The organism is Streptomyces sp. NPDC047002 (genome assembly GCF_040704505.1).
Classification (GTDB): Bacteria; Actinomycetota; Actinomycetes; order Streptomycetales; family Streptomycetaceae; genus Streptomyces.
Window position 1 is genome coordinate 55,647 of record NZ_JBEYWC010000001.1, and the last position, 54,361, is coordinate 110,007.

A 54,361-nucleotide genomic window follows, 5' to 3' on the forward strand; every position below is an offset into this window, starting at 1 on the left:
AGGCGCCGCGCCCCCGCAGCGCGCCGACCGCCCCCGCCGTGCCGCCGTCCGGCACCTCCCCCGCCGCCTCGGCAGGCCCCGCGTCCGCGGAGCCTGCGTGCAACCTCTTCGACGCCGAGTGCCAGGAGGAACACCCCTCGGAGCCGACGGTCCGCGGCGACGAAGGCACCGGCCCGTCGGCCGCCGCCACGCACGTCCCCGACCCGCCCCAGGGCACCGCGGCCACCGGCGGCGGATACGGCGGCGAGTAGGCCGCACCCGGCGGGCGCGACGGCGCGGCCCGCGCTCAGGCGACCGGGGCGTCCTCCGCCTCGGCCGGGCGCGCGGAGGGGGCCGCCGCCGGGCGGGCCAGCGGCTTGGCGTAGCAGCGGCTCTCCTCGTGGAAGCGGTAGAAGCCGAACTTCTCGCAGGGCTCGTAGCCGCTCGACTCGTACAGCGAGACGGCCTCGGGCTGCTTGGTGCCGGTCTCCAGGACCATCCGGGTGCGGCCGGCGGCCCGCGCGTCGTTTTCGAGCGCGGCCAGCAGGGTCCTGGAGAGGCCGCGTCCGCGTGCCTCGGGGACGACGTACATGCGCTTGATCTCGGCGTCGCCGTCCCGGTAGCCGCATCCGTCGGTGTCCTGGGCGCGCCAGCCGCCGGTGGCGACCGGGGTGCCTGCGCCGTCGTAGGCGATCAGGTAGAGGCCGCGGGGCGGCTCGAACATGCCCGGGTCGAGCGGCGTGAGGTCGCCTTCGTCGTCGTACCGCTCGGCGTACTCCCGCTGCACGCGGTCGTTGAGCCGTACGGCGTCCGGGTCCCCGAAGGAGGCGTGACGTATGTCCACGCCCGCCATGGTACGCGGCCCCGGATCCGCGCCGGACGGCCGCCGTGCAGGTCAGGTGGGTGGCGGGGGGCCCGCGCCTCAGCCGCCGCGCAGCACGCCCGGCAGCACCAGGGCGCCGAGCAGGGTCATCCCGAGAAGCATCCAGGTGACGTAGTCGCCGACGTGGCCCGAGTGCAGGCGGCGCAGCGCGGTGGTCGCGTCGCGCACCGGGGTGCGCTCGCCCAGCCCGTACACGGCGTAGAGGGCGAGCCCGGCGGCCAGCCCCGCGGACAGCAGGCCGATGAGCACCCCTGGCGGTGTCCACCCGGCCGCCACGGCGCCGCCGGTGTGCGGCTGGGCCCGCTCGACGGCGCTGCCCGCGGCGCGCGCGGCCGCGGGGAGCACCCCGGCGAGCAGCGAGCCGAGCAGCAGTGCCGCGGGCACGGCCCCCATGGTGGCGGGGACGCGGGCGAGGACGTCCGCGGACTCGGGCTCCTCGTCCTCGCCGCTGGTCTCGTACGGTTCCCCGCCGGTGGGCGGCGCGCCCCAGCCGCCGAAGACCCGGGCGGCGACCCGCAGCACAGCGCCGCCGGTGACGGCGGAGGCCGTCACCAGGACGACCGTGAGCCAGGGCCCGGCCGCCTCCTCCGTGAGCGCCTTGCCGAGCCCCGTGCCGAACGGCGGAAGGCCCGCGAGCGCGAGGCCGCCTGCGGTGAACAGGCCGGCCACCACCGGGATGTCGCGCCCCCTGCCGTGGAGTTCGCGCTCGTCGACGCTGCCGTAGCGGTCGAGGAGGATGCCCGAGCAGGCGAACAGCGCGGCCTTGGCGCCCGCGTGCCCGACCACGTACAGCGCGACGCCGGTGCCGGAGGCCGGGGTGAGGATCCCGAGGCCGATCAGGAAGAGGCCGGTGTGCGACACGGTCGAGAAGGCGAGCAGCCGCTTGATGTGCCGCTGCTGCCAGCACATGACGGCGCCGACGAGCGCGGAGAGCACGCCGAGCGTCACCAGGGCCCGCCTGGCGTCGTCGTGCGGCACCCCGCCGGGGCCGCAGAAGACCGTCCAGTACACCCGCCACACTCCGTAGGCGCCGAGCTCGACCATCACACCGGAGAGCAGCATGCAGACCGGGGTCGGGGCGACGGCGTGGGCGTCGGGCAGCCAGAAGTGGAACGGCACGGCCGCGGCCTTCACCAGGAAGCCGGTCAGGACGAGCACGAAGGCGGCGAGCACCAGCCCGTCGGGGCGGCCCTGGCGGTCGAGGACGGCGCCCACGGCCCGCATCCCGAGCTCGCCGGTGCGGGCGTACAGCAGCACGATGCCGGTCAGGGTGGCGTACGCGCCGAGCGAGTTGACCACGCCGAAGGTGAACGCGCCCTGCACGGCCCGCGCCTCCTCGACGCGGTAGCCGGTCAGCGCGTACGCGACCACGCTCATCAGCTCGAAGAACACGAACGCGTTGAACAGGTCCCCGGTGATCGCGAACCCGCACATCCCCGCCTGGAACAGCAGGACGAGCGCGGGGAACGCGCCCGCGTGCCGGCCGGGCGGCTCGGCGAAGTACCGCAAGGAGTAGGCGAGTACGGCGACGACGAGCAGCGAGACCAGGGCGGTGAGCCCGAGGCCCGCGCGGTCGCCGCGCAGCACGATGCCGACGCTGTGGCCGCGCACCGGGGTCCAGCCGCCGACCCACTCGGTCAGCGGCGCCCCGGCGCGCGAGCCCGCGAGCAGCAGCCCGGCGAGGGCGGCGGGCACCGCGGCGACGGCGAGGGCGAGGGGCTCGGCGGCTCGCCGCGGCAGCCGCCGTCCCAGCGAGACGAGCAGCGCGGCGCCGAGCAGCGGCACGGCGACGAGCAGCGGCAGGAGTCCGTTCATCCGCGCAGCTCGGAGAGGCGGTCGGGGTCGACGGTGCCGGCGCGCTTGTCGATCTGGATGACCAGTGCGAGCAGCAGGGCGGTGAGGGTGGCGCCGACGACGACGTCGGTGAGGCTCAGCGCCTGCACGACGGGGTCGACGAGCGGCCTGCTGCCGGGCTTCAGGTCGGAGAAGACGGGGGCGGTGCCGCCGTCCCGGTAGCCGACCGCGAGCAGCAGCACATAGGTGGACGCCTGGCACACGCTCAGGCAGCCCACGGCGTGGATGAGGTTCCTGCTGGTGGCGAGGCCGTAGACACCGACGAGGAAGATCCACGCGGCGATCAGGTAGGGCAGCAGGGCCATGGGGTGCCGCTCACTTTCCGTCGTCCCCCGGCGCGGGCGCCCGGCGGACCGAGCCGGTCGCCCGGGGCACGTCGGGCCATTGGGTGATCTCCATCGCCTGGTCGAGGAAGCAGGCGAGGAGGACGACCACCGCCGAGGCGACCTCCATGCCGACCGCGGCGTTGAGCAGCGGCACGGACCCGCCGGAGGCGATGCTGTTGAAGGTGCCGTACGGCAGGGCGTTGGCGAGGAAGGACCCGGCGGCGAGGAAGCCGGCGAGGCCGACCACGAGGTAGGCGCCCTCCCCCACGGCGTCCGCGAGTTCGTAGGGCCCCCGGGGTCTGATCTTCTCCAGGGCGCGGTAGTCGACGGCGATGTACAGCAGGTGCAGTCCGGTGGCGGCCACCACGCCGCCCTGGAAGCCGCCGCCGGGGCTGAGCTGCCCATGGGCGACGATGTAGAGCCCGGCGACCAGGGTGACGGGCAGCAGGCGCAGTGCGTAACGGCGCACCACGGGGCGCACCAGGGCGGGCCGGGGCGGTGCTTCCCGCTCGTCGCGGGTCTGCCTCAGCAGGACGACGGTGCCGAGGACCGCGCCGAAGAGGATCGACTCCTCGCCCATGGTGTCGAAGGCGCGCTGGTCGAAGTTGACCGCGGAGACGACGTTGGCGGTGCGCCGGGCGAGGGCGGCGTGCACGGCGCGGTCGCCGTAGGGATGGTGGGGCTGCCCGAAGTGCGGCAGGCCGGTGTACGCCCAGACCAGCAGGGCGGCGACGCCGAGCACGCCGAGGGCGAGCAGCCGCAGCCTGGCCGCGCGGCTCACGGAGCTCCACCCCGGTCGCTCCCGGCCTCGCCGGGCTCACCCGTCGCCCCGGGCTCCCCGGTCTTTCGGGGCTCTCCGGTCTGCGCGGGGGCGCGGCGCACGCCGTGGCGCACCTTGCGCACGGACAGCAGCAACAGCAGCGGGGTCAGGGCGGATCCGACCGCGAGCTGGGAGAGGGCGACGTCGGGGGCCTGGAGCACCAGGAAGACCACGGCGAGGCACAGGCCGAGCATCGAGAGGACCAGCGCCTGCCTGGCGGGGTCGCGGACCAGGACGGCGGCCGTCGCGGCGGCGGCGACCAGCAGCAGCGCCACCACGATCACCGTGTCAGTCATGGCGCACCTGCTCTTTCCCGCCCGCGCGGTCCGCTTCGCCCGGCGGGTGGCGCAGCGCGGCGGCCGAGACCAGGTTGCCCGCCACCAGCAGCGCGCCGATCAGCACGGTCTTCACCGTCGCCCGGCCGGGCGGGGTCACCGCGCACAGCGCGGTCACGACGGCGGCCGCGGCGAACACGGAGACGGCGCCGGTGATCCGGCCGCGCGGCGGGTCGTCCGCGAGTTCTGCGGCGAACAGCCGGGCGTAGATGAGGGTGCCCGCGGGGCCGAGGAGCGCGAGCAGCAGCGCGGCGTCCAGGTAGGCGCCCGGCCGCGCGTACCCCTGGGCGAGCAGCATCAGCACCAGGCAGACGAGCAGCGTCGCGGTGTTCTGGGCGCCGACCCTGCGGCGTACGGGCCCGGTCGCCGCGCCCCACAGCGCGGGGGCCACCCCGCCCACCAGGCCGACGGCCGCGGCGAGCAGCCAGCCGTTCACCGCCGCGCCACCGCGCGCCGCGCGCCGCACGCGGCGAAGGCGCCGAGCAGCGCGGCCGGCACGCCGACGGCCCACTCGATCCGGTCGACCCGGCCGACCAGCGTGAGCCAGAGCGCGACGAGCACCGCCCACCAGGCCGTCAGTTCCACGGCGTACGCACCTCTGTGGCCCATGACCTCACCTCAGCTCGCGGCTACCCGGGGAACGGCCATGAAAGCATCGCGGGGTGCCCGTCGGGACGAGGACGCGCGCGGGAAGCGGCGTTCGCGGGCCGCGGCGGGCGGACGCAGCCGCGGCTCAGGGCCGCGGGGCGAGGCCGCCGGGCGCCGGCGGGCGCCCGCTGATGTTGCCGATCAGGTCGGCGCAGAGGTCCCGCAGCTTGCGGTTGCGGTGCTGGGACGCGGTGCGCAGGATCTCGAACGCGGCCTCGGGGGTGCAGCGCTGCTGGGCGACGATCACCCCGATGGCCTGGTCGATGACGCTGCGGGACCTCATCGCGGCGTCCAGGTCGGCGGCGTACCGCTCGGCGGCCGACAGGCGCTGCGCCAGGGCGATGGCGCCGGTCGCCTGGGCGGCGAGGGCCCGCAGCGCCGCGAGGTCGGTGTCGCGGAAGCCCTGGGGCTTGGGCGAGTAGAGGTTGAGGGCGCCCGCCGTGTCGGTGTGGGCGGCGATCGGCAGCGACAGGGACGCACGGGTGCCCAGGCCCGCGGCGTAGGCCGGGTACTCGCCCCAGCGCTCCTCTTTGAGCATGTCGGGCACGTGGACCTCCTCGCCGCTGCGCAGGGCCTGGAGGCAGGGGCCGTCGTTCAGGCCGTACTGCTTCTCGTCGAGCGGCGGGGCGCTCAGCCCCACGCTGACCACCGTCGTGAAGCGGCCGTCGCGCTCCAGGGTGATCCCGCAGCCCTCGGCCGCGGGCGCGAGGTCGCGGGCTCCGGCGGCGAGTCCTTCGAGGAGGCCGCCGAGGGTGTCGTCGCCGAGGAGGAGTGCCACGAGGTCGAGAGGCGGCTCCGCCGGCGCTCCCGGGCCCCCGAACGCCGCCGGGACGGCGCCTTCCGCCAGTTCCGGGCCCCCAGGCTCTACCGGGTCCGCCGTCTCGTCCGGGTCCGCCGGATCGACCGGATGCGGCGGGTCCACCGGGTTCAGGGGGCCCGCCGCCTCGCCCGCGGGGCCGGTGCGGTCGCCGTGGTCTCCCCGGCTGCCCCGGCCTTCCCGGCTGCCCTGGCGTCCCTGGTTTCCGTGCACGGTCGTCCAATCCGGAGGGTGCCCGGCCGCGTGGCGGTCCGGCGGCGGGTGGCGGGGCCGTGCCCCTTCAGCGCTGCGAAGCGGCGCGTGCCCCCCGCCTTCAGCATGGCACACCGGCCGTCCGCCGACCTGGGGCACGGCGCGGCCCGCAGGCGCCGCACCCGCTGCGGGGCCACGGCGGCGGGACGGGGCGCCGCGGGGTGGGGCAGTATGGCAGTTCCGACCCCTGTACGGAGGATGTGATGGCACCCCGCCGCCGCGACGAGAGTCCTCGGGAGTCCGCAGGACCCGCGGCCTGCGGGTCCTCCGGACCCGGTGCGCCGCGCCCGCAGGACTCGGCGGCAGGGGCCGACTCCGAGCTGCCCGCACGCCTGTGCCGGGCCTGCGTCGAACTGCTCGACGTCACCGGCGCGTCCGTCTCCCTCGACGCGGGCGGCGGCGCGCGGACGACCTGGTGGTCGAGCGACGAGGTCGCGGGGAGACTCGCGGAGGCGCAGTACACGCTCGGAGACGGGCCCTGCGGCGCCGCGCTGCGGATGTGCGCGCCGGTCCTCGCGCCCGACCTCGCCCAGGGACCCGACGCGCACCGGTGGCCGGTCTTCGCGCACTGCGCGGTCCGGCTCGGCGTGCGGGCCGTCTTCACCCTGCCCCTCGGCAGCGAGGCGGCGGCCATCGGCACGCTCGACCTCTACAGGTCGCGGCCGGGCCCGCTGTCCGAGCATGACCTGGCGCTCGCCTTCCCCGCCGCGGATGCCATCACCGACGCACTGGTCCTGCTGTCCTCCTCGTCCCCCGCCGGGCGCCGCGCAGCGGACGGTCTCGACACTCTGGAGTGGCTCCGTGAGGCGGAGACGCAGCACGAGGAGGTGCACCACGCCACGGGCATGCTCATGGTCCGCTGGGGCGTGCCGGCCGATGAGGCCCTCGCCCGGCTGCGCGCGCACGCCTTCGCGCAGGGCACGACCGTGACGCAGGCCGCGCGCGCGGTCGTCGAGAAGCGGGACGGACTGGGGCACTGAGAGCCCGGCGCGGGACGCACGCCCCGTATATTGATCGGCCGGGCCGGTGCGGGGTGGCGAGCCCGGCCACAGGGAGACGGCGAGGCGGGATGGATCGGGAGCAGCAGCTGGCGGACGCCTTCGTCAGCGTGTCGGACACCCTCGCCGACGACGTCGACCCGCTGGTGCTGCTTGAGCGGCTCGCCCGACAGGCGGTCGCCCTCACGGGCGCGGAGGCCGCGGGTGTCCTGCTGGCCCCGGCCCGCGGCGGGCTGCGACCGCTCGCGGTCTGCGACGACGGACCCGAGGTGGCCCGCGTGCTGCGCGCCCAGGCGGCCGAGGGTCCCGTCGCCGAGTGCGTGCGCACCGGTCTGCGGGCGGACGCGCCCGGCCTGGCGGCGGACGATCCGCGCTGGCCCGGGTTTGCCCGCGCCGCGCACGAGGCGGGCTTCCGCGGCGCTTACGGGCTCCCGTTGGAGGCGGCCGGTCGCCCGGTGGGCGGTGTCGGCCTGCTCACGGCGGCCCCGGAGGCGCTGCCCGAGCGCGAACTCGGGCTCGTGCGGGCGCTGTCCCGTGCCGCGGTCGCCGCGCTGGTGCGCTGGCGGCCCGACGGGCCGCGTCCCCATGACGTCCTCACCCAGGTGCACTCGGCGGTGGCGGCGCGCGCGGCCATCGACACGGCGGCCGGCATGCTCGCCGAGTACGGCGGGACGAGCCCGGCCGAGGGCGTCGCAGCGCTGTACACGTACGGCGCCCGGCGCGGGGTGCGCCCCGCCGTCGTGGCCGGGGCGCTGCTGCGGCGGGCGCTCAGCCCCGGCACGGTGGCCGGCGGCCCCGGCGCTGCGACCGGCGGCGACCTGGGCGGGGCGGACCCCGCGGGGGCGCGGGAGGGCGCGGTCGGCTGAGCCGGCTCCGTACGCGTACGGCCCCTGCGGCCCGCCGACTACTGTCCCGCCGAGTCCACGGCAGCGGTGCGCTCGGCGAGCCTGCGCAGCGCCGCCCCGAGTGCCAGACGCTCCCGGGGCGGGGGCGGCGGTCCTGCGACCCCGTCGACGAGGTGTCCGCAGACGTCGCGCAGCTTCACGTTGGTGTGCTGGGACACGTCGACCAGCACCTCCCACGCCTCGCGCGGGGTGCAGCCCGCCACGGCCATCACGATCCCCCCGGCCAGGTCGATGACGGGCTGGGTCGCGAGGGCGGCACGCAGTTCGGCGAGCTCCTTGTGCAGCCGCTCGCCCTGCTCGGGCGGGTCGGCGGCCGCGCTCCCCGGCTTTGCCTGCCGGGCGGCCCGGTGCGTCAGGCCGTCCGCCCCGGGCGCGCCGTCGCCCGTGCCGGGTGTCCGGCACGGTACGCCGTCACCCTCGCCCGCCACGTATGCCTGCACACCCGTCATGTGCCGTCCCCTCCCGCGGCGGGCGCCGCGCCGCTCGTCGACCTCATGTCTCGTCAGCACCGTACTCCGGAGCGCCTGCGGCGGCTGCGGCGTCGAGCACCGGCAGGAGGGGGCCGAGCGCGTCGGCGGGCGCGTGCACGGCGGCAAGCAGTTCTCCGAGGTCCGCGGGGTGCAGCCCGAGCGCGGCCGCGGCGCGGGCCAGGACGGTCCGCGCCCCGCCCGGGGTGCACCCGCTCAGCGCGGCGATCATGCCGTGGGCGCGCCGCAGGGCGGCATGGCGGGCGACCGCGTCGGCGGGCGCGCCGGGATCCCCGGGGCGCTCCCGGGCGTCCGCGCGGTCCGTTGCGGCTTCGTGTCCGGTCCGCCACCGCAGCGCCCTCCGCTCGGCGTGCCGTCCCGCGAACAGGCGGGTCCCGCCGCCGCCCGCGCGCACGGCGCGGCAGGCGGCGAGCAGGGACCGCAGGACGCCGGCGCCGGGCGGGCCGGGGACGAGGAGGAGCACGGTGGGCGGCGGCTCCGCGCCGGGCGCGGAGCGCAGGAAGTCGCCGCAGGCGCGCGCGACCCGGCCGGGCTCGTCGGGCGCCCCGTCGAGGCGGACCACCAGCAGCTCGGGACTCGGGCACCACTGGGTAAGGGGCATGGGCTCTTCCTGAAAACGCGTCACCGAAGGTGAGGCCGCTTCCAGACCCTTGGCGCATTCTGCCCAGTGCGCCTCCCCTGCCGCAATTCGGCCCCCTCTTCCCCGCCCCGCCGGGCGGCGCGCGGCCTCAGGCGGCCTGCGCGAGCACCTGGCGACGCAGCCGGGCGCAGGTGCGGGTGATCAGGCGGGAGACGTGCATCTGGGAGACGCCGAGTTCCTCGGCGATTCTGGCCTGCGTCATGTCCTCGAAGAACCGCAGGTAGAGGATGCGGCGCTCCCGGGTGGGCAGACCGCGCAGACAGGGCTTGACCGCCTCCCGGTCGGCGACGAGGTCGAAGGCCGCCTCCTGCTCCCCGAACAGGTCGCCGAGCGAGGCGCCCTCGTCCCCGGTGGTGAGGGCAGGGGCGTCGAGGGAGAGCGCGGCGAAGCTGCCGAGCGCTGCCTCCCCCTGGCGCACCTCCTCCTCCGTCAACCCGCAGTGGGCGGCGATCCGCGCCGCCGTGGGGGCCTCGCCGCCGGGCTGCTGGGCGAGTTCCTGGCGGGCGCGCCGCACCTGGTTGCGCAGCTCCTGCACCCGGCGCGGTACGTGCACGGACCACATGAAGTCGCGGAAGTGGCGCCGTAGTTCGCCCTTGATCGTGGGGACGGCGTAGCTCTCGAACGCCTTGCAGAGGGACGGGTCGAAGCGGTTGATCGCCTTGGTGAGGCCGAGCGCGGCGACCTGTTCCAGGTCGTCGAGTGACTCGCCGCGCTCCCGGTAGCCGCGGGCGATGCGGTGGGCCATGGGCAGCCAGGCGGCGGCGATCTCCTGGAGGAGCCGTTCCCTCTCGGGTCCGTGCGGGGCGGCGGCGAGCCGTCGGAACGCCTCCGAGGTGTCGGGGCCGGCGTCGTGGATGCGCGTCGTCCCTGCTGGAGAGATCATGTGGGTCACCAAACTCACGAGCAGTAACAAGTCCTGTCGCGAGGCCCGGCCGACCGGACGCGACAGACACGTCCTGCCGGGCCCATGGCCTCGTGGACGTGCCTCACATCCGAAGCACGAGGAGCCGTGTGCCCCGGCATCCCGGTGCCAAACCCGCGTGACCTGGGTGCCCGCGCCGCCCGCCGATCGGGGGAGCGCGCGCGGGGCACCCGGCAGCCCGTACCCGTACCGGGAGGAAGGCAGCCATGGCACGACGACGACACGACCCGACCGCCCTGACCGGGCTCTCCGCGGTGGTGACGGGAGGCTCGCGGGGGCTCGGCCTGCTGCTGGCCGGCCAGCTCTACGCGCGGGGCTGCTCGGTCACCCTCGCGGCCCGCGACGGCGCGGAACTCGAAGCGGGGCGGGACCTGCTGCTGGACCGGCACCGCGAGGGGCGCGGGCGGCCGCAAGCCGCGGCGACTGCGCGGGTGCGGACCGCCGTGTGCGACGTACGCGACCGGGCCGCGGTACGCGACCTGTACGCGTCGGTCGCCGAGGAGGCGGGCGGGGTGGACGTCGTGCTGGCCAACGCGGGCATCATCCAGGTCGCGCCGCTCGACGCGACGGGCGCGGAGGAGTTCCGCGACGCGATGGACACCATGTTCATGGGCGCGCTGCACGCGTCCCTCGAAGCGCTGCCCCATCTGCGCAGGAGCCCGGTCGGCGGCAGGCTCGGGCTGATCGGCTCGGTGGGCGGCCTGCTGAGCGTGCCGCACATGCTGCCGTACTCGTGCGCGAAGGCCGCGGTGGGGGCGCTGGCCGAGGGGCTGCGGGCGGAGACCGCGCCGTCCGGGGTGAGCGTCACGGCCGTCCACCCGGGGCTGATGCGCACCGGCAGCCATCTGCACGCGGAGTTCGGCGGGGACAAGGGCAGGGAGTTCAGCTGGTTCTCCGCGCTCGCCGGCACCCCGCTGCTCTCGATGGACGCGGAGCGGGCCGCGGCCCGTGCGGTGTCGGCCGTGGAGCGCCGCTCGCCCCGTCTCGTGCTGACCCCCGCGGCGCGCGCCGCGGGCCTCGCCCACGGTGTCGCGCCCGCGCTGACCACCCGCCTCTCGACGGTGGTGGGCCGGGTGCTGCCCGGCACGGACGGCGCCGAGGAGGGCGGCGAGGCGCTCTCACCCGGCGCCGCGGTGCGCCCGGTTGCCCGCCCGGTGGCCCGGGTCCTGCGCCGCTGGGGCAGCGCGCTCAACGACCGGGCCGCCGGGCGCTACAACGAGCGCGGGCCGCGGGACAGGGGCGCGAGGGGGCTCTCCTGAGGGGCCGTCGCGGGGGGCCCGTACCGCTTGCGGTCACGGGCCCCCGCACGCGGGGCGGTGGCCCCGCGCTCCCGGTGCCGCGCCCGGCCCGCCGTCGGGCCGGGGACGCCACCGGCTCCGGCTGCGGCACAGCCGGAGGTCTACGCACCGGGGCGCGCCTGCACAGGCGTGCCCTCCGCGCGGGGGCGGGCCGCCGCGGTCTGGCCCAGGGGATGTCCGCACCGTCGCGTCGTCCGCCGGGAGGTCAGGCCCCGCAGGCCCGTTCCCAGGTCGTGTCTTTCACAAGCCCGTCTGGTCGGGGCACCCCGGCACGCACTCCCCCAGCCTCCGGCCGGGGGTCCCAGCACCGGACCACCCCGGCCCCGCCCCTCCGGGCGGACGACGCTCTTTTGAAGACACGGCCTAGTGGGCGAAGCGGCCCGCGTGGATCACGTCGGGGAACGTGATGGCGTCCTGGATGCCGAGCACGGTGGAGAACCGTACGAAGACGGGGGTCTCGGCGCCCTCGGCCAGGAAGGCCGCCTTGGTGACCGAGGCGGCCGTTCCGTAGCCGCGGAAGACGCCGTGCGCCGCCGCACCGCGTGCGTGCACCACGCGCTCGGGGATGCGCTCGTGGTCGAAGTGGGTGATCTTCTCGCGCAGGTGGTGGTCGCGCAGGAGGACGGGGCCGCGCTCGCCCGCCTTGAGCGAGTGGTCCGTGTCCGGCAGGCGGGTCCCCTGTGCGGTGGTCAGAAAGGCGCCCTGCTGGGCCCGCTCCCCGGCCGCGGCACCGGTGGCGGAGACCGCGGCCGGGGGCCGCTGGTCGGGCGACGGACCCGGCGGCGGCGCCGGGTCGGTGGGCTCCTCGACGGGCGGCGGGACGTTCCCCGGCCTCCCCGGGATGTCGGACGGCTTGCTCATGGGTGTCTCCTTCACCGGCCCCCGGGTGCCGCGGGGCCCTCGGGATGTGTTCGCCCCGGTCACGGGGAACGGATCTGGGGTAGCCCGATCCGCGAGCGCGAAACCCGTAAGGGACGTGTCGGAGCAACGGCGTCCTTCGGACGGGTGGCGCTTCGGACCTGACGGCGCGTCAGTTCTCGCGGTCGCCGAACGGGAAGACGAAGCCGCACACGCCGGTCAGCAGCACCCCGGCCCCGAGCAGGAACAGCCACAGGCCGAGCACCACCCCGGCGGCGGTGACGGCCATGCCGGCGGCGGTGAGGACCGGGTAGGCGGTGTCCGGCGGGAAGAAGCCCACGGGTCCCGCGCCGTTCGCCACCTCCGCGTCCCCGAGGTCCTCGGGCCGCAGCCCGGTGCGCCGGTACTGGTACCAGAGGTAGAAGGTGATCAGCGCCGCCATCAGCGCGGCGACGATCAGGGCGGCCGTGCCGGTGGGCTCGTACGACCACCAGCCGTAAATGGCCGCCGCCACGGCGAAGAACAGGGTCACGCCCGCGAACAGCAGGGCCTCGCGCCTCACCGGCCGCTCCTCTCGTCCGCCGCGTCGATCCGGGCGCGTGCGGCCTCCTCGATGCCGCGCACCTCCGGGTGGTGCAGGTCGAACGCGGGCGACTCGGACCTGATGCGCGGCAGGGCCGTGAAGTTGTGCCGGGGCGGCGGGCACGACGTCGCCCATTCGAGGGAGCGTCCGAAGCCCCAGGGGTCGTCCTCGCCGACGGGTTTCCCGTACTGGGCGGTGCGCCAGACGTTCCACAGGAACGGCAGCATCGACATGCCGAGCAGGAACGCGCCGATGGTTGAGAGGGTGTTGAGCCCGGTGAACCCGTCGGAGGCCAGGTAGTCGGCGTAGCGGCGCGGCATGCCCTCGGCGCCGAGCCAGTGCTGTACGAGGAAGGTCAGGTGGAAGCCGGCGAAGAGGGTCCAGAAGTGGACGCGCCCGAGGCGCTCGTCGAGCATCTTGCCGGTGAACTTGGGCCACCAGAAGTAGAAGCCGGCGAACATCGCGAACACCACCGTGCCGAACAGCACGTAGTGCAGGTGCGCCACCACGAAGTACGAGTCGGTGACGTGGAAGTCGATCGGCGGGGAGGCGAGCAGCACGCCGGTGAGGCCGCCGAAGAGGAAGGTGACGAGGAATCCGATCGACCAGAGCATCGGCGTCTCGAAGGAGAGGGAGCCACGCCACATGGTGCCGATCCAGTTGAAGAACTTCACCCCCGTGGGCACCGCGATGAGGAACGAGGCGAGCGAGAAGAACGGCAGCAGCACCGCGCCCGTGGCGAACATGTGGTGCGCCCACACGATCGCGGACAGGCCCGTGATGGAGACGGTGGCGCCGACGAGGCCGACGTATCCGAAGATCGGTTTCCTGCTGAACACCGGGATGATCTCCGAGATGATGCCGAAGAACGGCAGGGCGACGATGTAGACCTCGGGGTGGCCGAAGAACCAGAACAGGTGCTGCCACAGCAGCGCCCCGCCGCCTGCCGCGTCGAAGATCCGCGCGCCGAACTTGCGATCGGCCTCCAGGGCGAGCAGCGCGGCCGTCAGCACGGGGAAGGCGAACAGCGCCAGGATCGACGTGAACAGCGTGTTCCAGGTGAAGATCGGCATGCGGAACAGCGTCATCCCGGGGGCCCGCAGGCAGATGATCGTGGTGATGAAGTTGACCGAGCCGAGGATGGTCGAGAGTCCGGAGACGACCAGCCCCATCGCCCACAGGTCGCCGCCGATGCCGGGGCTGTGGACGGCGCTGTTGAGGGGTGCGTACGCGAACCAGCCGAAGGACGCGGCGCCTTCGGGCGTGAGGAAGCCCGCGACGACGATCAGGCCGCCGAACAGGAACAGCCAGTAGGTGAAGGCGTTGAGCCGGGGGAAGGCCACATCGGGCGCGCCGATCTGCAGCGGCATCACGACATTGGCGAACCCGACGAACGTCGGCGTCGCGAACAGCAGCATCATGATGGTGCCGTGGACGGTGAAGAGCTGGTCGTACTGCTCCTGGGAGACGATCTGCATTCCCGGCCTCGCCAGTTCGGCCCGCATCACCAGGGCCATCAGGCCGGCGGCGAGGAAGAAGCAGAAGGACGTGGCCAGGTACATCAGGCCGATCGTCTTGTGGTCGGTGGTGGTGAGCCAGCCCGCGAGCCGCCCGCCGACGCGGGTGGGCGGCAGCCGGGCCGCGCGGCCCGGCACGCTCGGTGTGCGCGGCGGGGCCCCGCCCGCGGGGAGGCCGGACCGCCCGTCGGCTTCCGTCACAGCCGTACTCCCTTGCTCCAGGCCCGGTACGCGGCCACCGGCGCACCCGGGCGCCTCGGCGGGGCCGGTGTCCCGCCTCCCGGGTGTCGGAGTGTCCGCCTCCGGCGCGGCCGGCACAAGGACGCGGGGCCGTACGGGGCCACGATCGGCCCCCTCGGCCTCCGCTCGCGCGCACGGCGGACGCTCATTCGCGCTCCTTCGGGGCGACGGCGCGGTGCCGGGCGACGGCGGGGAGCACGAACCAGGCGAAGCCGAACCAGACGACCATCCCCACCACCAGCCATACGGCGACGGTGTCGCTGCCCGCCACCCGCAGCACGAGCAGCAGGGCCGACGCCATCGTGCAGACCAGCAGGACGAGTCCCGCCACGGTGAAGCGGGAGGCCCAGGCGACGGTCTCCGGCTTCAGCCGGCGGCCCGTCAGCATCCGGTGCAGCGAGACGGGGCCCACCAGGGCGCCGGTGGTGGCCGCGCCGAGCGCCACGGTGACGGTGTACAACGTGCGGTCACCGTCGGAGAGTTGACCGAAACGCTGCTGGAAGGCGACGGTGAGCAGGAACCCGAAGAGGATCTGCACCCCCGTCTGGACGACGCGCAGCTCCTGGAGCAGCTCGCCCCACTGCCGGTCGGCGCGCTCCTCCGGGGTCTCGTCCCGGCCCGGCGCCGCGCTGCCGCCGTCCCCGGCTCCTGTCACCATGCCCGCACCGCCAGCCCTCCGCCGCCGCGCCCGGCCGGTTGCCGCGCGCCGGCCGCCTGTCGTGTCCGTACCGCCGTGTGCCCCGTGCGCGGCGGCTCTCACCCGACGCCGAACGGCCCCTTGTCGAGATCCGCGAGCACGTCCTGGACGTCGGCGTAGACGGCGTCGGCGCCCGCCGCCTCGAGAGCCGCGCGGGGGATGCCGCCCGACAACACGGCGACGGCGCGCACGCCCGCACGCGCCGCCGCCTCCATGTCCCAGACCGAGTCGCCGACGAACACGGCGTCGTCGGCGCTCGCACCGGCCCGGCGCAGGGCCTCCTCCACCGGGTCGGGAGCGGGCTTGCCCGCGTCGACCTCGTCGGCGCGCGCCTCGGCCGTCAGGGCGTCGTCGGCGTCGATGGCGCGGCGCATCGCGGCGAGCTCCTCGCCGCCCGCCGAGGTGGCGAGCACGGTGCGCCAGCCCGCACCGTGCAGGGTCCGCAGCAGGTCGGCGGCGCCGTCGAAGGCGCGCAGCCGGTCGAACCAGGTGGCGTAGAGCGTCTTGTGCGCGGCGCTGACCGCGGCGTCCTGCCCGGTGTCGCGGTCGTCGCCGAGCAGGTGCGCGAGCAGGTCGGCCGAGCCGAGCCCGATGGCGCGGTGGATGTCCGCCATCGGCACCGCGCGGCCGCTCTGCCGCAGCGCTTCCCACCAGGCGACGACATGCAGGTGGTTGCTGTCGACGAGGGTCCCGTCGACGTCGAACAGTGCGGCACGCGGCATCGGTGTGTCTCCTCTTGCCTCTGTCGTTCGTTCTGCCTCTGTCCTGAGAGGCAGAACGTTCCGGCGGGCGGCCGCGCCGCGGGCCGGGGCGGCGTCGGCGGGCCGCCGTTCCCGCCGTGGTCTTCTCCGTACGCTTACCCCCGCGCCCGCCACCGCGCACCCCGGGGCGCGCGGTGGCGGCGGCGCGCGGTGCGGTGCGCGGGCGCAGGCCGTCTCCTGGGAGGCGAAAGAGACATCTCACGCGGCTGGTCCGCCCGGTGTGTTTCCCGTCGGCGCCCATGGGTACCGGGAAGCCGCTCATGACCCGTTTCCCCAGGAGGCCCCGTGACCGCGGACGCGTCATCGCCGCTCGCCGAGGACGACATCGACGCCGGTGCGGGCCCGCGCGCCCTGCGCGCGCGGACGGCCGACCGCTTCACCGCGCTGACCCGCGCGGCGGCCCCGGAGAGCGCGCCGGGCACGGAGGGGAAGCCGCTGGCCGAGGTGCCGCTCCCCGGCTCGGGCGACACGGCGGAGCGGTTCCGCGTGCTGTACGCGCTGGGCCGCGAGGACCTCGGCGTGGCCCGCCTGGTGGAGGGACACCTCGACGCGGTGGCCGTGCTCGACGAGATCGCGGGCCTGCGGGCGGGGCCGGGCGAGCGGTGGGGCGTGTGGGCCGCGCAGCCGCCGGGACCCGGCCTTTCGGCGCGGCGCTCCGGTGGGGCGTGGCTGCTGGACGGCGTGAAGCCGTACTGCTCGGGCGCACACAGCTGCACGCACGCGCTGGTGACAGCGGACACCGGCGACGGGCGGCGGATCTTCGCCGTCCCGCTCGGCCAGGACGGTGTGCGGCCGGTGCCCGGCACCTGGCAGGCGGTCGGGATGGCGGGCAGCGACACCCCCGACGTGGCCTTCACCGGCGTCGAGGCCACCGCGGTCGGCGGTGTCGACGCCTATCTGGAGCGGCCGGGCTTCGAGCACGGCGGCGCCGGGGTCGCCGCCTGCTGGCTCGGCGGCGCGCGGGCGGCCGCCGAGCCGCTCTACGCGGCGGTGCGCAAGCGGCCCGAGGACACGGTGGCCGCCGCGCACCTGGGCGCGGTCGACACCCTCCTGTCGTCGGCGGGGACGGTGCTGCTGCGGGCCGCAGAGGAGATCGACGGCGACCCCGCCGACACGCTCGGCGGCGCGCGCACCCGGACGCTGCGCGTGCGCGCGCTGGCCGAGCTGGTCTGCACGGAGGTGCTGGGACATGTCGGCAGGGCGACCGGTGCGGGGCCGCTGTGCCACGATCCGCGGCACGCGCGGACCGTGGCCGACCTGACCGTGTACGTACGCCAGCACCACGCCGAGCACGACCTCGCCGTGCTCGGCGTGCGGGCCGCGGCGCTCGACGGCTCTGCCGGGCCAGGTGGGCGGTGACCCGGCACCCGGCGGGCGGGGCCGGTGGGCGCGCGGCGGAGGACCGGCGCGCCGCGGCCCGCGCGATCGACGCGGACGGCACGCCCGAGTCCCGGTGGGCGGCGTGGGACGGCCTCGCCGCACTGCCCGCGCAGCCGCTGCCCGAGGGGCCCGTCGTGGTGGTGGCGGCGCACCCGGACGACGAGGTGCTCGGCTTCGGCGGCACGATGGCGGCGCTGGCCGCCGCGGGCGTCCCCGTGCGGCTGGTGTCCGTGACGGACGGGGAGCGCTCGCATCCGCGCTCGACCCGTTCGGCCGCCCGCCGGCTGGGCTTGGTGCGCCGCGCCGAGCTGGCGGCGGCCCTGGCCGAGCTGGGGCTCCGCGGCCCAGGACCGCTGCACCTGTCCGTGCCGGACACCGGGGTCGACCGGCACGAGGACCGGGTGCGGGACGCCGTCGCCCGCCTCATCGACGAGACGGGGACGCGGCTGTGCGTGGCGCCGTGGACGGGCGACCTGCACAGCGACCACGAGGCCGCCGGCCGTGCGGCGGCCGCGGCGTGCGCCGCCACGGGCGCCCGGCTGTGGTGCTACCCGGTGTGGATGTGGCACTGGTCGTTCCCGGCCGATCCGCGGGTCCCCTGGGGCAGCGCGGCGCGGCTCCCGCTGAGCGGTGCGGCCGCCGGCCGCAAGCGGCGCGCCGTGGCGCGCTTCGCCAGCCAGATCGCCCCGCTCGGCGACGGGCCCGGCGACGAGGCGATCCTGCCGCCCGCCGAACTCGCCCATCACACACGTGACTTCGAGGTGGTGATCCGATGAGCACGCCCGCGGGCTACTTCGAGGGGATGTACGCGTCCGCCGCCGACCCCTGGGACCTGGCGGGCCGGTGGTACGAGCGGCGCAAGTACGCCATGACGCTGGCGGCGCTGCCCCGCGAGCGGTACCGCAGCGCGTTCGAGCCGGGGTGCTCCGTGGGGGTGCTGACCGCGGCGCTCGCCCCGCGGTGCGACCGGCTCCTCTCCGTGGACCGGGTGCCGTCGGCAGTGGCCACGGCGGCCCAGCGGGTGCACGACCTGCCGCAGGTCGAGGTGGCCGAGCTGGTGGTGCCCGAGCAGTGGCCTGAGGGCCGCTTCGACCTGGTGGTGCTCTCGGAGCTGCTGTACTACTTCGACGACGCGGCACGCAGGCTCCTGCTGGAGCGCGCGACGGGGAGCCTCGAAGCCGGGGGCACGCTCGCCGCGGTGCACTGGGACCACCCCGTGCCCGACCATCTGCGCACCGGCTCCGAGCTGGCCGCCGAGCTGGCGTCGGCGCCGGGTCTGTCCCAGCTCACCGAGGTACGGGACCGGGACTTCAGGCTCCAGGTGTTCGCCCGGCTCGCCGCTGACGGCTCGGGCGGCCTGTCGCCCGCCGCTGCCGAGGGACTGCTGTGACGGCTCCCTCCGCGTGTGCGGTGATCGTCCCCGCGCACGACGAGGCGGCCACGCTGCCCGCGACGCTGCGCTCGCTGCGGGCCGCGGCCCTCGGCGCCCGGCACACGGGCGCCGAGGTGCTGCTCGTGGTGGTCGCCGACGCGTGCACGGACGGCACCGCCGAGCTCGCCGAGTCGGCCGACGCCCTGGTGGTGCGGGTCCCCTTCCGCAATGTGGGCAGGGCGCGGGCCGCCGGGGCGCGGGCCGCGCTGCGGCGGCTGTCCGCGCACGGGGACGCGCTGTGGCTGGCCACCACCGACGCCGACACGGTGGTGCCGGCGGGGTGGCTCGCCCACCAGGTGCACCGCGCACGCGACGGCTGGGACTGCGTCGCGGGGACCGTACGCCTCGCCCCGCACCCGGCGCTCAGCCCGGCGCGTGCCCTGCGGCACGAGGCGCACTACTTCGCCGGGCGGCCGCCCGGCAGGGCCTGGCGGCATCCGCACGTCCACGGGGCCAACCTCGGTGTGGCGGCGGACGCCTACCGCGCCGCGGGCGGTTTCCCGCCACTCGCGCACGGCGAGGACAGGGCACTGGTCGACCGCATCGAAGCAGCCGGCCGCCGCATCCTGCGTACGGACTCCTGTCCCGTCCTGACCTCGGCGAGGGACGACTTCCGGGCACCCGAGGGCTTCGGCGCCTTCCTCGCGCGCCTGCCCGCCGGGTGATGTCCTTGCGGACCGTGTGTGCGCCCGTCCGCAGTCCCGACACACTTCACGCATAGATCGCAGGGGGCAGGGCACGCGGTCCCTGACGCGAAGAAGGGCGGGCCCGCGACACCGGGTGGCGATCTCCAACGCACCTGACCGGGGCCGCCGTTGGCCGCGCGGAGTGTGTGATGCACTGCGCATCCCACCGCACTCCGCCCGGTGCGCACCCCAGATCACGACGGTACGGACGGGACGATGACCACGAAATCCGAGAAGGACGGCGACACGGAGGCGGGCGGCGGCGGACGCCGGCGCATCGGCGCCCCCGAGGCGATGCGCCGGGCCGCCGAGCAGCTCTCCGGACTGCTCGGCAGCGCGCCCGACTCGGTCTCCGCCATCAAGAAGACCGACGACGGCTGGACCGCGGCGGTCGAGGTGGTGGAGATCGAGCGCATCCCCGACACGTCGAGCGTGATGGCCTCCTACCGCGTCGACCTGGACAGCGAGGGCGAACTGGTCGGTTACGAGAGGACACAGCGCTATCCGCGGGGCCGCGTCGACCGGTGAGCCGCGCGGTGCGGCCCCGCAACCGAACGGAACGAGAGGAAGGGAACAACGTGAGTGTGGTTCAGCAGTCCAGCGCTCCCACGAGCGGCAGTGGATCGGGAAACCTCTACGACGTCCTGGAGCTGATCCTGGACCGAGGTCTCGTGATCGACGCGTTCGTGCGGGTCTCCCTGGTCGGCATCGAGATACTCAAGATCGACGTGCGGGTCGTGGTGGCCAGCGTCGACACGTACCTGCGCTTCGCCGAGGCGTGCAACAGGCTCGACCTGGAGTCCGGCCGCAACAAGCCGTCGGGGCTGACCGACCTCGTCGGCAACACCGTGGAGAGCGGCGCCAAGGGCAAGAGCAAAGGGGCCCTGACGGGCGCCGTCGAGGCGTTCACCGACTCCCTCCAGGGCGGTGGCGACGACGACGGCGAGCGCGAACGCAGCAGTAGCAGCAGCAAGTCGACCTCGTCGAGCCGCCGTACGACCCGACGCAGGGAGGAGTAGTCAGTGCCCACCTACATCTACGCGATCACCTCGTCCGACCACCCGCTCCGGATCGACTCCCTCAAGGGCGTCGGCGAACCGGCACCGCCGGTGCGCACGGTCCGGGCCGAGAAACTCACCGCGGTCGTCAGCGACGCGCCGGACGGGCTGCGCGCCAAGCGCAGGGACGTTTCAGCACACCAGGCGGTACTGGAGACGCTGATGGCGGACGGGGCCGTGCTGCCCATGCGCTTCGGCCTGGTGGGCCCGGACGACGCACAGGTGGCCGCGGCGCTCGACGACAACGAGGACGGCTACAGGGAGCGCCTCAAGGCCCTCGACGGCTGCCTGGAGTTCAATCTGAAGGTCTCCAGGGACGAGGACGACCTGCTCCGGGAGATCCTGCGCGAGTCCGCGGAGATCCGCGACCTCAACGAGCACACCAAGCAGCACCCGGGCGCGCAGAACGAGAAGATGCGCCTCGGCGAGCTGATCACCCAGGAGGTCTCGGCGCGGCAGGAGCGCGACGCGCGGGAGTTCACCGAGCGCCTCTCCCCCGCCGCACTGGGCACCTCGCGCGGCGAAGCGGTGCAGGACGCCCTGCTGAACGTGTCGTTCCTGGTGCGGAGGGACGGCGCCGCCGCCTTCTCCGAGGCGGTGCACGAGGAGGCCGGCCGGCACAGCGAGGCGTACACGATCCGCCTCAACGGCCCGCTCCCGCCGTACAGCTTCGTCTGACAGGGGGTCGCCGGAGACCCGGTCCGGCACACCGCCGGGGCACGACGGGTGGCCCCCGGTACCGGAAAGCGCCGAAGGGAGGCAGCAGCATGGGACTCATCAGCGGACTCCTCACGCTCCCGGTGGCCCCGGTACGCGGATTCACCTGGGTGCTCGGCCAGGTCATGACCGCGGCGGAGCAGGAGTACTACGACCCGGCCCCGGTGCGCGCCGAGCTGGCCGAGCTGGAGCGGCAGCTGCTCGCGGGGCGGATCTCCGAGGAGGAGTTCGACCGGCGGGAGGACGACCTGCTCGACCGGCTGGAACTCATCCAGTACGAACGAAGGCGACTCGGTCTCGACGCGTGAGCTCGCGGTGCCCGCCCCGCCCGGAGGCTCCCGGACGCGGGACGGCGGCTGCCGACAGCCGACCGGCCGACAGTGGTCTCATCAAGGAGAACGAGGTGCGCGACAGATGATGACGAACAACTCCAAGATAGGCGCGGCCCTGGTGGGGGGGTATCTGCTGGGGCGTACGAAGAAGGCGAAGATGGCCATCGGCCTGGGCATGTTCCTGGCCGGCAAGAAACTCGACCTGGACCCCAGGCGACTGGCCTCCGCTGTCGCTGACTCCCCGCTGCTCGGCGGGTTGAACGACCAGGTGCGCAAGGAGCTCGTCGACACCACGAAGTCGGCGGCGGCCTCCGCGCTCACCCGGCGGATCGGGGGCCTCGCGGACTCCCTGCACGACCGGGCGCTGCGCCTCGAGGACGGCGGGGACGGCAGCGGCGACGACGGTGGCGGGGAACCGCCGTCCTCCGACCGCGACCGGGACCGCGACGAATCGTCCGAGGACGCCGAGGAATCCGGCGAAGGCGGTGGCCGCGCGGACGACGGCGAGGACGGCAGGTCCCGGTCCGCCGCGCCGCGCAAGACCGCCTCGTCCGGCGCCCGCAAGGCGTCGTCCGGTACGCGCAAGGCGTCGGGAGCCGCGCGGAAGGCGTCCTCCGGTGCCCGCAAGACCTCGGCGTCCGGTGCGCGCAAGACGGGTTCCGCGGCGCGCGGCAGCGCCTCGCGCGGCAACCGGAAGACGAGCGGCCGGGGAGGTGACGACCGTGGCTGAGTCCACTGAGTCCTCTTTCGGGGCGCTCCGCAGGGACGTGACGCAGAGCCCCGCGGCCGACCGCCTCAAGGAGGAGCTGCGCAACTACCTGGTGGCCAAGGCCACTCACACCGTCACCGACCTCGGCAAGCGGCTCGGCGAGGGCGCGGGGAAGCTGGCCGGCGCAGGAGAGGACACGGGCGGCCTTGCCGGCAGCATCGCCAAGGGCGGCAAGGCGCTGTCGGAGGGCGGTTCGCCCGCCGACGCCGTCAAGGCCGCGGGCAGGGACCACCTCAAGAACACACTGAAGGACACCGTGAAGGGCGTCTTCGGCCGGGGCCGCAAGGGCGGCGGCGGCAAGTCCAAGTCCGTCACCATCAGCGAGGACATCGACGTCGGTGTGCCGGTGCGTGAGGCGTACGACCAGTGGACGCAGTTCCAGGAGTTCTCCACCTTCGCCAAGGGCGTCGTCAGTGTGGAGAAGGGCGACGACACGTCGAGCAACTGGAAGGTCAAGGTCGCCAAGTCCACCCGCAGTTGGAAGGCGAACGTCACCGAGCAGGTGCCGGACGAGCGCATCACCTGGACCACCGAGGGCGCCAAGGGCACCGTGAAGGGCGTCGTCACCTTCCACCGCATCACCGACAACCTGACCCGGGTGCTGCTGGTCCTCGAATACTTCCCCAAGGGGCTGTTCGAGAAGACCGGCAACATCTGGCGGGCGCAGGGGCGCAGGGCGCGCCTCGACCTGAAGCTGTACCGCAAGTTCATCATGATGCGCGGCGAGGCCACCGACTCCTGGCGCGGCGAGATCCGCGACGGCGAGGTCGTCGTGGACCACGACGAGGCGGTGGAGCGCGAGCAGGAGGAACGCGAGGAGCGGGAGGACTCCGCGGACTCCGGCGCGGAGGGTGCCGAGGACGCCGACGACGGCGAGACGGGCGAAGAGGAAGACGCCGAGGACGGCGAACGCCTCGCGGACGAGGACGAGCTGTCCGACGACGACCTCGTCGAGGACGACGACGAGGAGCTGGAGCCCGAGGACGCCGACGAGGCGGCCGAGGAGCCCGACGACGACCTCGCGGAGGACGACGAGGGGGCCGACCTCTACGACGACGAGCACGACGAGCCCGAAGGCTCCGATGACGAGCCCCTCCCCGAGGAGGCCGACGAGGCCGACCCGGAGCGGGAGCCGGCCCGTCCGGGCCGCCGCTGAGGTGGGCAGGCCCCCGGCTCCGGTCCCGGAGCACGCACGACGACGAGCAGGACGAGGGTGAACTGACGTGTCCGACTCACTGGCAGGCCGCATGGGCGGCCCCCCTGCCGGAGCCCCCTACGGGGCGGCGGCGCCCGGGTCGTCCGCGAACCTCGCGGACATCCTGGAGCGTGTCCTCGACAAGGGCGTGGTCATCGCGGGCGACATCCAGATCAACCTGCTCGACATCGAGCTGCTCACCATCAAGCTGCGGCTGCTCGTGGCCTCCGTCGACAAGGCGAAGGAGATGGGCATCGACTGGTGGGAGCACGACCCGTCGCTGTCGTCCCGCGCCAGGGACGACGCCCCGGGACGGCAGATGCAGGCGGGGCACCCCGGGGGCCGGCCCGTCGACAGCGGGCAGGCGGACGAGATCGCCCGGCTGCGCGCCGAGGTGGCGGAGCTGCGGGCCGCGGCCGGGCCCCTGCCCGAGCCGTCCGGCGAGGCCGAGGGACCGGGCGCACCGGGCGAGGACGCCGGGTCCGGCCGCGGCCGCTCGGAGCGCGCCGGTCGCGGGGAGAGGAGCGGAGAGCGTTGACGGCGCAGCACGCGGCGCACGGCCCCGTGGCCGGCACCGTCTCGTACCTGTACGCCGTCTGCCGGGCGGACGTCGCGGCCGCGCCGCCGGTCGCCGGGGTGCCCGCGGGCCCGGGCGACGGCCCTGCGCCGCTGCGGCTGGTGCGCGAGGGAACGCTGGCCGCCGTCGTCTCGTCGGTGCCCGCCGACGCGTACAGCACGGAGGGCCTTGAGGCGAGCCTCGGCGACCTGGAGCGGCTGGAAGCGCTGGCGCGCGCGCACAACGCGGTGGTGGACGCGGTGCACGCCCGCGCGACCGTGCTGCCCATGCGGCTCGCCACCGTGTACCTGGACGACGCGCGGGTCGCCGAGGTGCTGCGCGAGGGCGCGGAGGACTTCGGCCGGCTCCTCGACCGGCTCGAAGGACACGACGAGCTCGGCGTGAAGGTGTACGCCACCCCGGCGGACCGGGCGCGGGGCGCCGCTCCCCGCGAGGAGCCCCCCGCTCCGGAGGGGTCCTCCCCCGGCCGGGCCTATCTGCGCCGCCGCCAGGCGCAGCGGCGCAGCCACCGGGACGCCCACCGCGCCGCGGGCGAGGCCGCGGCGCGGCTGCCCGAGGCGGTGGCAGAGCTCGCGCGGGGACGTGCCGTGCACCGCCCGCAGCAGGCGGATGCGGCCAAGGGCGCGGGCGAGAACATCGCCAACGAGGCCTATCTGGTGGCCCGTTCCGACCGTACGGCGTTCCGTGCCGCGGTGGCGGCGCTGGCCGACGGCGTGCCGGGGGTGCGGGTCGAGGTGACGGGCCCCTGGGCCCCCTACTCGTTCACGTCGCCCGGGGCAGGCCAGGAGGCGGGGACCGCATGACCGAGATGCTGCCCGACTTCCCCCAGGTGCCTGGCGCGCGGATCGACGGCTTCGAGGAGGAGTCGCTCTCCGGCCGCGAGGTCGCGCTGATCGACCTGCTCGACCGGCTGCTGACCGGCGGCGCGGTGCTCACCGGCGACCTGGTGCTGTCCGTCGCGGACGTCGACCTCGTCCACATCAATCTGCGCGCGGTGATCCGGTCGGTCACCGCCGACGAACCTGCTCCCTGGGTGCGTGAGCCATGACGGCACGGAACACCGACTTCACGGAGGTCGCGCAGGCCGCGGCCCGCGCCTTCGACCTGGTGCCCGCGGCACCGGGCGGCGAGCGGCGGACGGGGGCCGCCGGCCGGGACATCGCGCAGCGGCTGCGCACCGACCCGGAGACCGTGGAACGCGACCTGATCAAGCTGGTCCTCACCATCGTCGAGCTGCTGCGCCAGCTGATGGAGCGCACCGCGCTGCACCGGGTGGACCAGGGTGACCTGGACGAGGCCCAGGAGGAGCGCGTCGGGATGACGCTGATGGTCCTCGAAGACCGGATGGCCGAGCTGTGCGACCGCTACGGCCTGACGATGGACGACCTCAACCTCGATCTGGGGCCGCTGGGCTCGCTGCTGCCGCGCGGCGAGGACGGCTGAGGTACCGGGGACCTGCCGCTGGGGCCGCGTACACCGGTCCCCCGCCGGCCTGCCGCCGCGCACCGGACCGCCTTCCGCGCCGTACGCCGTCCGGTGTACGGCGCGGAAGGGGCGCGTCGCGCGGATGCGGCACGGGAAGGCGAGGGTCATGGACCACTCACGTGCACCGGTGCTCGAGGCCCTGGAGAACTACCACACGACGGGGCAGATCCCCTTCACGCCGCCTGGCCACAAGCAGGGAAGAGGCGCGGACGCGCGGGTGCGCTCCGTGCTCGGCGACGCGGTGTTCCGGTCGGACGTGCTGGCCGTCAGCGGCCTCGACGACCGGTCGTCGTCCGCGGGTGTGCTGGCCGAGGCGCAGGAGCTGATGGCCGACGCCGTGGGCGCTGAGCACACCTTCTTCTCGACGTGCGGCAGCTCGCTCTCGGTGAAGGCCGCCATGCTGGCCGTCGCGGGGCCGCACGAGAAGCTGCTGGTCGGGCGGGACGTGCACAAGTCGGTGGTGTCCGGTCTCGTGCTCGCGGGCATCCGGCCCGTCTGGATCGACCCGCGGTGGGACGCCGGGCGGCACCTCGCCCATCCTCCGGGGGCCGCCGCGTTCCGCGCGGCCTTCGACGAGCACCCGGACGCCCGGGGCGCGCTGGTGACCACGCCGACGCCGTACGGCACCTGCGCGGACCTGGCGGCGATCGCCGAGGTCTGCCACGAGCGGTCGGTGCCGCTCATCGTGGACGAGGCGTGGGGCGCGCACCTGCCGTTCCACCCGCGGCTGCCGGCCTGGGCGATGGACGCGGGGGCCGATGTGTGCGTCACCTCCGTGCACAAGATGGGCTCGGGGCTCGAACAGGGCTCGGTGTTCCACCTGCAGGGCTCGCTGATCACCCCCGAGGTGCTGGCGAGCCGGGCCGACCTGCTCGGCACGACCAGCCCGTCCGTCCTGGTCTACGCGGCCCTCGACGGCTGGCGGCGGCAGATGGCCGAGCACGGCAGGGAGCTGTACGACGCGGCGCTCGACCGGGCGGAGTCCGTGCGGAAGGCGATCGCCGCGATCGACGGCATGCGGGTGCACGGCAGGGAGGACTTCTGCGGGCCCTCCCTCGCGGACGACCTGGACCCCCTGCAGATCGTGGTGGACGTGTCCGCGCTGGGTACGACGGGCTACCGCGTCACCGACTGGGTGCGCGAGCGCCACCGGGTCAATCTGCACACGGCCGACCACCGCAGGATCAACGCCCAGCTGACCCACGCGGACGACCGCGGGACCGAGGAGGTCCTGCTCGCCGCGCTCGCCGACGTGGCCGCGCACGCCGACGAGCTGCGGACCCCGGTCCTGGTGGAGGTCCCCGATCCCGCGGACCTCAGGCTCGAACAGGCGCTGCTGCCCAGGGACGCCTACTTCGGGCGGACCGAGGACGTGCCGTGGCAGCGGGCGGCGGGCCGGATCAGCGCCGAGATGCTGACGCCGTACCCGCCGGGCATCCCCGCCGCGCTGCCGGGGGAACGGCTCAGCACCGAGGTGGTGGCGTACCTGCGCAGCGGTGTGGACGCGGGCATGGTGGTGCCGGACGCGGCCGACGCCGCGCTGGGGACGATCCGGGTGGCCGGTGAGGGCTGAGGGACCGGCCGGGGCCTCCTCAGGCGTCCCCGCCGAGGAGGCCCCGGCGCTCAGGAGGCCCCGGCTGCGGCCTCCTCCTCGATCCTGCGGCGCTGGGGGCCGACCGTGTACGCGGGGTCGTCGGCCGAGGCCACGCCCGCGGCGAAGATGCCGAAGCGGGTGCAGGCGGACCCGGCGAGCAGCAGCGCGCCTGCGCCGATCGCCGCGGCCCGGCTGCGGCGGCCGAAGAGGGCGGCGCAGGCTGCGCCGCCGACGGTGAGGGCGCGCGCCGTCTTCAGCAGGGTGCCCGCGCGGCCGGTCCTGTAGGTCTCTGCGACGTCGCCGAGTCGGCGTTCCGCCGCGGCCATCGACACCACGTCGCCGGCGGCGGCGAGCACGGCGGCGCAGCGGGCCGGTGTGTTCTCCCGTACGGGCGCCGCCGCGAGGGCCATCCCCGACGCGGCGGCGGTCGCCGACGCGGTGAAGACGTACGGCAGTTCGCGGTGGGCGCCGTGCCAGGCGGGCACGGCGGTGTCCGCGGCGAGTACGGCCGTGTAGGCGGCGACCGCGGGCCCGACGAGGGCCGCGCCGCCGGTCGCGGCGGCGCCCGCGCGCGGCAGCAGGCCGGTGGCGGAGCTCAGCGCCGCGGCGCCCGCGCAGGAGCCGTAGGCGGACAGCAGCCAGGAGCCGACGCTCATCGGGGAGGTCGGCTTGAACACCCGCAGCATGTGGTGGAAGCGGTCCGGGCGGCCGAGGTCGTGGATGAGCAGCGCGGTGGAGAGCGAGATGGCGCCGAGCGACGAGAGCTTCATGGCCTTGGCCGTGGCGGGCCGCCCGGTGGCGTGCGCGCCGGCCGCGAGGACGGAGCCCGCGCCCGCGAGGCCGCCGAAGAAGAAGTATCCGGCGATGTCCGTCGCCGACCAGGACGGGGCCTTGATGACGGGGCGCCCGTAGTACGAGCCGAACTCGGCGCGGGGCACCATGAGTTCCTCGCCCTTGCGGCGCCGGCCCCGGCGCCGCCCGGCGTCCGGCTGGAGAGCGCGCGGGGAGGCGTCGCGGCCGGGGCGCTCGCCGTGCACACCGTTCTTGGTCACGTCGGAGCCGGTCATCGGCGGGCCCTCCTCGCGGGCAGCTGTGCGGCGGCGAAGGACAGCGCGACGCCGCCGGCGAGCGACAGGGCGGCGGCCGCCGCGTGTTTCCACATGGCGGGCAGGTCGCGGGTGGTGACGACGGGCGCGGGCGGCAGCCCGTAGACCTCGGGTTCGTCCAGGAGCAGGAAGAAGGCGCCGTCGCCGCCGACGCCGTCGTCGGGGTCGTGTCCGTAGAGCCTGGCGTCGGTGACGCCCGCCTCGTGCAGCTGGTCGACGCGGAGCGCGGCGCGCTCGCGCAGCTCGTCGAGCGGGCCGAACTGGATGGAGTCCGTGGGGCACGCCTTGGCGCAGGCCGGCTCCTGTCCCGCGCCGAGCCGGTCGTAGCACATGGTGCACTTGAACGCCCGCCCGTCGTCCGGGCGTTGCTCGATGACACCGTAGGGGCAGGCGGGGACGCAGTAGCCGCAGCCGTTGCAGATGTCCTCCTGGACAACGACCGTGCCGAACTCGGTCCTGAACAGGGAGCCGGTGGGGCACACGTCGAGGCAGGCGGCGTGCGTGCAGTGCTTGCAGACGTCGGAGGACATCAGCCACCGCACGCCGCCCTCGGTCCCCTCCTCCGCGCCGGGCGCGGCGCCGTGCGGTGCGGTGGCGGCCGACTCGCCGCCGAGCAGCGGCAGTTCGGTGCGCCCTTCGGGCGCGGGCACCGGCACCTGCTGCTCGACGAAGGCGACATGGCGCCAGGTGGAGGCGCCGAGCCCCTGGGTGTTGTCGTAGCTCATCCCGGACAGCGAGATGCCGTCCTCGGGGATGGCGTTCCACTCCTTGCAGGCCACCTCGCAGGCCTTGCAGCCGATGCACACGGAGGTGTCGGTGAAGAAGCCGACGCGGGGCGGCGCGTCCCGGTGGCCCGCGTCGGCGGCCGGGTCGGGCTCGTTGCCGCTCAGGAGGTGGGCGGGCCTGCTGCTCGTCTCTGTCACTTGACGGTCTCCGCTCCGGTGCGCCGGGTGATGCCCGCCCTGATCCGGTACTCCTCGACCAGCCGCGGCAGGGCGGGGCCGCGCGGGCGGCGGCCCGCCACGATGTCCGCGGTCAGCGCCTTGTCCTCCTGGATGTGCGCGTTGGGGTCGAGCGCCATCGCGACGAGTTCGTTGGCCGCGTCGCCCGTGGTCACGCCGTTGGGCCCCCAGTGGAACGGCAGCCCGATCTGGTGGACCGTACGGCCGTGCACGGTGAGGGGCTTGATGCGCCGGGTCACCATGACGCGCGCCTCGATGGCGCCGCGCGCCGTGACGATGGTCGCCCAGCCGGCGTGGTCGAGTCCGCGTTCGGCGGCGAGTTCGGGCGAGATCTCGCAGAAGAACTCCGGTTGCAGTTCGGCGAGATAGGGCGACCAGCGGCTCATGCCTCCGGCGGTGAAGTGCTCGGTGAGCCGGTGGGTGGTGACGATGTACGGGTACACGCCGGCGCCGGGTTCGTCGCCGCTCGGGTGGTAGCGGTTGCCCTCGTGTTCGAGCACCTGCCGCACGGGCGAGCGGGGGACGTCCGGGTAGAGGGCGTTGGGGAACGGGGAGTCCTGGGGCTCGTAGTGGGTCGGCAGGGGCCCGTCCTCGAGTCCTGCGGGGGCGTAGAGCCAGCCCTTGCCGTCCGCCTGCATGATGAACGGGTCGTCGCCGCGCAGCGCCTCGGGTCCTGTGGCGCCGTCGGGCGGCACGTGGTCGGGCGGCAGGTCGGGGATGAAGTCGGGGACGTCGTGGCCGGTCCAGCGGCGGTCTGCCGCGTCCCACCACACGTAGGCCTTGCGTGCGCTCCAGGGCTGCCCGTCCGGCGCGGCCGAGGCGCGGTTGTAGAGGATCCTGCGGTTGGCGGGCCACGCCCAGGCCCATTCGGCGGCGACCCAGTCCTGCTCGGTGTGCGGTTTCCTGCGGGCGGCCTGGTTGACGCCTTCCGCGTAGACGCCGCAGTAGATCCAGCAGCCGCAGCGGGTGGACCCGTCGTCCTTGAGCTGGGTGTACGCGCTGAGCGGCGAGCCGTCGGCGGCGTGGCCGTTGATCTCGGCGAGCACGGCGTCGGCGACGGGCTCCGCGAGTGTGCCCTCGACGGGGTAGTCCCAGGTGAGGTCCCGTACGGGCCGGTCCATGGGGTCGGTGGAGCCGGCCAGGCGCTCCTTGATGCGGCGCCCGAGGTGGTACATGAACCACAGGTCGCTGCGCGCGTCGCCCTCGGGTTCGACCGCCGCGTAGTGCCACTGCACCCAGCGGTTTGTGTTCGTGAAGGAGCCGGACTTCTCGGTGTGGGCCGCGGCGGGGAAGAAGAACACCTCGGTCCCGATGTCCTCGGTGCGCAGTTCCCCGGACTCGATCTCGGGGCCGTCCTGCCACCAGGTCGCCGACTCGATCAGGGAGAAGTCCCGGACGACGAGCCAGTCGAGGTTGGCCATGCCGAGGCGCTGGAGTCGGGTGTTGGCCGAGCCGACCGCGGGGTTCTCGCCCATCAGGAAGTAGCCCTTGCAGACCCCTTCGAGCTGGGCGAGCACGGTCTCGTAGGTGGAGTGCGAACCGGTGAGGCGCGGCAGGTGGTCGAAGCAGAAGTCGTTGTCGGCGGTGGCGGCGTCGCCGTAGTACGCCTTGAGGAGGCTGACGAAGTAGGCCCGCATGTTGCCCCAGAAGCCCTTGTCGGTCCTGCTCGCGTCGACGAAGGCGTCCAGGTCCTCGTGGGCGTGCGCGTGCGGCATGGGCAGGTAGCCGGGCAGCAGGTTGAAGAGGGTGGGGATGTCGCTCGACCCCTGGATGGAGGCGTGTCCGCGCAGTGCCTGGATGCCGCCGCCCGGCCTGCCGATGTTGCCGAGGAGCAGCTGGAGGACGCTGGCCGCGCGGATGTACTGGGAGCCGACGGTGTGCTGGGTCCAGCCGACGGCGTAGCAGAAGGCGCTGGTGCGGTCGGGTCCGGAGTTGGCGGTGAGGGCGTCGCACACCGCGCGGAAGGTGTCCTGGGGGATGCCGCAGACCCGTTCGACGAGTTCGGGCGTGTAGCGGGCGTAGTGCCGTTTGAGCACCTGGTAGACGCAGCGCGGGTGCTGGAGCGTCTCGTCGCGGGGCGGCCTGGCGTGGGCCTGCGCGCCGCCCGAGCCGTGGGCCTCCGCGCCGCCCGCCTCGCCGATGCGCCGTCCCGCCTCCGCGCTCTCCTCCCGCACCTCGTACTGCTGGTCGGGGTCGCCGGAGGGCGCCTGCACCTCGGCGCCCTCGTACTGCCAGCTGCCCGGCTCGTAGCGGTGGCCTTCGGCGTCGAGTCCCGAGAAGACGCCGGCCAGGTCCTCGGTGTCCTTGAAGTCCTCGCCGACGAGGGTGGCCGCGTTGGTGTACGAGAGGACGTACTCGCGGAAGTCCTTCTCCTCGGTGAGCACGTGGTTGACGATCGCGCCGAGGAAGGCGATGTCGCTGCCGGCGCGGATCGGGACGTGCAGGTCGGCGAGCGCGCTGGTCCTGGTGAAGCGCGGGTCGACATGGATGATCCTCGCGCCGCGCGCCTTGGCCTCCATGACCCACTGGAAGCCGACCGGGTGCGCCTCGGCGTAGTTGGAGCCCTGGATGACGATGCAGTCGGCGTGCTGGAGGTCCTGCATGAAGGTGGTGGCGCCGCCGCGGCCGAACGAGGTACCGAGGCCCGCCACGGTGGAGCTGTGGCACACCCTGGCCTGGTTCTCCACCTGGACGACGCCGAGGCCCGTCAGGAGCTTCTTGATGAGGTAGTTCTCCTCATTGTCGAGGGTGGCACCGCCGAGGCTGGCGATGCCCATGGTGCGTGCGGTGCGCAGTCCTTGGTGCTCCCACTGCCAGGTCTCGCGCCGGGTCCTGACGACCCGGTCGGCGACCATGTCCATGGCGGTCTCCAGGTCGAGCCGCTCCCATGTGGTCCCGTGGGGGCGCCGGTAGAGAACCTCGTGGCGGCGGGCGTCCCCGGTGGTGAGCTGGAGGGTGGCCGAGCCCTTGGGGCAGAGCCTGCCGCGGCTGACGGGCGAGTCGGGGTCGCCCTCGATCTGCACGACCTCGTCGCCCTTGACGTACACCTGCTGGCCGCAGCCGACGGCGCAGTACGGGCACACCGACTTGACCACGCGGTCGGCGGTGTCGGTACGCGGGCGCAGGGTCTCGGTGCGCGGGGAGGTGGCGGCGCTGCCTCTGCCGAGCGGATCCGCCCCGGTGAGCTGCCGGTACACGGGCCAGCTCTGCATGAGCCTGCGGACACCCATCGCGACCTCCAGCGCCTTTCGGGCCCCTCCCCCAGGCTCCCCTGGGGGACCGTGTTCCGCAACGGCCGCCGGGCGCGGCCGGGGGCTGGGGTCGCGTACCCCCGCCCGCGGAATCAATGCCGCCCAGCGCCGCACGTTGGCCTGGCCCCTGCGCAGCTGGATCTGCTTGTCGAAGGCGGTGAGGAGGGGAACGGGGTCGACGGTGCCGCCGTAGACGCCGGACAGGGAGACGCTGCCGCCCCTGCGGACCGCGTCGATCGCGGTGTTGAAGGCGGCCATGCTGTCCATGCCCGCCGTCTCCATCAGCTGCTGCCCGACCGAGTCGGGCAGCAGGCCGACGAGCCGCTGCGCGTTCTTCTCCACCGGGTTGCCGTGGGCCTCCATGCCGACCGCGTCGGGGCCCCGGCCTCCGGTGAGGTCGCGGAGCTCGTCGCCGAGCCTGTCCCCCAGCTCCTCGGCGTCGAGGGTGTGCACTCCGCGTGCGCGGGCCCGCGCCAGCCGCTCGGGCACCAGGTCGACGCCGATGACGTGCCCTGCGCCCCGGTGCAGGGCGATGCGCGCGGCCATGTCGCCGATGGGCCCGAGGCCGAGGACGGCGACGCTGCCGCCCTGCGGGACGTCCGCGTACTCGACGGCCTGCCACGCGGTGGGCAGCACGTCGGACAGGTAGACGAAGCGGTCGTCCGCAGGGCCGTGCGGGACCTTGACGGGGAGGGTGTCGCCGAACGGGACGCGCAGGAACTCGGCCTGCCCGCCGGGGACCTGCCCGTAGAGCTTGGAGCAGCCGAACAGCGCGGCGCCCGTGCCGTACGCGTGCACCTGGGTGGTCTCGCACTGCGAGTGCAGGCCCTGTCCGCACATCCAGCAGGTGCCGCAGGAGACGTTGAAGGGGACGACGCCCCGGTCCCCCGCCGCGAGCGTGGTGACCGCACGACGATGTCCTCGGGGTTCTCGATCTCGGGGCCGGGGACCGTGTCGACGCGTACGTCGCGCTTGCCGTGCCAGGTCAGGGCCCTCATGGCGCCTTCAGGTGGTTCTGTCGCTGCGGGTGTCGGGGGTCGGCGGCGTCAGCGGTGCGGCTCGCGCAGGCGGGGCAGTACCTCGGTGCGGTAGAAGTCGAAGAACTGGGTCTGGTCGGGTCCGATCTGATTGACGTACACCTCGTCGAACCCGGCGGGCGCGTACGCGCCGACCGCGTCGACGTGTTCGTCCACGGCGTCGCCGAGGACCACGTTCTCGCGGATCATGTCCTCGGTGACCAGGCTCGATGCCTGCCGGAAGTGCTCGGGCGCGGGCAGCAGCTGGGCCAGTTCACCGGGGAGCTGCTCGTTGGGCCAGAGGCGGTGCACGGTTGCCGCGGCCCGGTCCCTGTCGGTGTCCCAGCACACCTTCAGGCCGCCGATCACCGGTTTGGCGCCGCCGCCCGCCCGGCGGAACTGCTCGACCAGGGGCGCGTCGGGCGACATGGTCACGAAGCCGTCGCCGATGCGTCCGGCGAGCGCCGCCGCCTGCGGCCCGAATCCGGAGACGTACACCGGCGGCGGCTCGTCCGGCAGGGTGTAGAGGCGGGCGTTCTGCACGGTGTAGTGGTCGCCGCGGTGGGTGATCTGCTCGCCCGTGAACATCTTCCGGATGACCTGCACGGCCTCTTCGAGCATCTGCATGCGCTCGCCCGCCTCGGGCCAGGCGTCGCCGAGAATGTGCTCGTTGAGTGCCTCTCCCGTACCGACCCCGAACCTGAACCCGCCCCCGGTGAGGACGGCGGCGGTCGCCGCGGCCTGCGCGTTGAGCACCGGGTGCAGCCGCACCGTGGGGCAGGTGACGAGGGTGGTGACGGGCAGCGAGGTGACCTGGGAGAGGGCGCCGATGACCGACCAGACGAACGAGCTCTGCCCCTGCTCGTCGTTCCACGGGTGGAAGTGGTCGGAGACGGCCAGGGCTTCGAACCCCGCCTGTTCGGCCAGGCGTGCCTGGTCGAGGAGTTCGTGCGGGCCGAACTCCTCGGACGACAGGAAGTATCCGTAGGCGGTCATCCGTGGGTTCCTTCCGTGGTGGTTCGCCGTGCGTCCGGGGCGCCTCACCGGCCGGGCCCGGTGCGGTCCGTGCTCTCCCCGCCTGAGTGCCCCTTCGGCCGCCTGGCATGCAGGACGGAGCCGGCCTGCGTCACCGTGCCCGGCGCGCCTCAGCCGGCGCCCGGCAGGCGGACCTCCACGGTGCCTTCCGGGGTGGTGCGCGTCTCGAAGGACGGCTGGGGCGCGGTGGCCGGGCCCCGTACGTTCCAGCCGTCCGAGAGGCGGAACGCGCTGCCGTGCCACGGGCAGGTGACGCAGCCGTCCCGCACGGTGCCCTCGGACAGCGGGCCCGACAGGTGGCTGCACCGGTCGGCCAGCGCGTCGACGCGGCCGTCCGCGTGCCGGTACACCAGCAGCGGGACCTCGCCGAGCGTCCTGCGCACGGGCTCCCCCGACGGCAGGTCGGCCAGGGGGCCGAGCGGATACCAGCCGGGGTCGAGCAGGTGCGGCACGGGTTCCGTCTTGTTGGCGCCCGCGGCCTGCCGGTACGCGAGGTGCCCGCCGATCGCGCCCGCCGCCGAGACCACGCCGAGCCCGGCGTAGGCGAGTGCGCGGCCCCAGCCGGTTCTGCCGCGTCCGCGCGCCACCCAGGAGCCGGTGTACAGCCCGACCGCGACCGCGTTGGCCGCCGCGTGGACGAGTCCGGTGCGCATCTGCTGTTCGTGCTGCTCGGCCCAGTCGACCCAGCCGGCCGCGGCGGCGGGCGCGGCGGCGGCGATTCCGACGCCGACGAGCACCCGGCTCTGGCGCGCGCTGCCCGGCAGGGCGTCGAGCACGGCCGCGGACAGCCACGCGCCGGTCGGCACCTGGACGAGGAGCGGATGCAGCGGATGGCCGGTCTGCCGACCGTGGAGCACGTCCCGTGCGCGACCGAGGGGCAGCGCCCGCACGGCCTTCTGCACGGGCGTGATCAGCGGATCGAGGCCGCCGGCGGCACCGAGGGCGTCGAGTGCCCTGACGGAGGACGCGAGCAGGCCCGCGGCGAGCCGCGGCAGCCGGGAGGCGCGCGGCGAGGGAGTCGGTGTTCCGGATGCGTGGCGTGACGGCGGGGGCATGAACCTCGGTGTTGCCTCGCGCGCCGTCTTCCAAACCCGGGGGTGCTCCCTGCGGGGCGGGGCCGTACGAAGTTCCGGGGTACGGCCCCGGGGTGGTTCACCGGCCAGGGTCGGCGACGCGGGCGGTCGGCAGCAGGGACCCGATGTCGCGGGGCAGGGCGTCGGTGACCTTCTTCATCAGCTCGGGCGCCACGGCGGCGTCGAGCGCCTCGAACACGGCACCCACGTACTCCACCGCCGCGTCCTCGTCCGCCTCGGCGCGCCAGGCCACCCGGCCGACGAACGTCGGCAGGTCGAAGCGCTCGGCCGCCGAGCCGTCGGGGCTCACGTCGGGTCCGGCCGCTTCCGGGCCCTCGACCAGGGCCACCAGGTCTGCGGGGAGCTGCGCGAAGAGGTGGCGGGCCGTGCCGTCGGGCAGCCGTTCCGCCAGGGTGGCGAGGACGGCGCGCGTCACCCGGGTGGCCGCGCCCCGATCGGGCAGGGCAGCTCCCGCCTGTACATGGCCGATCAACTCGTCGTACTGCATGAGCGTGTGCTCCCTTTCTTCGCTGCCGCCCTGACCGGGTAACCGGCAGGTCCCCGCCGAAACGGGCGGGCACGGCGGCCCCGGGCGGTCGGCTCACGGGAACAGGGCGATGCCGAGCACGACGAGCACGACCACCACCACGACGACGGCGACCAGGCCCCAGCCCTTGCGGCCCTTGGCGGGTTCGGCGGGGCCGCCGCGTGGACGGTCCTCGGGGAGCGTCGGGTGCTGCGGGCGGTCGTGGCTGTAGAAGTCGTCCTTCGGTGTCACGGGTCCACTCCTCACTGGGGGGTGCGCGGTCCCGTCCCAGTACCCAGGAAGGCGCGCGCCATGACCGCCGGGGCGCGGGGCGCGTTACGGGGGGGGTGCCCGTCCGCCGGGGTCAGTCCGCGAGGGCGACGGCGTCGGCCGTGGTGATCTCGGCGGCCATGTTGCGCTCCATCATGTGCAGGGCCGGATCGGCGAGCTCCCGGTGGATGTGCGCGACCGCGTCCCTGGGCACGGCGACGTCGAGGTGGCGGATGTGCGCGTCGAGGGCGGAGTAGAGCACGCACTGCTCGGTGACCTGGCCGGACAGCACGACGCGGCCGACGCCGAGCTGGGTGAGCAGATAGGCGAGCGGCGTCTCGTAGAAGATCGAGTGCCGGGCCTTGATCACGAACAGCGACTGTTCGTCGGGGCGCAGCGGCTCGACGAGGTCCGCGTGGGCGCCGGAGAGCGCCGTGTCGAGGATCTCGCCGTGGTGCGAGCGCCACTCGCCGAAGTTGTCGTTGACGTAGATGACCGGGGCGCCGCGCTCCCTGGCGCGCTCGATCAGCCGCACCACCGCGGGGACGGCCCGGCGGGCCGAGGGCAGCAGCAGCTCGGCGTCGGCGTGGTCATATGTGTTGATCATGTCGATGACGATGACGGCCGTCTTGCGCATGGCTTCCATGGTGCCCCACGCGCCGCTCCCGCCCCTCCCGCGCCACCTGCGCGGACGCGGCCGCGCGGCCCCGCAGTGTGTGAGGTCGGCCACGGACGGGTGAACCGCGGCGAGAGCCGCGTCATGAACAGGAAGCAGTCGGGTACTCGGCGTGGAGACCGAGCACACCGTGCGACAGGAGGCACACCGTGACGAAGAATCACACTCCGAGCTACACCGTCCCCGGCGTCGGCGTCGAGCAGGCCGGCGACATCATCGGCCACCTGCAGACCCGCCTCCATGCGCTGAACGACCTGCACCTCACCCTCAAGCACATCCACTGGAACGTGGTCGGTCCGCACTTCATCGCCGTGCACGAGATGCTCGACCCGCAGGTCGACCGCGTCCGCGACATGGCCGACGACGTGGCGGAGCGGATCGCCGCCCTCGGTGGTGTCGCCCACGGCACGCCGGCCGCCCTGGTCGCCGAGCGCACCTGGGAGGACTACAGCGTCGGCCGGGCCGACGCGATCGCCCACCTCGGCGCACTCGACCTCGTGTACACGGGCATCGTCGAGGACCTCAGGAAGGCCATCGACCACATCGGCCCGCTCGACACCGCCACCGAGGACCTGCTCATCGGGCAGCTGCGCGACCTCGAACAGTTCCAGTGGTTCGTCCGCGCCCACCTCGAGACCGCGGGTGGCGACCTGCGCACCGCCGGTGCGCACACCGAGACGGACGCCGCGCGCAAGGCCGGCTGACCGGGTGGCGCCGCCGGCCGCGGCGGCCGGCGCCACCGCTCCACCCCGAGGAGAGGGCACGGGACCATGCCCGAGCTTCCCGATGTCGAGGGTTTCCGCCAGGTGCTGCTGTCCTGCGGCCGGGGGCGCCGGGTGACCGGTGTGCGGGTGCGGGACGCGGGGGTGCTGCGCGGAGTGGGTGTGACGCGGCTGCGGAGTGCGCTGGAGGGGCGGCGGCTCGGGACTCCGTGGCGGCACGGCAAGTGGCTGTTCGTGCCGACGGAGGACGGCGCGCCGCCCCGGGGCGAGGACCCGGCAGGGGCCGAAGGGCCTGTGCTCGCCTTCCACTTCGGCATGACGGGGTCGCTGCGCTGCGGCGCGCGCGACGAGGCGCCCGCGCCGCACGACCGCATCGTGTTCACGCTCGACGGGCCGAGGTCCCTGCGCTACCGGGACCAACGCAAGCTGCAGGGCGTCCGGTTGACGGACGCCGCGGGCATCGACCGGATACGTGAAGGGCTCGGGCCCGATGCACTGAGCGTGCACAAGCCGGAGTTCGAGGAGGCGCTGGCGGGGCGGCGCGGCGCGGTCAAGAGCGAGCTGATGGACCAGTCTGTGATCGCGGGCCTCGGGAACCTGCTGTGCGACGAGATCCTGTGGCGTGCCCGGGTCGCTCCCCGCACCGCGGCCCGGGACATGGACGGGCGGACGCTGCGCGGTGTGCACACCGCGATGGGCCGCGTGCTCAAGACGTCCGTGCACGACCGGTGCGTACCGCCGCGCCGCGGCTGGCTGACCGGGCGCAGGGACGACGGCGACCCGCACTGCCCCCGCTGCGGCAGCAGCCTGCGCTCGGGGCGGGTCTCGGGCCGCAGAACCGTGTGGTGCCCGGTCTGCCAGCCCTGAACACACCACGTGGAGGGGCCGGGGCAGGCCCGGGCCCAGGGAGGTCGCCATGGACGAGCCGTACGACGCCGGCCCCTATCTGCCCGGCCGCGGCGGCCTGCCCGCGCACCGCCGCGCGGCCGCCGAGTGCCACGGCTGCCCCCTGTACCGGCCGGCGACACAGACGGTGTTCGGCACGGGTACGTCGACGGCGCGGCTCATGGTGGTCGGTGAGGAGCCGGGCGACCAGGAGGACCGGCAGGGGCTCCCCTTCGTCGGTCCCGCGGGCCGTCTGCTGCGCCGCGCCATGGCCGAAGCGGGGCTGCCCGTGGAGGGCGCCTATCTCACCAACGCCGTCAAGCACTTCACGTACGAGCGGCGCGGCTCGGGCAAGCGGCGTATCCACAAGCCGCCGTCGCTGCGGGAGTTGACGGCGTGCGCCCCATGGCTCGACGCGGAGCTGCGCCTCGTCGCGCCCGATGTGGTGGTGGCGCTCGGCGGTACCGCGGTGAAGGCGCTGCTCGGCCGGGACGCCCGCGTGGGCCGCGTGCGCGGCGAGCCCCGCCGGGGACGCGACACCGGGCACGCCGTCGTCGTCGCGACGCTCCACCCCTCCGCCGTACTGCGCGCGGACGACCGCGCAGAGCAGTACGCGGGCCTCGTGGCCGACCTGCGCGTCGCCGCGGAAGCCCTCGGCCGACGGGCTTGAGCCCGGGGCCGCACCGCGGCCGGGCCTGACGGCTCAACGGCACCGGGATACCGAGCTTCAGCACGGCCCCGACGTCAGTGCATCCCCGCCGCGGTCCGAGGCCGCACGGGGCGGAGGGTGTCGGCGGTATGCCGGGCGGTCCCTGGGTACCCGTCGGGGTCCGAGCGGGAAGTGTGGCCGCGGTGTGTGCGGCGGAGAGCCCGTCGCGGCGGCCCTCTCGGCCCTGCCGGGTGCCCTCCGGGTGCCGGGACGGGGGCTTGAGCGCGCGGGAGACCGGCGGGATGAGAGGTGACGGGGCATGGCGAGCACGCAGCAGGGCGGATCCGCCCTCGGCGGGCTGGTGAAACGGGCACTCAAGGAGGAGGCGTCGCGCCGGTTCGACGCGAGCGTGGGAGGGCTCGCCGACCGGGCGAGCGGTGCGGTCTCCCGCGCGACCGGCCTGCTCACGGATCTGGCCGACAACGACGGGCGGTTGCCACGCCCCGGCGGGCCGAGCGGCGGCGGTCCGCTCTCCTCGGTGGCCGCGCTCGCCGGTCTCGGCCAGTCGGCCCCCGCGGCGCTCGCGGGAAAGGCGAAGGACGCGGTCAAGGGCGCGAAGGACACGGCGGAGGGTGCGACGGGTTCCGGCGGCAGCGGGCACGCGGGCGACACCAAGGTCACGAGCATCATCGAGGTGCTCGACATCGGCAAGCCGCTGCGCACCGTCTACGACCACTGGACGCGGTACGAGGACTTCAACGTCTTCACCAAGGGCGTGCAGAGCGTGACCCAGAACGACGACGCGACGAGCGACTGGTCGGTGAAGATCGCCTTCTCCACCCGCAGCTTCTCCGCGACCGTCCAGGAGCAGATACCGGACGAGCGCATCGCGTGGACCTCCCAGGGGGCGAAGGGGTCGACCCAGGGAGCGGTCAGCTTCCACGACCTGGCGCCCGACCTCACGCGGGTCGTCGCCGTCGTCGAGTACTACCCCTCGGGCTTCTTCGAGAAGACGGGCAACCTGTGGCGCGCCCAGGGCAGGCGGCTGCGGCTCGACCTCAAGCACTTCGCGCGCCATGTGACGCTCACGGACGAGGAGCCCGACGGCTGGCGCGGCGAGATCCGCGACGGCGAGGTGGTCAGGAGCCACGAGGACGCGGTGCGGGACGAGGAAGCGCGCGACAACGGGGACGACGACCGCTGTGCCGACGAGGACGCCGAACCGGACGACTCCGCTGCCGCCGATGACGCCGCCGACTCCGACGACGCCGACGACGATGGGGATGGCGACTACGACGAGTATGACGAGGACGAGGAGTACGAGGGCGATGACGCCGGGGACGGCGAGGGCGCCGGGCGCCGTTGACGGGTGCGTGGAAGCGCCTGGGGGACGTCCGCGCGTACAGCAGGCCGCGGGGCGCGCGGGCGTCCGCGGCCCGCTCCCCCGTGCGAAGTTCAGTTACGGGGGCGCGGCCGGGCGTGCGGTGAGTACGCCACAGGCAGGCGCCCGGCCAGGAGGATTTCCCTGATCCCGACCGGCAGTCGGGCGAACTCCCGCATCAGGAGCCGTGGTCCGGGCGGCGCCTCCGGGACTCGCGGGTGCGCGCCGTGGACTTGCGCGCCGGTGCGGCCTTCTTGCGTGCGGGCCTGTCCGCTTCCGGCTTCTCCGGAGGGGGCTTCTTCGCGGCCTTCTTGGCGGGCTTCCTCGCGGGCGCGGGTTTCCCTGGCGGCTCCGGCCCGCGCGCCCGCTTCGCGGGGGCGCGGCGCCGGGCCGGGGGCTGCGCCGGCTCCTCGTCCTCCTCCTCGGCCTCGTCCTCGGGGAGCTCGTCCTCGTCGGTCTCGTCCTCTTCCGGCTCTTCCGGCGGTTCGTCCTCCTCGCCGCCGGCTCCCGGCACGCGGCTGCCGACCGCGCCGGTCACCGTGTCGAGCCCGCGGTCGGCCACGGAGGTCAGGGCCTTGCGGACGGCTTCGAGCCCCTCCGTCCTTATCTGCTCCTGGAGTTCGGCCACTTGCGGGACCTCGGCGAGACGCCGTGCACCCTCGGTGACGAGTTGTTTCGGTTCGAGGCCGAACCTGCGGCCGAGCAGGAACGTGACCGTCGTCAGGGCGAGCCGGGTCTTCTTCGTGCGGCCCAGCAGATAACCGCCCGCGACCGCCGCGGCGACCGTGAGCTTGGTGTCGTCCTCCATCACTGCGCCACCTTCGCGTCTCTTCGGGCGTCACAACTCCCCTCTCTCCACTGTGCGCCGCATCGCCGCGTCCCACCAGGCAGAGCGCCGCCGCCCATCTATGTCCCCGATGCCGGTTTTCTCCGTGGGCGTGCCACCATGGAGGGAGCAACTGGCCGCAGCACACGACTGAGGGGCCCTTCCCCATGTCCGAGAGCGCCCGAGACAGCGAGGAGCCGGAGGGGGACGTCGAGGACGCGGAGATCGTCGACTCCGCCGGCGCTGCCTACGAGGACGACGATCCTGCGGCGCGGGAGAGTCCCGACGTCTATCTCGACGTACCGGACCTGCGGGTCGACGAGATCAATCTGGAGGTCGAGAACCTCCGGGCGCAGGTGTCCCTCAGGGCCGAGGTGCTCGACCTGCTGAAGTTGCAGGTGGGCGCCGATGTGCGGCTGGACCGGGTGCATCTGGACGTGCAGGGCGTCGAGGCGCAGGCCCAGCTGAAGGTCCGGCTGCACCGCGTCGCGGCCATCCTGGACCGGGTGCTCTCGACCATCGACCGCAACCCGCAGATCCTGGAGCAGCTGACGCGCGGGGTGGGCGCGGCGGCCGAGGAGATCGGTTCGGGCACCGGCCGGGCCGCGGGCGAACTGGGCCGCGGCGCGGGCGAGGCCGTGGAGAAGGTCGGGCGCGGTGCGGGCGGCGCTGTCGAGGACGTCGGACGGGGTGCGGGCGGCGCCGCCGAGGAGGTCGGCCGTGGGGCGGGCGGCGCGGCGGCAGGCGTCGGGAGGGGCGCCGGGCGCGCGGCGCAGGGCGCGGGCCGGGGCGCGGAGGAGGCACTCGGCGACGTCGGATCCGCCGCACAGGACGCCACCGGCGAGACCGGATCGGCCGCGCAGAGCGCCACCGGCGAGGCCGGATCGGCCGCAAGGACCGCCGCTGATGACGTCGGGTCCACCGCGGAGAGCGCCGCCGACAAGGCGGGGTCCGCCGCAGACGAGGCCGACTCCGCCGCCAAAGACTCCGACGACGCCATCGGCGGGCGCGCCGCCGGTGCCGTGCAGCGCGGCGGGCGGGCCGCGGGGCGCGCCGCCAGGGCCGACGACGCGGAGGAGGCGGCGGAGGACGTCTCACCCTCCGCCCGGAGCAGGACGGGCGCGCCGCCGTCCCGCAGGGGCCGGACCACGCCCCGTGCCCGCGAGCGGGCGGGCGACGAGCCCCGTGCGCCGCGCAGGCGCCCAGTCGCGCACCGGCGCGACCGTTCCTGAGCCCGCGTCCGCGACCGGTCGCGGCACGTGCCGGCGTACCGCTCAGCGGACCGCGGCGACCAGCGCGTCGCTCGGCGAGCACCAGACGGCGCGCGCCTCGGCGAATCCGGCCTCCCGCAGGGTGGCGGTGTGCCACTCGACGGTGGTGGGCCGCGCCCGGCGGGCGGTGCCGCCGTCCGGCGCGGGTGTCCTGGGGTCACCCAGCAGCCCGAAGCGCCTGCGCGCGGGCTCCGCGAGTACGGGGTCGTCGGCGACGGCGCTCCACCACGCGGCCCAGTCCTGCGCGCCCTCGGCGCGTTCGCGTGCCATGCGCGCCTCGGTGTGGGCGCGGGCGGCGGCGTTGATGCGGGGTGCGGACGCGTCGGCCATGTGGTCGGCGTTGAGGAAGACGCCGCCCTCCCGCAGGACTCCTGACAGCCGGTGGTAGAGGGCGCGCAGCGGCTCGGTGTCGAGCCAGTGCAGGGCGGTGGCGGTGAGGACCGCGTCGTAGGTGCGCCGCGGCAGGGCCCGCGTCCAGTCCGGGTCGGTGAGGTCCGCGGTGACGAACTCGACGCGGTCGTCGGTGGCGAACGTGCCGGTGGCGATGGCAAGGAGCGCGGGGTCGAGGTCGACGCCGGTGCTGCGGGCGCCGGGGATGCGGCGCAGCAGGCGGTCCGTGATCGTGCCGGTGCCGCAGGCGAGGTCGAGCACCGCGGGCGCGGGGCCCGCGAGGGCTTCCACCAGGTCGAGCATGACGCGGAAGCGTTCCTCGCGGTCCGGCATGTACCACTCCTGCTGGCGGTCCCAGCTGTCCTGCCACTGCTGCCAGGCGGCGGGGCGGTCGGTCGTCGTGGTCACGGTGGCCTCCGGGGTGTGGTGGGTGCTGCGGGGTGGTGGGTGGTGGAATCTGCCGGGTGGCCGGGATCGCCGTACGCGTGGCCGGCGCCCCGGCGGCCCCGGTCAGAGCGCGGGTCTTGCGGCCTCGACGAGTGCGCGCGCCACCTCGCTGCGCGGGTGGTCGAACACGTCGGCGGTGGCGCCCTGTTCGGCGATCCTGCCGTGGTCGAGGACGACGACGCGGCCGGTGAGCCGGCGCAGCACGGCGAGGTCGTGCCCGATCCACAGCACGCCCGTGCCGTGGGCGTGGCGGGCCGCTTCGACCTCGGCGACGACCAGGGCCGCGGACTCCGCATCGAGCGCGCTGGTGATCTCGTCACACAGCAGAATGTCCGGCCGGGCCAGCAACGCGCGGGCCAGGGCGGCGCGTTGGAGTTCGCCGCCGGACAGTGACGCGGGGCGTCGGCCGATGGCCGTGGCGCGCACTCCGAGCCGCCGCAGCAGCGCGTCGGCCTCCTCCGCCGCCGTCGCGCTGTCGGCTCCGCGCAGCCGTACCGCGGTGCGGGCGACCTGCTCGCGCACGGTCCTGTGCTCGTCGAAGGAGCCGCGCGCCTCCTGCCAGACGTACTGGACGCGCCGCTTCTGCCCGGTGGTGCGGTGCCGGAGCGCCGGGAGGGGCGTCCCTGCCAGGAGTACCCGGCCGTCGGCCCGTTCGTGGAGTCCGGCGAGAACGCGGGCGAGCGTGGTCTTGCCGCTGCCCGACGGGCCGGTGACCCCGAGGTACTCGCCGGGCCGCACGGTGAGGCCGATGCCGTGGAGCACGGGGTCCCTGCGTCCTTTGCGCAGCCACGCGTCGAGGCCCCGTACCTCAAGGAGTGGGGCTCCGGGGGGCGCCGGGGCGGGCGGCGGCGCGCCGCGTACGGCCCCCGGCGTGCCGGGGCGCGGCAGCAGGCGCGCGGCGGGGCCCCGGTCCGCGACGCGGCCGCCGTCGAGCCTGACCACATGGGAGGCCAGGCGCCTGACGAGGTCCGTGTCGTGGCTGAGGAGGATCAGGGTGACGCCCTGGGCTGCCAGGGCGGCCAGTTCGTCCGCGAGGGCGCGGCGGGTGAGCGCGTCGAGGCCGGTGCCCGGTTCGTCGAGTACGAGCACGCGCGGGCCGCAGACCAACGTCTGTGCCAGTGCGACGCGTTGGCGCTGGCCGCCGGAGAACTGGTGCGGGAAGCGCCGCAGCAGCGCGGGTTCTGGCGGGAGTTGGGCGCGGCGCAGGGCGTCGCGGGCGTCGGCGCGTACGGCTTCCCTGCGCGCGGCGCGCGCGGGCGGCGGCGCGCGGTGCAGCGCGGCGAGTTCGGCCAGGACCCGGCCGGTGCGCCGGGCCGGGTTGAGCGTGCTGCCGGGGTGCTGCGGCATATAGGCGAGCGTGCGGCCGCGCACCGAGAGCGCTTCGGCTCTCGGGCCGCCGGGTCCGACGACGGCGACCCCGTCGACCAGGACGGTGCCGCACAGCCGCACGCCGGGCTCCGCTTCGCCCAGCAGGGCGAGCGCCGTGGTGGTCTTGCCGCTGCCCGAGGGGCCGACCAGAGCGGTCACACCGTGCCTGGGGACCGTGAAGGTGACGTCGTCCACCAGGACGGCGGACCCGGACCGCGCGGTCAGACCGGTCACTTCGACGACCGAGCCGTTCACCGGGCGGCCTCCCGCACTCCCGGCGCACGGCGCGCCGGCTCCCCCGGCCTGTCCTGCGGTGCGCCGGGGTGGCCGCGCAGGGCGCGCACCCACCGGTCGCCCGTGAGGTTCAGGCCGATCGCGAACATCACCAGCATGGCCGCAGGGGCGCACACCGCGAACGGCTGGACGAGCAGGGCCTCCCGTCCCGCGGCGATCGTCACGGCCCAGTCGGGGGACGTCGGTTCGAGGCCGAGGCCGAGGAAGTTGGCCGCCGCGACGGTGAACACGGCCGCGCCGACGCGGGTGCCGGCGTCGGCCGCGGCGACGGGCGCCACCGCGCGGCCCACAGGGCCGAGGAGCACCCGGGCGCGCGATTCGCCCTGCAGCCGCATGGCCTCGGCGACCGGGCTGCTCGCCGCGTCGAGCGCGGCGGCCCGCACCAGCCGCGCCACCGCGGGGACGTTCATCGCGGCGACGGCCAGCGCGATCGGCACCGGGCTGCCGCGCCATCCCACGGCCACCACGCTGATGACGAGCAGCGAAGGCAGCGGCAGCACGATCTCCACGGGCCGCAGCAGGATTTCGTCCACCCACCGGTGGCGCGAGGCGGCGGCGGCCAGCCCGATCGCCCCGCCGACGAGGAAGGCGAGCGCCACGGCGCACACCGCCATGCCCAGGGTGGTGCGGCCGCCGCGCAGCAGCAGCGCCAGCACGTCGCGCCCCAGGCCGTCGGTGCCGAGCGGGTGGCCACCGTCCAGCGCGTACGGCGCCCCGTCAGGCGGTGCCCACCGGGCCGCCGCTGGCGGCCCGGCCAGCGCGCAGAGGAGCGGCACGGCGAGGAGGGCGGGGCCCGTGCCGACGCGGCACAGCCGCCGGGCGCTCCGCCGGCTCATCGCAGCACCTCGGTGCGGGGGGCGAGGCGTTCGCACACCAGGTCGGCGGCGACGTTGATCAGCAGGGCGGCCGCGGCGAGCAGCAGGGTGAGCGCCTGGACGGTGGGGGTGTCCCTGCCGCGTACGGCGTCGATCAGCGCGGTCGCCACGCCGGGGATCGCGAACACCGCCTCGACGACGAGGACTCCGCCGAGCAGGTGGTCGCCGGTGCGCGCCAGCTCCTGGACGCCGGGGACGGCGGCGTTCGGCAGGACGTGCCGCAGCACCACCGTGCGCCGCGGCACCCCGAGACGGCGCGCCTGGACGGCGTATCCGGAGTGCAGGGCGCCGAGTGTGCCGGCCCTGACCTGGCGGGAGAGCAGGCAGACGGTGCGGGCGAGCAGCACGGCGACGGGCAGGACCAGCAGGGCTGGCCGCGCCGTCGGCCCGGTGCCGTCCGCGCCGATCCAGGTGGCGGGCAGCCAGCCGAGGCGCAGTCCGAAGACGGCGACGAGGGCGAGCGCGAGCACGAAGTCGGGCACCGCGTTCAGGGCCAGGGTGGCGGTGGTCAGGGCCCGGTCGAGGCGGCCGCCCTCGTGGAGCGCCATGGCCAGGCCGAGGGCGCCTGCGGCGGGTACCACGATCAGCAGGGTCACGGCGGCGAGTACCGCGCTGGGCCCGACGCTGCCCGCGATGATGTGGCCGACGGACTCGTCGCTGACGAGGGACGTGCCGAGGTGTCCGGAGAGCAGGTCGCCCGCCCAGTGCCAGAAGCGCTCGGCGAGCGGGCGGTCGAGGCCGAGTTGGGCGCGGAGCGCGGCGGCCTGTTCGAGCCCCGTGTACTCGTTGAAGCGCACGGTGGCCGCGTCGCCCGGCAGGAGGGACGTCAGCAGGAACACCAGGACCGCGAGGAGCGCGAGTTGGGCGGCGGCGAGGCCGAGCCGCCGTGCCAGGTAGGTGGCCACGGCCCGCCTCAGGCCAGCCATACGGTGTCGAACCTGGCCCAGTCCACGGTGTTGGGCGGCGCGGCGGCGACGCCGTGCAGCCGGGTGGAGACCGCGTTGAGCCAGTCCGACTGGCCCCACAGCAGCTCGCCGCCGGTGTCGCGCAGCCTGCGCTGCAGGGCGCCGTAGCGGCGGGTGCGCTCCGCTGTGTCCCGGGTGCTCTGGGCCGCGAGGAAGTCCCGGTCGAAGTCCTTGTGGTGCCAGGCGGTCGCGTTCTGCGGGGCGTCGGACAGCAGCCGCTCCGCGAGGTAGCTGGGGATCGGCATGGCACCGCTGCGGTGGCTTGTGAGGGTGCCGGTGCGCAGGATGTCGGTGAAGTACGTCTCGGGCGGTCCCGTGGTGACGGTGATCCGCAGTCCCGCGTCAGCGGCCTGCTGGGCGAAGAGGTGGGCGGCGCCGACGAAGCTGCCGGCGGCGGTCGACGTGTAGAGGGTGAGCTTCCTGTTGAGGGCGCCGGAGCGGCGGAGCAGGCGTTTCGCCTCGGAGACGTCGCGTTCCCGCTGGGGCACGCCGTCGGGGTAGTAGGCGAAGCCCTTGCCGTACATGTCGTTGGCGACGGCGCCGCGGCCGCCGAGCACCACGTCGACGAGGCGGGGCCGGTCGGCGAGGAGTTTCAGGCCGAGCGCCGCCTCCGGGTCGTCGAAGGGCGGCCGGTCGGTCTTGAGCAGGAGGCCCTCGATGCCGCCGTGGGGCGCGGAGACGATCCGCAGGCCCGAGCCGGGTGTGACGGTGCGGGCGAAGGTCGCGTTCACCTCGTGGGCGTAGTCGGTCTCGCCCGCGCGCAGCGCGTTGGTCCTCGCCTCCGACTCGGCGGAGAGGATGCGCACCCTGTCGAGGTGCGCCGCGCCGCCCCAGTGGCCGTCGAAGCGGTGTCCTGTGAACTCGCGGCCCGGGGTGAAGGAGCCGAAGCGGAAGGGCCCGGTGCCCACGGGCCGCGCCGGGTCGCGGTAGCGGCTGCTGACGACGGACGTCCCGGTGAAGGCGAGCAGGGAGGGCAGTTCCGCGTGGGGGCGGTGCAGGGCGAGTTCGACGGTCCTGGTGCCCACGGCGCGGCTGCGCCCCAGGTCGATCAGGGAGAGGGAGCTCTTGGCGAGCCGTTCGGCGCTCGACGGGTCGAGGATGCGGGCCAGGGTGAACAGCACGTCGTCGGCGGTCAGGGGCCTGCCGTCGTGGAAGCGCGCGGAGCGCAGGGTGAAGCGCCACACGGTCAGGTCGGCGTTGGACTGCCACCGCTCGGCTAGCCGCGGTACGGGCCGCAACCGGTCGTCCAGGTCGACGAGTTTGTCGAAGACGGCCTTGTGCCGCGCCATGTCGACGAACTGGCGCCCGACATGGGGGTCCATGGTCTCCCGCGCGCCGAACCCGGGGAACGCGGCGCTGAGCGTGCCGCCCCTGCGCGGTGCGGCCGCGCGGCCGGTCCCCGGCTCTCCCTCGCAGGCGCCCAGTGCGGCCGTCGCGGCCAGGGCGCCCGCCAGGCCGAGGAATCCGCGTCGACTGGCTGCGGCCGACACCACGCCCCCCTCCTGCAACTCTTGTGCAATAGCAAAAGCTATGCACAACGAGACCACGGGAGTCGCGTACCCGTCAAGATGGTGCGATCCGCGCCGCCGGGGTGAGGGACGGCGCGTAGAGGACCGCGTCGAAGGCCGCCGCGGCGTCGGCGAACACCGCGTCGCGCGGCGGCTCGCCGGTGCCGGGCGCCCTGCCGTCCGGGGAGGCGGGGCGTGCGGTGCGCCACGGCCGCAGGTCGAGAAGCGCGGTGCCGCCCGGCGCGGCGAGCAGCCCGGGGCCGCCGGCGGCCGCACGCTCCGCGATGCGGCGGCTCAGGTCGCGGTAGCGGCCCAGCGGGTAGGCGACCGACGGGTCGCCGTCGCGCCAGACGGCGCCGACGGTGCGGCAGACGCCGAGGCCGCCGCGCGCCAGACGGGCGCCGAGCGCGTGCGGCACGCGCGGGTCGAGGTGCTCGACCTGTTCGAACAGGAGGATCAGCCCCTCGGGGTGGCGGCGGGCGACCTCGCACAGGGTGGCGTACTGCGCGGCGTCGCGTCCGGCCAGGTCGCGGTGGTCCCCGCCCGCCGCGCGGTGCTCGGCGAGCCTGCGGCGCAACCACGCGGCGTGCCGCGCGTCACCGGGGTCGGCCGGCTCCTCGGCAACCGGGCCGCCGTCCGCCGGTTCCGCCGCCCCCGAGCCGTACATCTCCAGGCCGTAGAAGCGCACCCGCTCGGCCGGTGCGCGGCCGGCGTTGTGCCGGCGCAGCAGCCGCAGGAGCGCCCGGTTGTCGGCGAGGGCCGCCGACTGCGCCCAGGACCAGACGCCCCCGACCGCGGCGCGCGGGGGTTCCTCGGGTCCGGCACCGAGGGCGTAGGCGTCGGCGGCGCGTGAGCGGCCGAAGTGGGACTCGGCGGCCACCGCGGCGACGCGGTGGTGCCCGAGGAGGTGGCGGAGGACGGCGTTGCGTGCGACCAGGTACTCGCGGCGCAGGTGGACACCCTCGGACCAGCCGAGCACCCGGGCGCCCGCGGCGAGTTCGTCGACGAGCTCGGCGACCGGCCCCGCGAGCGCGGGGAGTCCGCCGTCCGCGACGGCGGCGGCCGCCCGCGCGGGGGAGCCGCCGCGGCCGCTCAGGATGCCTTCCCCTGCGCCGCGGCGCTCAGCAGGGGCAGATACCGGTCGAGCATCCACGGCAGGCTGAGCACGGACACGGCGCTCGTCGCGTACACCATCGCGGGGTCGGTCAGGGGCACGTACCCGTGGCGCCGCACGGCGGGCATCCGGCGGAACAGGGCACTGGACTCCAGCTTCCGCTGCACGGGCTTGCCCGCGTACCAGGAGACCAGGACGTCCGAGTCGATCGTGTCCAGCTTCTCCAGGCTGAGCTGGGCGGCGAACGAGGAGGCCGTGGCGGGCAGGCTCGGCGAGACGGAGAAGCCCAGCTGGTGCAGCAGCTGCACGCGGGAGTCGGAGGCGAGGTAGAGGTTGTAGCTGCCCGCGGTGGTGCCGGAGCCGAAGGCGACGGTGCGGTCGGCGAACTCCGGGTGCTTCGCCTTCGCCCCGGCGATCAGCCGGTCGGTGGAGCGTTCGAGCGCGGCGGCCTGCGGCGCCCTGCCCAGCGCCTTTCCGACCAGGCGCAGCTGGTCCTGCCAGGAGGTCAGCCATGGTTTGCCGGGGTAACCCACCGTAGGGGCGATGTGGTTGAGCTGCCCGTACTGCTCGGCCGTGAGCCCCGAGTCCACCGCGAGGACGGCGTCGGGGTGCAGCGCCGCGATCCGCTCGTACGGCACCTCGCCGGTGGTGTACTTGAGCAACTCCGGCTTCGCGCCCTTCAGTTCCGGCTTGTCCCAGGGCAGGATGCCGGAGCCGTCAGCGGTGTTGTCGCTCATGTCCTGCATGCCCACGGGCACGACGCCGAGGGCGAGCGCGACGTCCTGGCTCCCCCAGCCGATCGTGACCACCCGCTTCGGGCGTGCGGGGAGGGTGGCGCTGCCCACGGCCGAGCCGATGGTGACGGGGAAGGCCGCGCTGCCACCGGAGGCGGACGGGGTGCCCGCGGCCCCAGGGGACTCGCGCGCTCCGCCGGAACATCCGGCGAGGGCCAGGCAGAGCGCCGTGGCGGCGGCGGGGAGGATGCGGCCGAGCCTGATTCTCATAAGGTAAACCTTACCTAAGTTATAGTGGGCTTTCGAGACCGGCCCGCCGGTCATCGGCAGGGCCGCTGCCCTGCCGGGCCGTTTCCCATGCATCAGTTCTGCTGAACAGTGGCAGTAGAAAGCCGTCCCTGGTGAGGTGCCCGCGGTGCTCGTAGCGTCGTGTCCGCAAAGGCCGTACGAGCGCGGCCGGGACGCCCGTGACAGGCCCTGGCCCCCGCGGCTCACGGCCGTCCACGACCCACGAGGGAAGAGGTCTTGATGATCCTGACCGCCGCACTCATGCACGGACTCGGCATGCACACCGGCGCCTGGCTGGCGCGGGACGGCGCGGCGTCCGACTACCTGTCGGCGGCGATGTACAAGGAGATCGCCCGCACCGCGGAGTCGGGCGGCCTCCACGCGCTGTTCCTGGCCGAGCAGATGACCAACCAGGAGGTCGGCACCGAGCGGCCGTGCGGCGCCCTCGACACCGCGACCGTGCTCGCGCTGATGGCCGGGGTCACCGAGCACATCGGCCTGGTCGGCACCGCGTCCACCACGTACAACCAGCCCTACGACCTGGCGCGGCGGTTCGCGACGCTCGACCACCTCGCGGGCGGCCGGGTCGGCTGGAACTCCATCGCCACCCAGAATCCCACCGTCGTCGAGCAGTTCGGCGGCGGCGAGAGCCTCGACCACGAGCAGCGCTACGCGCGCGCCGACGAGTTCATCGACGTGGTGCTGCGGCTGTGGGACAGCTGGGAGGAGGGCGCGCTCGTCGGCGACAAGGAGTCCGGCGTGTTCGCCAGGGAGGACCTCGTCCACGAGATCGACCACGCCGGCCCGTACTTCTCCGTGCGCGGCCCGCTGCCCTTCCCCCGTACGCCGCAGGGCAGGCCGGTGATCTTCCAGGCCGGCTCGTCGCCGCGCGGGCGCGACCAGGCGGCCAAGTACGCGGATGTCGTCTTCACCGCACAGCACGTCCTGCAGGACGCCGTCGACTTCCGCACGGACATGCGCGAGCGCGCCGCCGCCTACGGCCGCGACCCCGACTCCATCAAGATCCTGCCCGGCATCTCCCTGGTGCTCGGGCGCACCAAGGACGAGGCGCAGCGGCGCAAGGACCACCTCGACGAGGTCTTCGGCACAGGACCGAACCTGCGCAAGCTCGCCAAGCGGGTCGGCCTGCCGGTCGAGGCGCTGGTGCTCGACGAGAAGTTCCCCGCCCATCTGCTCGGCCCCGACGAGGAGTTCAAGGGCTCCATCGGCTTCCGCCGCAGCATCGTCAATCTCGCGGTCACCGAGGGCCTCACGGTCCGCGAGCTGATCGCCCAGTACGGCGGCGGCCACCACCAGGTCGTCGGCACGGCGCAGGAGGTCGCCGACGACATGCAGGAGCGCCTCGCGGCGGGCGCGGCCGACGGCTTCACCCTGATGGTCGACATGCTGCCCTCGGGCCTGCACGACGTGGTCGGCCTGCTCGTGCCCGAGCTGCGCAGGCGCGGCCTGTTCCACGAGGAGTACGAACACACCACCCTGCGCGACTCGCTGGGCATCGGCCCGGCCGCCCCCGCCCCGAAGCCCGCCGCCGCGGCCGCCGTGTGACACGGCGCCCGTCCGGCGGGCGGCGCGCACGACCCGAACAAGCCGGACCACCCGCAAGACACCGGACACCCGGACGCTGACCACCGGACGGACGACGAGGACGGAACGGATGACGAGGACCGACATGACCCACGACCTGGCCCCCAGCGGGACACCGACCCTCACGGACACCGCGTGCACCCCGACCGTGCTCGGACTCGGCGGCACGCTGCGCCCCGGTTCCACCTCGGAACAGGCGCTCCGCCTCGCGCTGCGTGCGGCCGCCGGGCACGGCGCCCGTACGGAGGTCATCACGGCCACGGAACTCGAACTGCCCATGTACGACCCGGGCCACCGGCCGCTGACCGCGCGGGCGCACCGGCTGCTCGACGCGGTGCGCCGGGCGGACGGCATCGTCATCGCGAGCCCCGGCTACCACGGCGGCACCTCGGGCCTCCTCAAGAACGCCCTCGACTACCTCCAGGAACTCGCGGGCGACCCGGTCCCCTACGTCGACGGCAAGGCGGTGGGCTGCGTCGTGACCACGGCGGGCTGGCAGGCCGGCGCGACCACCCTGACCTCGCTGCGCTCGACCGTGCACGCGCTGCGCGGCTGGCCGACGCCGCTGGGTGTCGTCGTCAACTCCTCCGACAAGCCCTTCGGCCCCGACGGCGAGAGCACCGACCCCAAGGTGGCGGGCCAGCTCGCCGCGCTCGGCGGGCAGGTCGCGTCGTTCGCCAGGATGCGGGCCGCGCACCTGGTGTGAGCGGCTGACCCTCCTGGCCGCGCCGGCGCGGCCGGACCGTGCGCCGCCCCCCTGTCGGGCCCCGCGCCGACCGGCGATGATGGAGTGGCCCCTGCGCCGGCGCGGAAGGGAGGGGCCGCGTGCTCGACGTACGCCGACTGCAGATCTTCCTCGCCGTCGCCGAGGAGGGTTCCGTCACGGCCGCGGCGCAGCGCCTCTACCTGACCCAGTCGGCCGTCTCGCAGCAGGTGCAGGCGCTGGAGCGGGAGCTGGACGTGCAGCTGCTGCGCCGGGTGGCCCGCGGGGTCCGGCTCACCCCCGCGGGCGCCGCGCTCGCCGGGCACGCCAGGGACCTGTTCGGGCGGCTCACCACCGTGGAGGAGGAGATCAGGTCGTTCGCCGGGGGGAGCAGGGAGATCCGGCTCGGCGCGTTCGCCAGCGCGGGGGTCGAGCTGCTGCCGCAGGCGCTGCGCGCCTTCCGCGCCGAACGCCCCGACGTGCGGGTGCTGCTGAACTCCGTGCACGCCGACGACCCGCAGGCCGGGTTGCGGGACGGCCTCTTCCAGTCGGTGCTGACCTGGGAGTACGACTTCTCCCCGCAGGCGGCGGGCCGGGCGCTCGTCCAGTGGCACCTGCCGGACGACCCGCTGCGCGCGGTCCTCCCCCTCGGCCACCCACTGGCCGGGCGGGACGAGATCCCGCTCGCGGAACTCGCCGACGAGCGCTGGGTGGTGCGCGCCCACCGCGCGCCGTACGCGGAGGCGTACGAGACGATGTGCGCCGCCGCCGGTTTCACGCCCGCCGTCGCGTTCAGGACCGACGACTACCAGTCGCTCCAGGGCCTGGTGGCCGCCGGGATGGGGGTCAGCATCGCGCCCGCGCTCTCGCTGCTCCCGCACCGCGAGGACATCGCCGTGGTGCGGCTCGCGGCGCCGGCGCCCGCACGCCGGGTGACCGCGCTGACGCTCACGGACCCCGGGGCGGGGACGCCGCTGCGGGAGCTGCTGGAGATCCTCGGCGACACGGCGCGCTCGCTGCTCGCCGCGGGCTGACGCCCCCCGGGGGCGTGCACACCGGCCCGCGCACACTCCGGACCGTGTGCCCCGGGGACGGCGCTCGCGTCCTCAGCGACGGTCGAAGTGCGCCTCGCACGCGAGCAGTTCGCTCAGGTCGTGCCCGGTCGGCACCTCCTCGGGCTGCGCGCCGCGCCGGAAGACGACCGCTCCCGCCGGGGTGCCGCCGAGGGTGAGCCGGCCGTCCGTGCGGCGCAGCCAGGTGCCCTCCCGCAGGCCCACCACGGGCACGTCGTTCTCCTCCAAGAACTGCGCGAGCCGCTGCGCCCTGGTCTCGCCCATGTGGGCGCTGTCCGGTGCGGCGTCCAGGTAGTGCGGGT

The 54,361-nt window shown here is 74.8% G+C and carries 59 protein-coding genes and 2 pseudogenes (2 of these 61 only partly in view); 27 read left to right on the forward strand and 34 right to left on the reverse strand.

Features of this window, described 5'->3' with window-relative positions; genetic code table 11:
* A protein-coding gene (locus AB0910_RS00265) for a hypothetical protein (protein WP_366742211.1) crosses the window boundary here: on the forward strand, positions 1-251 show its 3' portion. It extends 124 nt beyond the left edge of the window; only the last 251 of its 375 coding nucleotides appear in the window; its start codon lies beyond the left edge, outside the window; it ends in the stop codon at positions 249-251.
* Positions 252-286: 35 nt separating this feature from the next.
* Here AB0910_RS00265 and AB0910_RS00270 read toward each other — a convergent pair whose 3' ends face one another.
* From AB0910_RS00270 to AB0910_RS00305, 8 genes are all read right to left on the reverse strand, one after another.
* Entirely contained in the window at positions 287-832 is a 546-nt protein-coding gene (locus tag AB0910_RS00270) for a GNAT family N-acetyltransferase (RefSeq protein ID WP_366742212.1), read from the reverse strand.
* 69 nt (positions 833-901) lie between these two features.
* Positions 902-2,677 carry a complex I subunit 5 family protein gene (locus AB0910_RS00275; RefSeq protein ID WP_366742213.1) on the reverse strand — a complete coding sequence of 592 codons (1,776 nt, stop codon included), beginning with the start codon at positions 2,675-2,677 and terminating at the stop codon, positions 902-904.
* On the reverse strand, positions 2,674-3,021 hold the full coding sequence (locus AB0910_RS00280; RefSeq protein WP_366742214.1) for a sodium:proton antiporter: 348 nt from the start codon (positions 3,019-3,021) through the stop codon (positions 2,674-2,676). Before AB0910_RS00280 ends, AB0910_RS00275 begins: the two co-directional genes overlap by 4 nt.
* Positions 3,022-3,031: 10 nt before the next feature.
* Complete coding sequence (locus tag AB0910_RS00285) at positions 3,032-3,823, reverse strand: MnhB domain-containing protein (RefSeq protein ID WP_366742215.1); 792 nt, start codon at positions 3,821-3,823, stop codon at positions 3,032-3,034.
* A complete protein-coding gene (locus tag AB0910_RS00290) occupies positions 3,820-4,158 on the reverse strand; it encodes a DUF4040 domain-containing protein (RefSeq protein WP_366742216.1) in 339 nt (112 codons plus the stop codon). Before AB0910_RS00290 ends, AB0910_RS00285 begins: the two co-directional genes overlap by 4 nt.
* A complete protein-coding gene (locus tag AB0910_RS00295; protein WP_366742217.1) occupies positions 4,151-4,633 on the reverse strand; it encodes a monovalent cation/H+ antiporter complex subunit F in 483 nt (160 codons plus the stop codon). Before AB0910_RS00295 ends, AB0910_RS00290 begins: the two co-directional genes overlap by 8 nt.
* Positions 4,630-4,806 (reverse strand): hypothetical protein, encoded by a 177-nt coding sequence (locus tag AB0910_RS00300; RefSeq protein ID WP_366742218.1) that lies wholly within the window; start codon positions 4,804-4,806, stop codon positions 4,630-4,632. Before AB0910_RS00300 ends, AB0910_RS00295 begins: the two co-directional genes overlap by 4 nt.
* 124 nt (positions 4,807-4,930) lie before the next feature.
* A complete protein-coding gene (locus tag AB0910_RS00305) occupies positions 4,931-5,623 on the reverse strand; it encodes a GAF and ANTAR domain-containing protein (RefSeq protein WP_366742219.1) in 693 nt (230 codons plus the stop codon).
* Positions 5,624-6,117: 494 nt separating this feature from the next.
* Between AB0910_RS00305 and AB0910_RS00310 the strand changes: the two genes are divergently transcribed.
* Complete coding sequence (locus tag AB0910_RS00310; protein WP_366742220.1) at positions 6,118-6,894, forward strand: GAF and ANTAR domain-containing protein; 777 nt, start codon at positions 6,118-6,120, stop codon at positions 6,892-6,894.
* A gap of 89 nt (positions 6,895-6,983) precedes the next feature.
* A complete protein-coding gene (locus AB0910_RS00315) occupies positions 6,984-7,778 on the forward strand; it encodes a GAF domain-containing protein (RefSeq protein WP_366742221.1) in 795 nt (264 codons plus the stop codon).
* A 38-nt stretch (positions 7,779-7,816) separates the two neighbouring features.
* On the opposite strand, the gene AB0910_RS00320 is transcribed toward AB0910_RS00315, so the two are convergent.
* The 3 genes from AB0910_RS00320 to AB0910_RS00330 all read right to left on the reverse strand — a co-directional run bounded on the left by AB0910_RS00320 (position 7,817) and on the right by AB0910_RS00330 (position 9,828).
* The gene (locus AB0910_RS00320) at positions 7,817-8,266 is read right to left on the reverse strand and encodes an ANTAR domain-containing protein (RefSeq protein ID WP_366742222.1); all 450 of its coding nucleotides are present in this window, start codon (positions 8,264-8,266) and stop codon (positions 7,817-7,819) included.
* Positions 8,267-8,309: 43 nt separating this feature from the next.
* Positions 8,310-8,906, reverse strand: coding sequence for a hypothetical protein (locus tag AB0910_RS00325; protein WP_366742223.1), 597 nt, complete (start codon positions 8,904-8,906; stop codon positions 8,310-8,312).
* A 127-nt stretch (positions 8,907-9,033) separates the two neighbouring features.
* A complete protein-coding gene (locus tag AB0910_RS00330) occupies positions 9,034-9,828 on the reverse strand; it encodes a SigB/SigF/SigG family RNA polymerase sigma factor (RefSeq protein ID WP_366742224.1) in 795 nt (264 codons plus the stop codon).
* A gap of 245 nt (positions 9,829-10,073) precedes the next feature.
* On the opposite strand from AB0910_RS00330, the gene AB0910_RS00335 reads away from it, so the two are divergent.
* Positions 10,074-11,126, forward strand: coding sequence for an SDR family oxidoreductase (locus AB0910_RS00335; protein WP_366742225.1), 1,053 nt, complete (start codon positions 10,074-10,076; stop codon positions 11,124-11,126).
* Between the two features lie 414 nt (positions 11,127-11,540).
* Here AB0910_RS00335 and AB0910_RS00340 read toward each other — a convergent pair.
* The 5 genes and pseudogenes from AB0910_RS00340 to AB0910_RS00360 form a co-directional block, all read right to left on the reverse strand.
* Positions 11,541-12,026, reverse strand: a pseudogene (locus AB0910_RS00340) (catalase); the annotation flags it as partial.
* Between the two features lie 169 nt (positions 12,027-12,195).
* Positions 12,196-12,585, reverse strand: a complete 390-nt coding sequence (locus AB0910_RS00345; RefSeq protein WP_366742226.1) for a cytochrome c oxidase subunit 4 — start codon at positions 12,583-12,585, stop codon at positions 12,196-12,198.
* A complete protein-coding gene (gene ctaD / locus AB0910_RS00350) occupies positions 12,582-14,261 on the reverse strand; it encodes a cytochrome c oxidase subunit I (protein WP_366742714.1) in 1,680 nt (559 codons plus the stop codon). The genes AB0910_RS00345 and ctaD overlap by 4 nt, the downstream gene beginning before the upstream one ends.
* Positions 14,262-14,508: 247 nt before the next feature.
* On the reverse strand, positions 14,509-15,021 hold the full coding sequence (locus AB0910_RS00355) for a DUF6328 family protein (RefSeq protein ID WP_366742227.1): 513 nt from the start codon (positions 15,019-15,021) through the stop codon (positions 14,509-14,511).
* A 98-nt stretch (positions 15,022-15,119) separates the two neighbouring features.
* A complete protein-coding gene (locus AB0910_RS00360) occupies positions 15,120-15,782 on the reverse strand; it encodes an HAD family hydrolase (RefSeq protein ID WP_366742228.1) in 663 nt (220 codons plus the stop codon).
* Between the two features lie 423 nt (positions 15,783-16,205).
* On the opposite strand from AB0910_RS00360, the gene AB0910_RS00365 reads away from it, so the two are divergent.
* The 15 genes from AB0910_RS00365 to AB0910_RS00435 all read left to right on the forward strand — a co-directional run bounded on the left by AB0910_RS00365 (position 16,206) and on the right by AB0910_RS00435 (position 27,025).
* A complete protein-coding gene (locus AB0910_RS00365; RefSeq protein ID WP_366742715.1) occupies positions 16,206-17,180 on the forward strand; it encodes an acyl-CoA dehydrogenase in 975 nt (324 codons plus the stop codon).
* The gene (locus AB0910_RS00370) at positions 17,177-17,977 is read left to right on the forward strand and encodes a PIG-L family deacetylase (RefSeq protein ID WP_366742229.1); all 801 of its coding nucleotides are present in this window, start codon (positions 17,177-17,179) and stop codon (positions 17,975-17,977) included. The genes AB0910_RS00365 and AB0910_RS00370 overlap by 4 nt, the downstream gene beginning before the upstream one ends.
* The gene (locus AB0910_RS00375; RefSeq protein WP_366742230.1) at positions 17,974-18,591 is read left to right on the forward strand and encodes an SAM-dependent methyltransferase; all 618 of its coding nucleotides are present in this window, start codon (positions 17,974-17,976) and stop codon (positions 18,589-18,591) included. The genes AB0910_RS00370 and AB0910_RS00375 overlap by 4 nt, the downstream gene beginning before the upstream one ends.
* Positions 18,588-19,298, forward strand: coding sequence for a glycosyltransferase (locus AB0910_RS00380; RefSeq protein ID WP_366742231.1), 711 nt, complete (start codon positions 18,588-18,590; stop codon positions 19,296-19,298). Before AB0910_RS00375 ends, AB0910_RS00380 begins: the two co-directional genes overlap by 4 nt.
* Before the next feature lie 237 nt (positions 19,299-19,535).
* Positions 19,536-19,847 carry a gas vesicle protein gene (locus tag AB0910_RS00385; RefSeq protein ID WP_366742232.1) on the forward strand — a complete coding sequence of 104 codons (312 nt, stop codon included), beginning with the start codon at positions 19,536-19,538 and terminating at the stop codon, positions 19,845-19,847.
* A 50-nt stretch (positions 19,848-19,897) separates the two neighbouring features.
* Positions 19,898-20,338: a gas vesicle structural protein GvpA gene (locus tag AB0910_RS00390; RefSeq protein WP_366742233.1), complete on the forward strand. Its 441-nt coding sequence runs from the start codon at positions 19,898-19,900 to the stop codon at positions 20,336-20,338.
* A 3-nt stretch (positions 20,339-20,341) separates the two neighbouring features.
* A complete protein-coding gene (locus AB0910_RS00395; RefSeq protein WP_366742234.1) occupies positions 20,342-21,055 on the forward strand; it encodes a GvpL/GvpF family gas vesicle protein in 714 nt (237 codons plus the stop codon).
* An 89-nt stretch (positions 21,056-21,144) separates the two neighbouring features.
* Complete coding sequence (locus tag AB0910_RS00400; protein WP_366742235.1) at positions 21,145-21,402, forward strand: gas vesicle protein GvpG; 258 nt, start codon at positions 21,145-21,147, stop codon at positions 21,400-21,402.
* A 106-nt stretch (positions 21,403-21,508) separates the two neighbouring features.
* On the forward strand, positions 21,509-22,156 hold the full coding sequence (locus AB0910_RS00405) for a hypothetical protein (protein WP_366742236.1): 648 nt from the start codon (positions 21,509-21,511) through the stop codon (positions 22,154-22,156).
* Positions 22,149-23,351, forward strand: a complete 1,203-nt coding sequence (locus AB0910_RS00410; protein WP_366742237.1) for an SRPBCC family protein — start codon at positions 22,149-22,151, stop codon at positions 23,349-23,351. Before AB0910_RS00405 ends, AB0910_RS00410 begins: the two co-directional genes overlap by 8 nt.
* Positions 23,352-23,442: 91 nt before the next feature.
* The gene (gvpJ, locus tag AB0910_RS00415; protein WP_366742716.1) at positions 23,443-23,928 is read left to right on the forward strand and encodes a gas vesicle protein GvpJ; all 486 of its coding nucleotides are present in this window, start codon (positions 23,443-23,445) and stop codon (positions 23,926-23,928) included.
* Positions 23,925-24,770: a GvpL/GvpF family gas vesicle protein gene (locus tag AB0910_RS00420; protein WP_366742238.1), complete on the forward strand. Its 846-nt coding sequence runs from the start codon at positions 23,925-23,927 to the stop codon at positions 24,768-24,770. The genes gvpJ and AB0910_RS00420 overlap by 4 nt, the downstream gene beginning before the upstream one ends.
* Positions 24,771-24,775: 5 nt before the next feature.
* Positions 24,776-25,015 carry a gas vesicle protein gene (locus AB0910_RS00425; RefSeq protein ID WP_366742717.1) on the forward strand — a complete coding sequence of 80 codons (240 nt, stop codon included), beginning with the start codon at positions 24,776-24,778 and terminating at the stop codon, positions 25,013-25,015.
* Positions 25,012-25,410, forward strand: coding sequence for a gas vesicle protein K (locus tag AB0910_RS00430; protein WP_366742239.1), 399 nt, complete (start codon positions 25,012-25,014; stop codon positions 25,408-25,410). Before AB0910_RS00425 ends, AB0910_RS00430 begins: the two co-directional genes overlap by 4 nt.
* 148 nt (positions 25,411-25,558) lie before the next feature.
* On the forward strand, positions 25,559-27,025 hold the full coding sequence (locus tag AB0910_RS00435) for an ornithine decarboxylase (RefSeq protein ID WP_366742240.1): 1,467 nt from the start codon (positions 25,559-25,561) through the stop codon (positions 27,023-27,025).
* Between the two features lie 50 nt (positions 27,026-27,075).
* Here AB0910_RS00435 and nrfD read toward each other — a convergent pair whose 3' ends face one another.
* The 9 genes and pseudogenes from nrfD to AB0910_RS00480 form a co-directional block, all read right to left on the reverse strand.
* Positions 27,076-28,113: an NrfD/PsrC family molybdoenzyme membrane anchor subunit gene (nrfD, locus tag AB0910_RS00440; protein ID WP_366742241.1), complete on the reverse strand. Its 1,038-nt coding sequence runs from the start codon at positions 28,111-28,113 to the stop codon at positions 27,076-27,078.
* On the reverse strand, positions 28,110-29,075 hold the full coding sequence (locus AB0910_RS00445) for a 4Fe-4S dicluster domain-containing protein (protein ID WP_366742242.1): 966 nt from the start codon (positions 29,073-29,075) through the stop codon (positions 28,110-28,112). Before AB0910_RS00445 ends, nrfD begins: the two co-directional genes overlap by 4 nt.
* Positions 29,072-32,344, reverse strand: coding sequence for a formate dehydrogenase (gene fdh / locus AB0910_RS00450; protein ID WP_366742718.1), 3,273 nt, complete (start codon positions 32,342-32,344; stop codon positions 29,072-29,074). The genes AB0910_RS00445 and fdh overlap by 4 nt, the downstream gene beginning before the upstream one ends.
* A 447-nt stretch (positions 32,345-32,791) precedes the next feature.
* Positions 32,792-33,349, reverse strand: a pseudogene (locus AB0910_RS00455) (alcohol dehydrogenase catalytic domain-containing protein); the annotation flags it as partial.
* Between the two features lie 62 nt (positions 33,350-33,411).
* Positions 33,412-34,377: a TIGR03557 family F420-dependent LLM class oxidoreductase gene (locus AB0910_RS00460; protein WP_366742243.1), complete on the reverse strand. Its 966-nt coding sequence runs from the start codon at positions 34,375-34,377 to the stop codon at positions 33,412-33,414.
* A 149-nt stretch (positions 34,378-34,526) separates the two neighbouring features.
* Positions 34,527-35,471: a Rieske (2Fe-2S) protein gene (locus AB0910_RS00465; RefSeq protein WP_366742244.1), complete on the reverse strand. Its 945-nt coding sequence runs from the start codon at positions 35,469-35,471 to the stop codon at positions 34,527-34,529.
* 97 nt (positions 35,472-35,568) lie between these two features.
* A complete protein-coding gene (locus tag AB0910_RS00470) occupies positions 35,569-35,997 on the reverse strand; it encodes a DUF2267 domain-containing protein (protein WP_366742245.1) in 429 nt (142 codons plus the stop codon).
* A 93-nt stretch (positions 35,998-36,090) separates the two neighbouring features.
* Positions 36,091-36,267 carry a hypothetical protein gene (locus AB0910_RS00475; protein WP_366742246.1) on the reverse strand — a complete coding sequence of 59 codons (177 nt, stop codon included), beginning with the start codon at positions 36,265-36,267 and terminating at the stop codon, positions 36,091-36,093.
* A 112-nt stretch (positions 36,268-36,379) separates the two neighbouring features.
* A complete protein-coding gene (locus AB0910_RS00480; protein WP_366742247.1) occupies positions 36,380-36,922 on the reverse strand; it encodes an isochorismatase family cysteine hydrolase in 543 nt (180 codons plus the stop codon).
* A gap of 188 nt (positions 36,923-37,110) precedes the next feature.
* Here AB0910_RS00480 and AB0910_RS00485 point away from each other — a divergent pair, with 188 nt between their 5' ends.
* The 4 genes from AB0910_RS00485 to AB0910_RS00500 all read left to right on the forward strand — a co-directional run bounded on the left by AB0910_RS00485 (position 37,111) and on the right by AB0910_RS00500 (position 40,583).
* On the forward strand, positions 37,111-37,665 hold the full coding sequence (locus tag AB0910_RS00485; protein ID WP_366742248.1) for a DNA starvation/stationary phase protection protein: 555 nt from the start codon (positions 37,111-37,113) through the stop codon (positions 37,663-37,665).
* A gap of 66 nt (positions 37,666-37,731) precedes the next feature.
* The gene (locus tag AB0910_RS00490; RefSeq protein ID WP_366742249.1) at positions 37,732-38,550 is read left to right on the forward strand and encodes a DNA-formamidopyrimidine glycosylase family protein; all 819 of its coding nucleotides are present in this window, start codon (positions 37,732-37,734) and stop codon (positions 38,548-38,550) included.
* Positions 38,551-38,599: 49 nt separating this feature from the next.
* Positions 38,600-39,238, forward strand: coding sequence for a UdgX family uracil-DNA binding protein (locus tag AB0910_RS00495; protein WP_366742250.1), 639 nt, complete (start codon positions 38,600-38,602; stop codon positions 39,236-39,238).
* A gap of 298 nt (positions 39,239-39,536) precedes the next feature.
* Complete coding sequence (locus AB0910_RS00500; protein WP_366742251.1) at positions 39,537-40,583, forward strand: SRPBCC family protein; 1,047 nt, start codon at positions 39,537-39,539, stop codon at positions 40,581-40,583.
* Positions 40,584-40,776: 193 nt separating this feature from the next.
* Here AB0910_RS00500 and AB0910_RS00505 read toward each other — a convergent pair whose 3' ends face one another.
* Positions 40,777-41,406: a histone protein gene (locus AB0910_RS00505; RefSeq protein ID WP_366742252.1), complete on the reverse strand. Its 630-nt coding sequence runs from the start codon at positions 41,404-41,406 to the stop codon at positions 40,777-40,779.
* Positions 41,407-41,591: 185 nt separating this feature from the next.
* Here AB0910_RS00505 and AB0910_RS00510 point away from each other — a divergent pair, with 185 nt between their 5' ends.
* Entirely contained in the window at positions 41,592-42,656 is a 1,065-nt protein-coding gene (locus tag AB0910_RS00510) for a hypothetical protein (protein WP_366742253.1), read from the forward strand.
* Between the two features lie 42 nt (positions 42,657-42,698).
* Here the strand turns inward: AB0910_RS00510 and AB0910_RS00515 are convergent, their stop codons facing one another.
* From AB0910_RS00515 to AB0910_RS00545, 7 genes are all read right to left on the reverse strand, one after another.
* On the reverse strand, positions 42,699-43,493 hold the full coding sequence (locus tag AB0910_RS00515) for a class I SAM-dependent methyltransferase (RefSeq protein WP_366742254.1): 795 nt from the start codon (positions 43,491-43,493) through the stop codon (positions 42,699-42,701).
* A gap of 102 nt (positions 43,494-43,595) precedes the next feature.
* Positions 43,596-45,155, reverse strand: coding sequence for an ATP-binding cassette domain-containing protein (locus AB0910_RS00520; RefSeq protein WP_366742255.1), 1,560 nt, complete (start codon positions 45,153-45,155; stop codon positions 43,596-43,598).
* Positions 45,152-46,030, reverse strand: coding sequence for an ABC transporter permease subunit (locus AB0910_RS00525; protein WP_366742256.1), 879 nt, complete (start codon positions 46,028-46,030; stop codon positions 45,152-45,154). The genes AB0910_RS00520 and AB0910_RS00525 overlap by 4 nt, the downstream gene beginning before the upstream one ends.
* A complete protein-coding gene (locus AB0910_RS00530; RefSeq protein ID WP_366742257.1) occupies positions 46,027-46,995 on the reverse strand; it encodes an ABC transporter permease in 969 nt (322 codons plus the stop codon). The genes AB0910_RS00525 and AB0910_RS00530 overlap by 4 nt, the downstream gene beginning before the upstream one ends.
* A complete protein-coding gene (locus tag AB0910_RS00535) occupies positions 46,983-48,527 on the reverse strand; it encodes an ABC transporter substrate-binding protein (protein WP_366742258.1) in 1,545 nt (514 codons plus the stop codon). The genes AB0910_RS00530 and AB0910_RS00535 overlap by 13 nt, the downstream gene beginning before the upstream one ends.
* Positions 48,528-48,597: 70 nt before the next feature.
* Positions 48,598-49,695, reverse strand: coding sequence for an erythromycin esterase family protein (locus AB0910_RS00540; protein WP_366742259.1), 1,098 nt, complete (start codon positions 49,693-49,695; stop codon positions 48,598-48,600).
* Positions 49,635-50,660, reverse strand: a complete 1,026-nt coding sequence (locus tag AB0910_RS00545; protein ID WP_366742260.1) for an iron-siderophore ABC transporter substrate-binding protein — start codon at positions 50,658-50,660, stop codon at positions 49,635-49,637. The genes AB0910_RS00540 and AB0910_RS00545 overlap by 61 nt, the downstream gene beginning before the upstream one ends.
* 258 nt (positions 50,661-50,918) lie before the next feature.
* Between AB0910_RS00545 and AB0910_RS00550 the strand changes: the two genes are divergently transcribed.
* The 3 genes from AB0910_RS00550 to AB0910_RS00560 all read left to right on the forward strand — a co-directional run bounded on the left by AB0910_RS00550 (position 50,919) and on the right by AB0910_RS00560 (position 54,020).
* A complete protein-coding gene (locus AB0910_RS00550) occupies positions 50,919-52,244 on the forward strand; it encodes an NtaA/DmoA family FMN-dependent monooxygenase (protein ID WP_366742719.1) in 1,326 nt (441 codons plus the stop codon).
* A gap of 109 nt (positions 52,245-52,353) precedes the next feature.
* Positions 52,354-52,989 carry an NADPH-dependent FMN reductase gene (locus AB0910_RS00555; RefSeq protein ID WP_366742261.1) on the forward strand — a complete coding sequence of 212 codons (636 nt, stop codon included), beginning with the start codon at positions 52,354-52,356 and terminating at the stop codon, positions 52,987-52,989.
* A gap of 119 nt (positions 52,990-53,108) precedes the next feature.
* On the forward strand, positions 53,109-54,020 hold the full coding sequence (locus AB0910_RS00560) for a LysR family transcriptional regulator (protein WP_366742262.1): 912 nt from the start codon (positions 53,109-53,111) through the stop codon (positions 54,018-54,020).
* A 72-nt stretch (positions 54,021-54,092) separates the two neighbouring features.
* Here AB0910_RS00560 and pepE read toward each other — a convergent pair whose 3' ends face one another.
* Positions 54,093-54,361: the 3' portion of a dipeptidase PepE gene (pepE, locus tag AB0910_RS00565; protein WP_366742263.1), read on the reverse strand. The gene runs 457 nt beyond the window's last position; only the last 269 of its 726 coding nucleotides appear in the window; its start codon lies beyond the right edge, outside the window; the stop codon is at positions 54,093-54,095.

What these genes read in the sequence shown, in the direction of transcription:
- AB0910_RS00270 (WP_366742212.1), bottom strand. Translation starts at nt 832, where the DNA reads ATGGCGGGCGTGGACATACGTCACGCCTCCTTCGGGGACCCGGACGCC.
- AB0910_RS00275 (WP_366742213.1), bottom strand. Translation starts at nt 2,677, where the DNA reads ATGAACGGACTCCTGCCGCTGCTCGTCGCCGTGCCGCTGCTCGGCGCC.
- AB0910_RS00280 (WP_366742214.1), bottom strand. Translation starts at nt 3,021, where the DNA reads ATGGCCCTGCTGCCCTACCTGATCGCCGCGTGGATCTTCCTCGTCGGT.
- AB0910_RS00290 (WP_366742216.1), bottom strand. Translation starts at nt 4,158, where the DNA reads ATGACTGACACGGTGATCGTGGTGGCGCTGCTGCTGGTCGCCGCCGCC.
- AB0910_RS00300 (WP_366742218.1), bottom strand. Translation starts at nt 4,806, where the DNA reads ATGGGCCACAGAGGTGCGTACGCCGTGGAACTGACGGCCTGGTGGGCG.
- AB0910_RS00310 (WP_366742220.1), top strand. Translation starts at nt 6,118, where the DNA reads ATGGCACCCCGCCGCCGCGACGAGAGTCCTCGGGAGTCCGCAGGACCC.
- AB0910_RS00315 (WP_366742221.1), top strand. Translation starts at nt 6,984, where the DNA reads ATGGATCGGGAGCAGCAGCTGGCGGACGCCTTCGTCAGCGTGTCGGAC.
- AB0910_RS00320 (WP_366742222.1), bottom strand. Translation starts at nt 8,266, where the DNA reads ATGACGGGTGTGCAGGCATACGTGGCGGGCGAGGGTGACGGCGTACCG.
- AB0910_RS00325 (WP_366742223.1), bottom strand. Translation starts at nt 8,906, where the DNA reads ATGCCCCTTACCCAGTGGTGCCCGAGTCCCGAGCTGCTGGTGGTCCGC.
- AB0910_RS00330 (WP_366742224.1), bottom strand. Translation starts at nt 9,828, where the DNA reads ATGATCTCTCCAGCAGGGACGACGCGCATCCACGACGCCGGCCCCGAC.
- AB0910_RS00335 (WP_366742225.1), top strand. Translation starts at nt 10,074, where the DNA reads ATGGCACGACGACGACACGACCCGACCGCCCTGACCGGGCTCTCCGCG.
- AB0910_RS00355 (WP_366742227.1), bottom strand. Translation starts at nt 15,021, where the DNA reads ATGGTGACAGGAGCCGGGGACGGCGGCAGCGCGGCGCCGGGCCGGGAC.
- AB0910_RS00360 (WP_366742228.1), bottom strand. Translation starts at nt 15,782, where the DNA reads ATGCCGCGTGCCGCACTGTTCGACGTCGACGGGACCCTCGTCGACAGC.
- AB0910_RS00375 (WP_366742230.1), top strand. Translation starts at nt 17,974, where the DNA reads ATGAGCACGCCCGCGGGCTACTTCGAGGGGATGTACGCGTCCGCCGCC.
- AB0910_RS00385 (WP_366742232.1), top strand. Translation starts at nt 19,536, where the DNA reads ATGACCACGAAATCCGAGAAGGACGGCGACACGGAGGCGGGCGGCGGC.
- AB0910_RS00400 (WP_366742235.1), top strand. Translation starts at nt 21,145, where the DNA reads ATGGGACTCATCAGCGGACTCCTCACGCTCCCGGTGGCCCCGGTACGC.
- AB0910_RS00405 (WP_366742236.1), top strand. Translation starts at nt 21,509, where the DNA reads ATGATGACGAACAACTCCAAGATAGGCGCGGCCCTGGTGGGGGGGTAT.
- gvpJ (WP_366742716.1), top strand. Translation starts at nt 23,443, where the DNA reads ATGGGCGGCCCCCCTGCCGGAGCCCCCTACGGGGCGGCGGCGCCCGGG.
- AB0910_RS00425 (WP_366742717.1), top strand. Translation starts at nt 24,776, where the DNA reads ATGCTGCCCGACTTCCCCCAGGTGCCTGGCGCGCGGATCGACGGCTTC.
- AB0910_RS00430 (WP_366742239.1), top strand. Translation starts at nt 25,012, where the DNA reads ATGACGGCACGGAACACCGACTTCACGGAGGTCGCGCAGGCCGCGGCC.
- AB0910_RS00435 (WP_366742240.1), top strand. Translation starts at nt 25,559, where the DNA reads ATGGACCACTCACGTGCACCGGTGCTCGAGGCCCTGGAGAACTACCAC.
- nrfD (WP_366742241.1), bottom strand. Translation starts at nt 28,113, where the DNA reads ATGACCGGCTCCGACGTGACCAAGAACGGTGTGCACGGCGAGCGCCCC.
- fdh (WP_366742718.1), bottom strand. Translation starts at nt 32,344, where the DNA reads ATGGGTGTCCGCAGGCTCATGCAGAGCTGGCCCGTGTACCGGCAGCTC.
- AB0910_RS00460 (WP_366742243.1), bottom strand. Translation starts at nt 34,377, where the DNA reads ATGACCGCCTACGGATACTTCCTGTCGTCCGAGGAGTTCGGCCCGCAC.
- AB0910_RS00465 (WP_366742244.1), bottom strand. Translation starts at nt 35,471, where the DNA reads ATGCCCCCGCCGTCACGCCACGCATCCGGAACACCGACTCCCTCGCCG.
- AB0910_RS00470 (WP_366742245.1), bottom strand. Translation starts at nt 35,997, where the DNA reads ATGCAGTACGACGAGTTGATCGGCCATGTACAGGCGGGAGCTGCCCTG.
- AB0910_RS00480 (WP_366742247.1), bottom strand. Translation starts at nt 36,922, where the DNA reads ATGCGCAAGACGGCCGTCATCGTCATCGACATGATCAACACATATGAC.
- AB0910_RS00490 (WP_366742249.1), top strand. Translation starts at nt 37,732, where the DNA reads ATGCCCGAGCTTCCCGATGTCGAGGGTTTCCGCCAGGTGCTGCTGTCC.
- AB0910_RS00495 (WP_366742250.1), top strand. Translation starts at nt 38,600, where the DNA reads ATGGACGAGCCGTACGACGCCGGCCCCTATCTGCCCGGCCGCGGCGGC.
- AB0910_RS00500 (WP_366742251.1), top strand. Translation starts at nt 39,537, where the DNA reads ATGGCGAGCACGCAGCAGGGCGGATCCGCCCTCGGCGGGCTGGTGAAA.
- AB0910_RS00505 (WP_366742252.1), bottom strand. Translation starts at nt 41,406, where the DNA reads ATGGAGGACGACACCAAGCTCACGGTCGCCGCGGCGGTCGCGGGCGGT.
- AB0910_RS00510 (WP_366742253.1), top strand. Translation starts at nt 41,592, where the DNA reads ATGTCCGAGAGCGCCCGAGACAGCGAGGAGCCGGAGGGGGACGTCGAG.
- AB0910_RS00525 (WP_366742256.1), bottom strand. Translation starts at nt 46,030, where the DNA reads ATGAGCCGGCGGAGCGCCCGGCGGCTGTGCCGCGTCGGCACGGGCCCC.
- AB0910_RS00530 (WP_366742257.1), bottom strand. Translation starts at nt 46,995, where the DNA reads ATGGCTGGCCTGAGGCGGGCCGTGGCCACCTACCTGGCACGGCGGCTC.
- AB0910_RS00545 (WP_366742260.1), bottom strand. Translation starts at nt 50,660, where the DNA reads ATGAGAATCAGGCTCGGCCGCATCCTCCCCGCCGCCGCCACGGCGCTC.
- AB0910_RS00550 (WP_366742719.1), top strand. Translation starts at nt 50,919, where the DNA reads ATGATCCTGACCGCCGCACTCATGCACGGACTCGGCATGCACACCGGC.
- AB0910_RS00555 (WP_366742261.1), top strand. Translation starts at nt 52,354, where the DNA reads ATGACGAGGACCGACATGACCCACGACCTGGCCCCCAGCGGGACACCG.